Source organism: Kitasatospora sp. NPDC004723, assembly GCF_040609255.1.
Classification (GTDB): domain Bacteria; phylum Actinomycetota; class Actinomycetes; order Streptomycetales; family Streptomycetaceae; genus Kitasatospora.
In genome coordinates, this window is record NZ_JBEXJT010000022.1 from 1 (window position 1) to 57,671 (window position 57,671).

The following is a 57,671-nucleotide window of genomic DNA, read 5'->3' on the forward strand; positions in this document are numbered from 1 at the left end:
GTGAGGTAGTCGGGGTGGATGTCCCAGGTGCGGATGAGGGTGTGGAGGGCGGTTTCGAGGGCGAAGAGGGCGGGTTGGGTGTAGGCGGTCTGGTGCAGGAGGTCGCCGAGTTCGGTGCCGGCGGGGGCGAACATGACGTCGCGCAGGGGGTGTTGGAGGTGGGGCGTGAAGTGGTCGCAGACGTTGTCGAGGGCGGCGGCGAACGTGGGGAAGGTGTCGTGGAGTTCGCGGCCCATGCCGTTGCGCTGGGAGCCCTGTCCGGTGAACAGGAACGCGATTTTGCCAGTGCCACCGCTGGTGGTGCTGACGGTCGTGGTGCCGTCGGCGATGGCGTGTAGCCCGGTGAGGAGTTCGCTCTGGGTGGTGCCGGTGGTGGCGGCGCGGTGGTCGAAGTGGGTGCGGGTGGTGGCCAGGGCGTGGGCGATACGGGTGATGTCCTGGTCGGGGTGGCTGGTGACGTGTGCGGCCAGGCGGGCGGCCTGGTCACGGACGGCCTGCTCGGTCTTGCCCGACAGCACCCAGGGGACCACCGGCGGAGCTGGGGGTGCTTCAACCGATGCGGGCTCGGGTGCTTGTTCGAGGATGATGTGGGCGTTGGTGCCGCTGATGCCGAAGGAGGAGACGCCGGCCCGGCGGGGGCGGTCGCTCTGGGGCCACGGGGTGGCCTCGGTGAGCAGGGAGACGGCCCCGGCCTCCCAGTCGACGTGCGGGGAGGGCGCGTCGACGTGCAGGGTCTTGGGGAGCAGGCCGTGCTGCATCGCCTGGACCATCTTGATGACACCACCGACACCGGCCGCGGCCTGGGCGTGTCCGATGTTCGACTTCAGCGAGCCGAGCCACAGCGGCTGGTCGGCGGGGCGGTCCTTGCCGTAGGTGGCGAGCAGGGCCTGGGCCTCGATCGGGTCGCCGAGTTTGGTGCCCGTGCCGTGGGCCTCGACGGCGTCCACCTCGCCCGGCTTGAGGCCGGCACCGGCCAGCGCCTGGCGGATGACCCGTTCCTGAGAGGGGCCGTTCGGTGCGGTGAGGCCGTTGCTGGCGCCGTCCTGGTTGACGGCCGAGCCGCGGACCAGGGCGAGCACGCGGTGGCCGTTGGCCTGGGCGTCGGACAGGCGCTCCAGGAGGAGCATGCCGGCGCCTTCGGCCCAGGCGGTGCCGTCCGCCGAGTCGGCGAAGGACTTGCAGCGGCCGTCGGGCGCAAGACCGCGCTGGCGGCTGAACTCCAGGAACATGCCCGGGGTCGCCATCACGGTCACGCCACCCGCGAGCGCCATCGTGCACTCGCCGTTGCGCAGGGCCTGGGCGGCCAGGTGCAGGGCGACCAGCGAGGACGAGCACGCGGTGTCGACCGTGACCGCCGGACCCTCGAACCCGAAGCTGTAGGCGATGCGCCCGGAGGAGATGCTGGGGTTGATACCGGTGAGGAGGTAGCCGCCGTAGCCCTCGGGGGCGTCCTGGAGACGCGGGCCGTAGTCCGGGGCCATGGAACCGACGAACACGCCGGTGCGGCTGCCGTGCAGTCGGGCCGGGTCGATGCCGACGCGTTCGATCGCTTCCCACGCCGTTTCGAGCAGCAGACGCTGCTGCGGGTCCATGGCGACGGCTTCGCGCGGGCTGATGCCGAAGAAGTCGGCGTCGAACAGGTCGGCGTCGTGCAGGAAGCCGCCCTCGCGGGCGTACGTCTTGCCGGAGACGTCCGGATCCGGGTCGTACAGGCTGCCGAGGTTCCAGCCGCGGTTGGCCGGGAAGGGACCGATGGCGTCGACGCCGTCGGCGACCAGCTGCCACAGCTCCTCGGGCGAGCTGACACCGCCCGGGAACCGGCAGCCGATGCCGACGATCGCGATGGGTTCGTCGCCGGCCTCGACCGCGGTGTCCGCCGCGACGGGGCCCTCGCCGAGGAGTCGGCTCCGCAGGAAGCGGACGAGGCCGAGCGGAGTCGGGTAGTTGTAGAGGAGCGCGGCGGGCAGTTGGAGGCCGGTCGCGGTGTTGAGGCGGTTGCGCAGTTCGACGGCGGCCGTGGAGTCGAGGCCGAGGTCCTTGAAGGTGCGGTCGACGTCCACGGTGCCGGGCGAGTCGTGGCCGAGGACGATGGCGGCGTTGCCGCGGACGAGTTCGAGCAGGGCCTGCTGCTGGTCCGCTTCGCCGAGGACGGCGAGCCGCTGTGCCCACGGGGAGTCCGAGCCGGCCGCGGCGGGTGCCGCGTGCTCGGCCGCGCGGCGCAGATCGAGGATCGCGCGTACGTCCGGCACGTCTTCGAGTAGGGGGACGGGGCGCACGGCGGACGCGTCGATGTCGGCGATGGCGAGAGCCGCCTCGTCGTCGGCGAGGGCCTGCTCGACGGCGGCGGTGATCAGTTCGGGCGCGAGGGGCCGGGACCCGCCCCAGGCGATGGCGGTGGCGGCGCGGCCCTGCGCGCGGCGGCGCTGGACGAGTGCGTCCAGGACGGTGGCGTGCGCGGCCCCGTTCCGGTGGGTGGTGTCGCCGAGGGCGTCGCCGACGATTCCCGCGAGCGGGGGCAGGACGACGAAGGCATCGAGGTCCAGGTCGTGGGTGAGCTCGTCGAGGGACAGAGCCGTCGCCGCGTCCGTCGGGCCGTCGGCGTGGACGACCGCCGTGAGCGGGTGTTCGGCGGGGATGCCGGAGAGCAGTGCGCGGACCTGGTCGTGGTCCGCCAGGTCGGCGGTCGAGACGGTCACCGCGGTGCCGTCGGCGGTGAGCTCGTCGGCCAGGCCGTGCAGGACGTCGATGCCGTCGGGGCTGCCGGTGAGCAGCAGGTGCGGTGTCCCGGTGCGGGCCAGCCGGCGGGCGAGATGGGGGCCGAAGGCGTCGGCGGCGCCTGCCACCAGGACGGTGCCGCGCGGTCGCCACGGCGTGCCGCCGGGGTGCGCGGGGCGAGGGGCGGGGACGAGCCGGCGGGCGAAGATGCCGGTGTCGCGGATCGCGACCCGGTCCTCGCCGTCGATGCCGGCCAGGACCGCGCACAGCCGGGCGGCGGTGCGGCTGTCGAGCGGGCCGGGCTCCGTGGCGGACACCGGCAGGTCGACCAGCCCCGACCGCAGTGCGGGGCGAGCGTGTTCGGCCGCGAGGCAGAGGCCCCAGGTGCGGGAGCGCACGTGGCTGGGGGCCGCGTCGGTGTGGGCGGCGGTGACGGCGCCGTACGTGGCGGTCCACAGCGGGACGGTCGCACCGGCGGTGTCCATGGCGTCCAGGACGGAGTCCAGGGCCTTGCCCGGGTCGAGGTCCTCGTCGAGGGCCAGCAGCGACAGCACTCCGGTGGCGCCGGTGGCGGGGTCGCCCAGGTGCCGGGCCAGCGCCTGCCCGGCGTCGGCGGCGTCCGTGACCGGCACGGCGGTGACGCCGGCCCCGTGGGCGGCGAGGGCGGCGGCGAGCGAGGTCACGGCATCGGTGTCCGCGCGTGCGGCGGGGACGAGCAGCAGCCAGGTGCCGTTGAGCTCCGTTTCCGCGTCGGCGCTGACGGGCCGCCAGGTCAGGCGGTAGCGGAAGCCGTCGAGTGCGGTGTCCCCGCTCCGGTCGCGCCGCCACGAGCCGAGTACGGGCAGCAGCGAGTCGAGCGACTGCCGCTGCTCCTCGGGCAGTTCGAGTTCGGCCGCCAGGGCGTCGAGGTCGCCGCTCTCGACCGCGGTCCAGAACGCGGCATCGGCGGGGGCGGCCGACCGTGCGGGTCCGGCTGCCGGCGCGGTGGGCGGCGGCTCGGGCCAGTAGCGCCGGCGCTGGAACGCGTACGTGGGCAGCAGGGTGCGGCGGGGGCTGCGTCCCGCGAAGAGGGCGGGCCACGACACGGCGACGCCGCGGGTGTGCACCTGGGCGAGGGAGGTGAGCAGCGACTGCGGGCCGTCCTCGTCGCGGCGCAGCGTGCCCACGACGACCGGGGCGGTGGCCGCGTTTCCGTCGAGGGCGCTCTCCAGGGTCTCGTGGAGGCCGTTGGCGAGCACCGGGTGGGGGCTGACCTCGATGAAGGTCGTGTGGCCGGCGGCGGCCAGGGCGCGGGTGGCGCGTTCGAACTCGACGGTGTGGCGCAGGTTCCGGTACCAGTAGTCCGCGTCGAGGGCGGCGGCGTCCAGGACGTCGCCGGTGACGGTCGAGTAGAAGGCGATGTCGGAGGAGCGCGGGGCGACGTCGGCGAGCGCCTGCAGCAGTTCGTCGCGGACGGCCTCGACGTGGGGGGAGTGCGAGGCGTAGTCGACCGGGATCCGGCGGGCCCAGACACCGTCGGCCTCGCAGCCGGCGAGCAGCTCGTCGAGGGCCTGGGGGTCGCCGGAGACGATGGTCGAGGCGGGGCCGTTGACGGCGGCGACGGTGAGGCGGCCGTTCCAGCGCTCCAGCCGGTCGGTGACCTGAGCGGCCGGCAGCGAGACGGCGGCCATGCCGCCGCTGCCCGCGAGGTCGGCGATCGCGGCGCTGCGCAGGCTCACGATGCGGGCGGCGTCCTGCAGGGACAGCGCTCCGGCGACGTACGCGGCGGCGATCTCGCCCTGGGAGTGGCCGACGACCGCGTCCGGCTCGACGCCCAGGGAGCGCCACAGCCGGGCCAGCGACACCATGACGGCGAAGAGGGTGGGCTGGACGACGTCGACGCGCTCCAGCGACGGAGAGTCCTCGGCGCCGCGCAGGACATCGAGCAGCGACCAGTCCACGTACGGGGCGAGCGCGTCGGCGCACGCCTGGATCTCGGCCCGGAACACCTCGGAGGTGTCGATCAGGTCGACGGCCATCCCGGCCCACTGGGAGCCCTGGCCGGGGAAGACGAACACGGTGCCGCCGGTGGCGCCGGCCGTGCCGCGGACGAGGGCGGGCGCGTCCTTGTCGCGGGCCAGCGCGGTGAGACCGTCGAGAAGGTCCGCGCGGTCACGGCCGAGGACGACGGCGCGGTGCTCGAAGGCCGTGCGGGTCGTGGCGAGCGACCACGCCAGGTCGCCGTCGTCGGTGTCCGGGTGCGTCTCCAGCCAGGTGTGCAGCCGTCGGGCCTGCGCGCGCAGGGCGGTCCTGGTGCGGCCGGACAGCGTCCACGGCACGGGCGCGCCGCCGCTCTGTGGAGCGGTCGGCGGGGCGGCGGCCGGCGCGGTGTCGGCGGGGGGTTCGGAGACCACGAGGTGGCAGTTGGTGCCGCCCATGCCGAACGAGCTGACGCCCGCGATCAGGGGCGCGTCGTCGCGCGGCCAGGCGCCGAGCCCGGACCGGACGGTCAGCCGCAGTGCGTCGAGGTCGATGTCGGGGTTCGGCGTCTCGAAGTTGAGGCTCGGCGGCAGCTGCCGGTGCTTGATGCTGAGAACGGTCTTGAGCAGGCCGACGATGCCGGCGGCGCCTTCCAGGTGGCCGACGTTGGTCTTCACGGAGCCGACGGCGAGCGGCGCTTCGGGGGCGTGGGCGGCGCCGAGGGACGCGCCGAGGGCGGCCGCCTCGATGGGGTCGCCGACCTTGGTGCCAGTGCCGTGGAGTTCCACGTACTGGACGTCGGCGGCGTCCACGCGGGCCTCGCGGCAGGCCCGGCGGATGACGTCCGCCTGGGTGTCCTTGCCGGGGACGGTCAGGCCGTCGGTCGCGCCGTCGTTGTTGACGGCCGAACCGCGGATGACCGCGTGGACGGTGTCGCCGTCGGCGAGGGCGGCCGCGAGCGGCTTGAGGACGATGACGGCGCCGCCCTCGCCGCGGACGTAGCCGTTGGCGCGGGCGTCGAACGTGAAGCACCGCCCGTCCGGGGACAGCCCGCCGAACTTGGCGCTGGCCAGGGTGCTTTCGGGCGCCAGGATGAGGTTGACGCCGCCGGCGACCGCGACCTCCGACTCGCCCCGCCGCAGGCTCTCGCACGCCATGTGCACGGCCACCAACGAGGACGCCTGGGCCGCGTCGACGGTCAGGCTGGGGCCGTGCAGGCCGAACGTGTAGGACACGCGGTTGGCGATGACGCCGCGGCTGACGCCGGTCAGCGTGTGCTGGGTGACGGTGTCCGCGCCGCGCCGGTGCAGCAGGTTCGCGTAGTCGCTCCAGATGGCGCCGACGAAGACACCGGTGCGGGTGCCGTGCAGGTCCGCCGCCACGACGGCCGCGTCCTCCAGGGCCTCCCAGGTCAGCTCAAGGGCGAGCCGTTGCTGCGGGTCCATGGCGAGGGCCTCGCGGGGCGAGATCCCGAAGAACCCGGGATCGAAGCGGTCGACCTGGTCGAGGAAGCCGCCGTAGCGGGCGCCGCGTTCCGCCGGCGTGCCGGTGCCCCCGAGGCGCGCGTCGTCGTCGAACCGGTCGGCGGGAAGCTCGGAGATGCCGCTGTGCCCCTCGCTCAGCAGCCGCCAGAACGCCTCCGGATCGGGGGCCTGGGGAAGGCGGCAGGAGAGGCCGATGATGGCGATGCCATCGTCGTCGACCCTGGGAACAGCAAGATTCGACTCACCTGTCATCGCGCTGCGCAGCCCTCTCATCCATTGACTTCGAGCGATCGAATGCCCCTGAGCGGTGCTCATGGCGAACTACGAACGCCGCAGTTGGCAAGAGTTGCTGCGGGCCCTAATCGAGGCCTTACACGCCTCTAAATCCTTGGACGGGTGGAAGAAGGGAAGGGGGCGGCCGGCCGGAACGCGGTTCCCACGGTGGCGGGCGAGCGTCCACCGCCCCGGGCCACGCGTCTGCTGTGTGGTGTGCGGATCGCCCGCGCTCGGCGAAAGGGAGATGACCGCAACCCCGACCGCCGGGAACGACCGTCCCGGCCTCCGCAACGCCTTCGTCCCACTCGCCGCGCACTCATCTACTGGCGATGCGTCAACAAGTGGACTCAGTAATCGCGTTAAGAGTTCTTATCGAAGGCTGATGCGTGTGCGTGCTAGGCTCCGGTCCATCGCTTTGGTTGCGGAGGCAAAGCGGCATGCCCGGATACTTCCCTGCGGTCGGGAAGGGGGCTGAGGTGGGCGACGCGCGCCGGCGCCAGGGGCATCCCCGGCCCTGAACTATAGCCCACACCAAGCCCGGTGAGGCTCGCTGGCGTCCGCATCCGTTGGCCATGGCTTTGGGTGTGCCCCGCGCTGCGCAGCGTCGCAGAGCTGTGTGCTCCGTGTGGGTCGTCGGTCAGAAGCGAAGCAGCTAGTTGACGCTCAGCCATGGCGCTGAAGACCCGGGGATTGCGATTGATGCGGTTGATCGAGAGAGAACGCGAGCTTTCCGTCCTGACCCGTCTGGTCCGCGGATGCATCAACGGCGCCGGTGGTGTCGCCGTGGTCACCGGTGCGGTGGCGAGCGGCAAGACGGCACTCCTCCAGCGCCTGGCCAAACACGCGGTCGCCAACGGTGCGGTCTTTCTCAGCGCGACGGGCTGGCGCGCCGAGCGGACCCTGCCCCTGGGACTGGTACGCCAGCTCCTGTACGGCGTCGACGTGCCGGACGGCGGTGTCGAGCTCGTCCAGGCGCTGCTGGACGGCACCCTGGCCGCGACGCTGTACGAGGCCGACAACGGCTTCGAATCCGGCTCCGAGTCCGCCTGGGCGGGCACCGCGCTGCCCGCGTCGGCGCTGCACGGACTGTGCAAGGTCTTCCTCAACCTCACCGAGCGAAGCCCGGTCGTCATCGCCGTCGACGACGCCCACCACGCCGACCTGGCCTCCCTGAGCTTCCTCCGCTACCTGGTGCGACGCCTCACGACGGCCCGCATCCTCGTGGTGTTCACCCAGTCCAGCCGGCTGAAGTTCGGCCGCACGACCCTGCAGACCGAGTTCCTGCGCCAGTTCAGCAGCACGTCCCTGCACCTGGGACCGCTGTCCCCGCGCGGGGTCGCCGACCTTCTCGCCGACTACCTCGACAACCACGTCGCCCAGCGCCTCGCCGCGGACTGCCACCAGGTCAGTGGCGGCAACCCGCTGATCGTACGGGCGCTCGCCGAAGACTACCGGGCCTTCGCCAGGAGGACACCGGACCAGTGCGTCTTCGGGGACGTCTTCAGCCGCGCGGTGACCGCCTGTCTGCTCCGCAGCGAGAGCTCGATGCGGCAGGCCGCCAAGGCACTGGCCATCCTGGGGGAGCACGCCACCCGGCAGGCGCTGGAGGAAATGCTCGAACTGAGCGGTGAGGCCACGGCCGACATCGTCAACGCACTGGGCGATGTCGGCCTGCTGGAGGACGGCTGGTTCCGGCACGAAGGCATACGCGCCGCGATATTGAACGCGATGCCGCACGAGGAGTACGCGGCCCAGCACACCAGGGCCGCCAAGGCCCTGCACAACCTCGGCGCGCCCGCCCGCGACATCGGCCGGCACCTCATCGCGGCCGAGGGTCCCGAGGCCCCCTGGCACCTGCGCACGCTGAGGCAGGCGGCCGACGAGGCCCTGTGCGAGGGCGACGTCAACTTCGCCATCCGCTGCCTGCGGATGGCCTACGGCCTGTGCACCGACCTGCGACAGCGGGCCGGGATCCGCTCCGCGCTGCTGCGCGCCGAATGGCGCGTCAACCCGCTGGCCGTCGCACGGCACCTGCCGGAGCTGACCGAGGCGGGCAGGCAGGGCCTGTTGAACCGGCGGGACACCAACTGCCTGGCCGGCCACTACCTGTGGCACGGTCAGCCCGAGCAGGCGCTGGAGATCCTGGACGCCTCGGCGGCGAACTGCGGCACGCCCTCGCCCCGGAGCGCCAGGCTGCTGGCCTCGCAGGTGTTCCCGGGGCTGGCGTTCGGCTGGTCGGAGGCCCCGGATCCGGCCGCCGATCAGGGCCTGTACTTCCGGGTGGCCTCCGCCCTCGCCACCGTCCTGACCGGTGGTGACGATTCCTGTGTCGCCGCCGCCGTCGACACCGCAGAGGAAGCCCTGCAGAGCTGTCGGCTGGACGACGACACGCTGACCGTCGTCGTCACCGCCCTCACGACGCTCGTCTACGCCAAGGGGATGGACCGCGCGGCCTTCTGGAGCTGCCAGCTGGTCAACGAGGCCGCGAGGCGGCGCGCCCCCATGTGGCAGGCACTGCTGGCCGCGGTGCAGTCCGTCATCCATACCAGGCGCGGGTCGTTCCCCGAGGCGGAGGAGTGCGCGCGGACGGCGCTGACCCTGGTCCCGGCGCCGGCCTGGGGCGTGGTCGTCGGCGTACCGATCGCCGGCGCCCTGCTCGCGACCGTCGCGCAGGGGCGTATCGACGACGCCGCGTGCTACGTCGCCATGACGGTGCCCGAGGCGATGTTCCGTACCGCGTCCGGTCTGCACTACCTGGAGGCCCGGGCGCACTACTACCTGGCCACCAACCGTGTGCACGCCGCGCTCGGCGACTTCCAGAGGTGCGGCGAGCTGATGGAGAGCTGGGGCATCGACGTGCCCACTGTGGTGCCCTGGCGGGTGGGAGCGGCCGCGACGTACCTGCGGCTCGGCCGGACCCGGGAGGCGCGCGAGCTGCTCGACGACCAGCTCACCCGGCTCGGGCCGCGCCACGTCCGGACCCGCGGAATGTCACTGCGGCTGCTGGCCGCCATCCGCTCGGAGCCCGCCGACCGCCTGCCGCTGGTCACCGAAGCCGTCGAGCAACTGCGGAACTGCGACGACAAGTACGAACAGATGCTCGCCGTCGCCGACCTCAGCCGGGTCCACCGCATGCTGGGCGAGAACGGCCTGGCCCGACTCCAGGCCCGGCGGGCCCACCGACTGGCGGAACAGTGCGGGGTGGCCCTGCCCGCGGACAAGCTCTTCGCGGAGTCCGCCGGCCTCCTCGCGCACGGCCTGCTGCCGCAGCGCTACCACGAGGTCGCCCCGGTCAACGAACTGAGCGATGCCGAGCGCAGGGTCGCCGCCCTCGCCGTGCACGGGCACACCAACCGGCAGATCGCCGACAAGCTGTTCATCACCGTCAGCACGGTCGAGCAGCACCTGACCCGTGTCTACCGCAAACTGCGGGTCGCCCGCCGCTCCGACCTGCCACTGGACCTGCAGTCCGACGTGGTGGGCTGAGGTCGCGCGGCGCCGAGAACCGCGGCCGGGCGAAGGAGCGGCCGGTCCTCCGGGGGCAGGCGTGTCCGAGCGGCCAAGGAACGTCCAGCGATCGAGAGTCGATGCTCGTGCCGGCCGCTCGCGGCAGCCTGTTCGCGGTGGGCGACCTGCGCGTCGCCCACTCGTCGACGGCGAGGTCCCACCCGGCGACGTCGGGGTTCCTCCTCGGCTACGCGGCGGTCAGGACGAGCAGCGCTACGGGCGCTCGACGGACCCAATGAACCGTTCGTCGACGCAGCCCACGCCTTCGTCGGCTTCCCGGCCGACTTCGAGCGCCTGATCGGCACCGCGCCGACCATGGGGCGTGGCGGCGAGCGGGTTGCCGTCGCGGTGGTTCTTGACCGATCGGTAGAGCGAGTTGGCGTAGGCGTCCAGCAGGTCGGCGCCGGACCGGAACGCCTCGTCGGCGCCGAGCCGTCCCGTCGCGGCGACGATCCGGCTGACCTCCCCGTCGCGGCGGTCGAGCAGAACCCGGCGCTCGAACTCGCGCAGCGCATGCTGGAGAACCCGGTTGAGCCCTCCGAGCCGGCTCGACATACTCCCCGAATGACCAACACCGAAGCCGCAGAGCAGGGATGGGACGGACCGTGGTACCGCGTCCGAACAGATCGGTTCGAGGCGTCGTTCCTGCCCGGCACGAGCGAGTCTCTGGACACCGTCTGCAATGTCGACGTCGAAGTCCGGCTGACATCGGACGGCTCACGCTGGAGCGCGACCGTGTTCACGCTCGCCGAGGTCGAACGCATCATGGCGAAGCGGTCCCGAACCGGCGAGGCACTGGATGGCCGTTACTTCCGGTGCTCCGATGGCCTCATCGTCCGGGACCCCGGCATCGACAACATCACTCAGGTGTTGGCCGGCCTCCTCGAAGACGGCGACTTCGCTGAGGTCCTCCAGCGGCTCGACGACGAATGGCCGTCCGACGCCTCATTCCGGAACGATCAGTAAGGTCGCCGCCATGAAGAGGACCACGCCCGCGCGCCCCACCGATGTCGAGGCGCTGTTCCCGGAGCTGGCTGCCTATCGGGGTACGACGACGCGCCTCCACCCGCGGCCGGGCAGACCGGAGGTCTCGGAGAGCTCGGTGGGAGGTCCGATGCTGTGGCCGGCGGACGAGCCGTGGCCGCTGTGCGGCGAGGCCCACGGCCGCGGGCGGGGTCGCCGTCCGGCGGACATCCGCCACTACCGGCAGGTGCTGGCCACCGCGTGGGCCCGCAACCCCGCCCTGGGCCCGACAAAGGAGGAACGGGAACTGCTGGAGGAGCTGCGCCGGGAGCACCGGGTCCCCGAGGCATCGGAGACGAGCCCGCTGGCGATGATCGGCCTTGTGCAGCTGTACCGGCGGGATGTTCCCGACCTGCCGATCGGACCGGACGGCTGCGACCTGCTCCAGGTGTTCTGGTGCCCCTTCAACGCTCACGGACCGGGCCGGTACGACCTGGAGCTGCACCTTCGCTGGCGGCGGTCGGCAGAGATCGGCGAGGTGCGGACGGCGCAGCCGCAGCCGCTGGTCGTCGGATCGGACGGGTTTGTTCCCGAGCCCTGTGTCCTGCACCCGGAGCAGGTGGTCACCTACCCGTTCGCCAGCCTGCTGCCCGAGGACCTGTGCGTCCGGCTCGATGCCTGGGACGAAGCGCAGGAGGAGGCCGCTCGGGCGGCGGACGGGCACTCCGCACAGCCGATCGGCTACCAGTACGACCTGTCCATCCCGCCCGGCTGGCGCGTCGGCGGCTTCGCCTCCTGGCACGCGACGGACCCCTACCCCATGGACTGCCAGACCTGCAGGACACCGATGCACCTCCTGCTGACCATCGACAGCTCGGAGTGGGACGGCGGCAGCGGCAGCTGGAGACCACTGGAAGACCGGAACCTGCCCACCCATCGATACGCCACCCCCACCGAGGTCACCGTCGGCCGATCCGGCGAGCTCAACGTCTTCGCCTGCCCCACCGATCCCGCCCACCCCCACCGCTGGAGCATCCAGTAGCCGGCCGGGTGTCGGCCCCGTGGTGACCGACGAGGTGGACGCCGACGACCAGGGTCGGCGGATCCCCCCGGGCGCGGGAGGGGTGGGGGCGGCCGGGCTGGGGGAGTTGGCGGGCGGAGTGGTGCAGTGGTGCATGTAGGGCGGCACGTTCGGAACCTACGTGTGAGTGGTTCCTCGACGGCTTTGAGTATGGCGGGTTCGGGGCCTGAAGCTGGTGGGCTGACGTGACCAACTGTCACCAGTTCCCCGCGGACAGCTCGCGAGTCACTTCCAGTGAGTGATCTTGGCTCGCGGGCACCCGGATGCGGCCAAAGTCAGTCGCCTCCTCGCTGGTGCTCCCGTAGGGTTCGCGGGTTATCGCGATGGAGAGGTGGTTCGGAACGTGGCACCCAGGACAATGACGCGAGAGCAGTTGGCGGGAGCGGCGCGCGCCGCGCTGGGCGGCGGGCGGCGGCTTGAGGGGGTCGAGCGGGTCGCAGGCGGCAGCAAGAAGGGTGTGTACCGCCTGGTCATGGACGACGCGACGACTGCGATTGCCTATTTGTGGGACGACACCGAGAACTACTGGCCGGCGGCCGAAGACGACGACGACCTCACCGACCCGTTCTCGCCCGGCCTCGGGCTCGATCTGTTCCAGGCCGCACACGCGCGGCTGGACGGGCTCGGCGTCCGCGTTCCGGCGATCCGTCTCCTCGACCGTGACAGGGCTTACTGCCATGCGGACCTTGCGATCGTCGAGGACCTTCCGGGGGAGAGCCTTGAGGAGTTGCTCGCGCGCGACCCTGGCGCGGCGGCTGTGGTCATGGCCCGGCTCGCGGATTCGCTGGAGGCCATGCGAGGTCACCGTGCACCGGGCTACGGCAAGGTGGCAGTGGTCGACGGTGGAGGAACGTCGCACGGTACGTCGTGCGAGGGTGTGGTTCTTAGCCGTGCGCTGCGGGACCTTGCCGAGGCGGCCTCCCGCGATCCGAGGATCATGGGTGTCAGCGGACGGCTGGAAGAGCGGCTGCTGGCCTTGGCGGCGGCGGTGCGGCCACGCACGGAGTATGCGGTCGTGCACGGCGAGCTGGGGCCCGACCATGTGCTGGTGGATGCGGACGGGAACCCCGTGGCGATCGACATTGAGGGATTGATGTACTTCGATGTCGAGTGGGAGCACGTCTTTCTGCGAATCCGTCTGCACGACGCCTACCAGCCGCTGGCGGTGGACGGCTTGGACGAGGACCGGCTCGCGCTCTACATGCTCGCGCAGCGGCTCTCGCTGACGGCGGGTCCCTTGCGGCTGCTTGACGGGGACTTCCCTGATCGGGCCTTCATGGCGGGCATCGCCGAGTACAACCTGAAACAGGCACTGAAACTGGCCCACGCCTGAACTTACCCATGCGTCCCAGTTCTCAGCGAGCTCGGTGGGCCTCCAGCCAGCTGAGATGGAGCGACGCGCCGCCTAGCACTCCCGGGGAACCCGCTCGTACCCCAGTCAAGTTCCACACGCTGGGGTTCACGGTGGAACGCAGCCCCAGGTGTAGGTTCCGCGTCTCGATGTCGAAGTCCGCGCTGCGATGTCGAGGGAGAGGCCGAATTCGACGCGACAGGCGGATCGGCAGGTCAGGAGCGTCACCCGTTCGGCCAGACCTCTTCTTCCCGGCCGTCGGGCACGATCTGCCGCAGCTTTGCACCGTGGAACATCCACACACGGAAGTAGACCTGTTCCTGGTCCATCACGAACAGCTGGACGAACTCGGGGTGTTCCCAGGCGATGCGCTCAACATGCGCCACCAGCCCAGCCAGGTCGGCATGGTTGAGCGCTCCGGCATAGACGTCACACTCCGGGTACTTGCCGCCGCCCCATTGCGTGTCGCTACCGGTGGTCTCGTTGAGTGAGCCGACCCATCCGACAGTGCCGGGGCCGAAACCCCGACGCGGGGCAGAGGTCTGCAACCACCGGCTCAGTTCCTCGGCAGCGGGTCGATCGTCCGAATCGACAGAGATCATGACGTTGGCGACGTGGCTCACGCCAGAATTCAACACAAGCGCTGGTCGTCCTGCCACTGAGTTCTCGCACGGCGGACCGCGGGAGGGATTCGACACGCGATCGCGGACGGGTCCGCACGACAGATCACGCGGACTCGCTAGATGCCACAGGTCATGGCACCCCCATGCGAAACCGGATCGCGGATTCGACACCAGGACCCGGCCCCGCAGGTCGGTGACCAGGAAGCCGCCGTAGACGGAGCCCGGGGCGAACAGGGCCGTTTCGCGCTGCCCGATGCGGGCCGCGGCGTCCTCCGGACGGCCGCGAGAAGGGTCGGTGAGGGCCGCGGTGCCCAGTGTTCAGGCGGCGAGAGGCTGTTCGAGGGGCGGTGGTCCGGGCGGGTTCGAGGCGGTCGCGGGAGGCTTCGTGGGGGAGGAGGCCGGCTGCGGGGAGCCGGTGCCGGATTCACTCGTTCAGATGGTCGGCTGCTCGATCAAGTTTCGGAAGGGCCGGTGCCGGGGGCCGGAGGCTCGGCGAGACTGGGGGTATGGCTGAGCGATCGTTGGGTGCGGGTGCGAATGTTCCGGTCGACGTGGGTGTCGTTCGGGTGGAGGTCAGTTGGGTGGGCGGGGCCGAGGTCGATGCGTCGGCGGTGTTGGTGGCGGCGGGTGGGCGGGTGCGGGGGGACGGGGACTTCGTGTTCTACAACCAGCCGCGGCATGCGTCGGGTGCGGTGGTGCATCAGGGGAAGGCGGGCGGGGGTGGGGTGGTGACGGACCGGATCGGGGTGGATCTGGCGCGGGTGGAGCCCGGGGTGGAGCGGATCGTGCTGGCGGCCTCGGTGGACGGGGGTGTGTTCGGGCAGGTGCGCGGGTTGGTGTTGCGGCTGGTCGACGCCGGGACGGAGGGGGAGCTTGCCCGGTTCGAGATGGCGGCCGGGCCGGAGACCGTGCTCATCGGCGGGGAGCTGTACCGGCGCGGCGGGCAGTGGAGGTTCCGGGCGCTGGGGCAGGGGTACGCGTCCGGGCTTGCGGGGCTGGCGGCCGACTTCGGGGTCACCGTGGACCAGGAGGCGCGGCAGGGTGGGGGTGCGGAGGCAGCGGAGGAGGCGCGGCTGCCTGACGGGATGCGGGAGCGGTTGTCGCTGCGCAAGCGGCAGGTGGCCGTGAGTCTGGAGAAGCACGGGGCGACGGGCATGGTGGCCCGGGTCGTGCTGGTGCTGGACGCCTCGGGGTCGATGTCGGCGCTCTACGCCCGGGGCGTGGTGGCCGATGTGGTCGAGCGGATGGTGGCGGTGGCGGCGCAGCTGGACGACGACGGGGCGATGCAGGCGTGGACGTTCGCCTCGAACCCGGCCCGGCTGCCGGATCTGCGGGTGGGGGAGTTGCCGGAGTGGTTGCGGCACGTGCGGGTCGGACAGCTCGGCGGCCTGTTCGGGCGCCGTCTGCGGCGGCGCGCCCCGCTGCCCGACGGCGAGGTCGACATGAGGGAGGTCGGGATCGGCAACGAGGAGCAGAAGGTCATCGCCGAGGTCCGGGAGTACGTGCGCCGCAATCCGGCCGGGGTGCCCACCCTGGTGCTGTTCTTCTCCGACGGCGGTGTCTACCGGAACGCCGAGATCGAGCGGGAGCTGCGGGAGGCCGTGGAGGAGCCGGTGTTCTGGCAGTTCGTGGGCCTGGGCCGCTCCGACTACGGCGTGCTGCAGCGCTTCGACGACCTGCCCGGACGGCGCGTGGACAACGTCGGCTTCTTCTCGGTGGACGACATCAGCACGCTGCCCGACCCGGAGCTGTACGACCGGCTGCTGTCCCAGTTCCCGCGCTGGGTCACGGCCGCCCGGCGGGCCGGCATTCTGCGGTAGCCGCAAGGGCGGGGGCGGGGCATGCGGCGCCACCGCCGAGGGAGCTGGATCGGGTCGGCCGGTGGGATGTGCCGGATGAGAGGTGAACTCGGCACTGTTCAGCGGGAGTTCGACTTTGGCGCTGAAGTGCGGGTACCGCTGGGCCGTTCCGGTGACCGGGGTGCTCTACAGCGGCGGGTGCGGCTCCGGGACGGTGAAGGGAAGGCCGATCGTAGAAGTCGCCCCGGCCGGGTGCCCGCGTGCCCGGCCGAGAACGATTCCCACGCTGCCGAGGAGGCACCATGACCGGGTCCCACCACAGCCGCACCGCCCGCCGTACCGCTCCCACCACCGCCGGGCGGCCCCGTATCCCTCGGCGCACCGTCACGGCCGGCCTCGCCCTGGCGGCCTGCCTGGCCGTCACCGCCACCGTGGCCCTTCCGGCGCAGGCGGCGGACTCCGCTGACGGCGCCCCAGGGCTGGACCGCTACTACCGGCAGCGCCTCGACTGGCACGGCTGCGTCCTCGGCCCGGACGACCAGGACGGTGCCGCGCTCGAACAGGCCGGCGCCCGCTGCGCGGACGTCACCGTGCCGCTCGACTACCGCGACCCCGGCGGACGCACCGTCACGCTGGCGCTCTCCCGGATCAAGGCCACCGACACCCGCCACCGGATCGGTGCCCTGGTGCTCAACGACGGCGGGCCCGGCGGTCCGACGATCGGCGCGCCGCCCCGGGTGCACGCCGCGCTCAAGGAGACAGCGGGGCGCTACGACATCGTCGGGCCGGACCCGCGCTTCGTCGGCCGGAGCGAGCCGGTCGACTGCGGCTGGCCGGTCGGCTTCAGCCTCCGGTCGGCGGGGATCGGCCGTGCGGGTTTCGAGCGCCAGGTCTCCTTCCAACGGGACCTGGCGGCGAGGTGCCGCTCGGCGGCCGGCGACCTGTTGCCGTTCGCGAGCACCCGCGACGCGGCCCGGGACCTGGACGTGGTCCGGGGCGCGCTCGGCGAGCGGCGGATCTCCTACCTCGGCCTGTCCTACGGCACCTACCTCGGCACGGTGTACACCCAGATGTTCCCCGGCCGCTACGACCGGATGGTCCTCGACAGCGCGCTGGACCCGCGCCACGCCGGACCCTCGTTCATTCCGATCGGGGTGGCGGGCAACGACCGGGCCTTCGCCGACTGGGCGGACTGGGTCGCGGCCCGCCACGACACCTACGGCCTCGGCCGCACCCGCGAGGAGGTGACCGCCGGGATCCTGCGGACCGTCGAGGCGGCCGCGGCCCGCCCGCTCGTCGTCGGCACCGGCACCGATGCCGTCGAGATCGACGACTCCCAGGTACCGGCGCTGTTCTTCATGAAACTGTCCAGCGACTCGGACGTGGACCGGGCCTCGCTCGCCGAACTGGCGGTGCTGCTCACCGGGGCTGCGGCGGGCCGACCGGTCACCGCTCCTCCGCAGACCCTCGCGCTGCTGCGCTTCCTGTTCGGCGCGCAGGGGTCCTCGGCCGGAAGTGCCCTCCAGGCCATCCTCTGCGCGGACGGCACCGCGCCCCGCGACCCCGAGCGCTACTGGCACGAGATCGAGCGCAGCCGCGCGGCGAGCCCGCTGTTCGGCCCACTGCTCGACAACATCACCCCCTGCGCCTTCTGGGACCGTCCGCGCGAGGAGCCCACGGAGGTGCGCCGCGACGCCCGGGTGCTGATCCTCGCCGCCACCGGGGACCCGCGCACCCCCTACCGGGACGGCGTCACGCTGCACGGACTGCTGCCGGGCTCACGGCTGCTGACCCTGCAGGGTGCCAACCGGCACGAACTGTACGGGACCTACGGCAACGCGTGCGTGGACGACGCGGTCAACGCCTACCTGGCCGGCGGACGCCTGCCCAAGGCCGACGTGGTCTGCGCCCGGGGGTAGCCGGCCACTCGTAGGGCGAGGACCTGCCCCCATGCCGCAATGGATACCGACTCGCTGCTCACCGCGGTCTCCGAGAACGGGCCGGCTGCGTCGCCCGGTGCTCCGGTGACTACAGTGCCCTCATGGCCAAGAGACCGACCGACGTCTGGCGTGAGTCCATCGCCGAAGAAGCCGCAGCGGTGGCGGCGGGAACGCTCGACCCGGAGTGCGCGTACAGCGCCGGGTTCTTCCCCGAGAGCCTCCTGACCGCCACCGACGACGTCCTCGCCGCCTTCGAGGCCGACGTGGCGGCGCTGGACGGAAGCCCGTCCGACGGTGACGTTCTCGGCGCCGTCGAGCGGGTCGTGCTGGAGCTCAACCGCGTCAACGAGGCTCATGACGAGGCCGCGTACGAGACCGAAGAGCGCGAACTGCTCTGCGCGTACATCGACGCCTCCCTCGTCGCCGCCGGCATCGACGTCGCGGCCCTCGCCGAACGGCAGGGACTCGGCCGTCATGAGATCACCGACCGCTGGCGGGAATGGTGATCGGAGCGCAGGAGCTTCGGGCCGACCGGTAGGCGCACGCCGCCGAGGGCCGCGACCAGCGCCCCGGCGGGCGGCCGGGTGAGCCCCTGGTGGTCGCCGTGGAGGGTGCGGACGTCACCGTCGGTCACGGCTCCGCTTCGCCCCGTCGTCGCCCCTGCGTCGCATGCCGCGGGATTCTCGCGGTGCACCGGGACCGGCGGGGGAGACCCTGGCCCCCAGGTCGGGCCGGTCGGTGGTCGGGTGGGTCGGACGGCCGTGCCGTCGCCCGGCCGGCGGTGGACCATGGAAGCGGAGGCGCACGATGGACGAACGCGATCGCTTTCCCTTCCTGCACCCGACCGGGAGGGCGAAGCCCGGGCTGCCGCCGGACCTTCCGCAGCCCGCCAAACGGGCACCGGCACCGCCGCCGGGTCGGCGGCGGTGGCTGCTGCCGGTCACCATCGCGGTCGTGCTGCTCATCGTCCTGCTGACCCGGGTCCCGTCGGGGTCGGCGAACCGGTACTCCTACACCGACTTCACCGGCAAGGTCGGCGCGGGTCAGGTGAAGACGGTCGAGATCACCGACAAGGGCGCCGTCAGCGGCACGCTGAAGGACGGGACGAAGTTCACCACCCAGCTGCCGACCGCGCTGGACAGCAGCGGGCTCACCCGGCAGCTGGAGTCCCAGCAGGTCGAGATCACGGCGAAGCCGGCCAGTGGCGGGTCGGCGCTGACGACGCTGTTCCTCTTCCTGCCGCTGATCGTCCTGGTAGGGCTGTTCCTCTGGTCGGGCCGGGCGGCGACCAGGGCGATGACCGGGGGCCTGAGCGCGATCGGGCGCTCCCGGGCGAAGATCATCGAGGCGGAACGGCCGGACACCCGGTTCGCCGACGTCGCGGGCTACGAGGGCGTGAAGCAGGAGGTGAGTGAGGTCGTCGAGTACCTCCGGAGCCCCGAGCGGTACGCCGCCGCGGGTGCGAAGGGCCCGCGCGGGGTGATCATGGTCGGTCCGCCGGGTACGGGCAAGACGCTGCTGGCCCGTGCCGTCGCCGGGGAGGCCGAAGTGCCGTTCCTGTCGGTGACCGGGTCCGCGTTCGTGGAGATGTTCGTGGGTGTCGGCGCCTCGCGGGTCCGCGACCTGTTCGAGGAGGCACGCAAGCGGGCGCCGTCGATCATCTTCATCGACGAGATCGACGCCGTCGGTGCCCGGCGCGGCGGGGGAGCGAGGCTCGGCGGGAACGACGAGCGGGAGCAGACCCTCAACCAGCTGCTCGCCGAGATGGACGGCTTCGACCAGAGCGTCGGTATCGTGGTGCTCGCCGCGACCAACCGTCCCGATGCCCTCGACCCGGCGCTGTTGCGGCCGGGCCGCTTCGACCGGCAGGTCACGGTCCCGCTGCCGAACCAGGCGGAGCGGGCGGCGGTCCTCGCCGTCCACGTCCTCGGCAAGACGCTGGCCGACGACGTCGACCTGGACCGCACCGCCCGGGGCACGCCCGGCTTCTCCGGGGCGGACCTGGCGAACCTGGTGAACGAAGCCGCCATCAACGCCGTGCGTTCCGCCCGCACCGTCATCACGGCGCAGGACCTGGACACGGCACGGGACCGGATCCTGCTCGGCCGCCGGGAGTCCTCCAACGCCCTCCTTCCCGAGGAGCGGCGTGCGGTGGCCGTGCACGAGTCCGGCCACGCGCTGATGGCCGCGCTCTGCGAGCACGCCGACCCGGTCGCCAAGGTCACCATCCTGCCGGCCGGCATGGCCCTGGGCGCGACCCAGCAGCTGCCCGAAGCGGAGCGGCATCTCTACAGCCAGGGATACCTGGAGGACCTGCTGACCGTGCAGCTCGGCGGCCGGGCGGCGGAACTGGTCGTCTTCGGCGAGGGTTCCAGCGGGGCCGCCAACGACCTCGCCAACGCGACCGTCGTCGCCACCCGCATGGTCCGGGAGTTCGGCCTCTCCGCGGCCCTGGGGCCCGTCGGCTACACGTCCGGCTCACCCCAGTACCTCGGCGAGAGCCTGGAGGACCGGCTGGGCCGTCCCTACTCCGAACAGACCCAGCGCGCGGTCGACGAGGAAGTGGCCCGGCTGCTGCGGGAGGCGGAGCGGCGGGCGGTGGACCTGCTGCGCGGACACCGCCGGCACCTGGACGAACTCGCCGGGCGGCTGATGTCCGAGGAGACCGTCGACGGGAAGGCCGTGCTCGCCATTCTCGGCACCGGGCAGCCACCGCCCACCTCGCTGCGCAAGCCGCAGAACCCCTCCCCGGTTCCCCCGCGCGACGGGACGGCGGCGTCCGCCGACCGCCCCGGGGACACCGGCCGGGGACCAGGAACCGGGGACTGAGCGGCAGCCCGCGGGCCGGCCGGCGGCGATGCCCGTGCCGCCTCGGAGAGGCCGGCGAGGTCTCGGTGAGGGTCGCGGTCGCTGAGCCGGCGGTCTCGATGAATACGGCGAAGGCGGCGTACAGGTGGTCGCCGGAGCGGCACCGTACGGCTCCGGGAAGCCGTGCGGGCCCCGACTCCGGATGGAGTCGGGGCCGCCGTGGTCGCCCTCGTCGTCGGCGCCTGGACCTTCATCCCCTCCACGCTGCGCCGCCTGGCGAAGGGCCGGCGCACCGCCCGGGTGGTGCGGGGGTGGGAGGAGGAGACCGATGATCCATCCGATCGGCCCTGCCTCTCTCGGCCTGCCGCCGACCGTCCGCGAGGGCGGAGCGGCACGCCGGGTGCGCCGCGCCTGTGAGTGAAACAAAGATTCCGTACCATTTGCTCTTGACCATGAATGAAAGATTTGTAACTCTCACTGGTGTCTGCGGCCCGCCCGCGCATCCGCGCCACGCGGACGCGGCCCGATCGAAGAGGTAGACATGAGTTCTTCATCCACGGTGTTCGTGGCGACCAACGACCTGTCCGGATTCACGCGTGGGCGTGCGGCACCGGGCAACGCCGTCGACGGCGTGCTGCGGCGGGGGGTGGGATGGGTCCCGGCCGATCTCGCGGTGACGGCGTTCGGGGAGATGGCGCCGAACCCGTTCGGGGCGACGGGCGACCTGCGGCTGCTGCCGGCCGAGTCCAGCGGCGTGGACATACCCGCCCGGGGCGACGTGCCGGGGGTGCGTCTGTATCTGGCCGACCAGGTGCTGCCGGACGGCACGCCGTGGGACAACTGCCCGCGCACCTTCGCCCGCAGGGCCCTGGAGGACTTCCGGCGGGCCACCGGGCTGGAGGTGGTGGCCACCTTCGAGCACGAGTTCATGATCCCCGGGCTCGACAGCGGCGCCCCGTTCTCCTTCGCCCGATTCCGCTCCGTCGAGCCGTTCGGCGGCGAACTGGTGGCGCTGCTGGACCGGATGGGCCTCGAACCGGAGACGTGGCTGCCGGAGTTCGGCACCGACCAGTTCGAGATCACCCTGCGCCCGGCCGACGGCATGACCGCCGCGGACCGCGCGGTCGTCCTGCGGGAAGTGGTGCGCGACCTGGCGTCGCAGCACGGATTCCGCGCCACCTTCGCGCCACTGCTGCACCCCGAGGGCAGCGGCAACGGCGTGCACGTCCACCTCTCGCTGCGCGACGCGGCGACCGGGCGCCCGGCCCTGTTCGACGCCTCGCGTCGCGGCGGACTGTCCGAGCTGGGCGGACGGTTCAGCGCCGGCATCCTGCGCCACGCCCGGGCGCTGCTCTCGTTCACGGCGGGTAGCCCCAGTTCGTACCTGCGCCTGGCGCCCGAGCGCTGGAGCTCCGCCGGGGTGTTCCTGGCCGAGCGCAACCGGGAGGCCCTGCTGCGGATCTGCCCGACGAGCAGCCTGGGCGGCGGCGTGGCGGCCGACCAGTTCAACCTGGAGTACCGTGCCGCGGACGCGACCGCCAACCCCTGGCTGACACTCGGCGTGCTGGTACGCGCCGGACTGCAAGGAGTGGAGGCCGGCTACCCGCAACCGAAGGTCTGGCCCGAGGAGGCCGGGGGAGCGGACCTCGCGGAGGTCCCCGCCCTGCCGCGCGGCCTGGAGGAGGCCCTCCTCGAACTCGACAAGGACGACGTGGTGTCCGGCTGGTTCTCCGCGGAACTGCTGGAGACGCACCGCTCGGTGAAGCGCACGGAGATGGCCGCGGTCTCGGGTCTGGACGAGCGGGACGTGTGCGGGCGGGTCGCCGATGTCTACTGAGCTGCGCCACCACATCGCCACGCTGCCGCTGGTCGACCACCACGTCCACGCCTCGCTCGCCTCACCGGTCTCCCGCGCGCAGTTCGAGACGCTGATCACCGAATCCGACCGCCCGCTGCCGACCGGGGTCACCCAGTTCGACTCCCAGATCGGGTTCGCCATCCGCCGTCACTGCGCACCGCTGCTGGGTCTGCGCCCGCACGCGTCCGCGGACGCCTACTGGGCCGCGCGCTGCGAACGGACCCCGGAGCAGTTGTCGGACCTCTTCCTCGCCGCGGCCGGTGTCTGTGACTGGTTGTTGGACACCGGTTTCAAGAGTGAGGAGCTGCTGTCGCCCGGCACGCTCGCCGAGCGCCTGCCCTCCCGGTTCTCCGAGATCGTGCGTCTGGAGACCGTTCTTGAGGACGTCGCCCGGGGGAGCAGCGCGGCGCACCTGGCCGAGGACTTCCGGGCGGCGCTCGGTGCGGCGACCGCGTCGGCGGTCGGCCTGAAGTCGATCATCGCCTACCGTCATGGTTTCGACTTCGCTCCCGAGCGCCCCGGCGTCCGGGAGGTGGAGCGGGCGGCCGGCGCCTGGCTGCGCGAGCTGGCGGCGGGTGCTCCCGCCCGGGTGAGCGACCCGGTGCTGCTGCGCATGGCGCTGTGGACGGGCGTGGACACCGGTCTGCCCCTGCAGTTGCACGCCGGGTACGGTGACCCCGATCTGGATCTGCGGCGGTGCGATCCGCTGCTGCTGATGCCCTGGCTCAAGGAGATCGAGGGCACCGGGACGGACCTCGTGCTGCTGCACTGCTACCCGTTCCACCGCAACGCGGGGTTCCTCGCCCAGGTGTTTCCGCACGTCTACTTCGATGTGGGCCTGGGGGTGAACTACACGGGCGCGGCCTCCACGGCGGTGGTCGCCGAGAGCCTCGAACTGGCCCCCTTCACCAAGGTGTTGTACTCCTCCGACGCCTGGGGGCCGCCCGAGCTCCATCACCTGGGCGCGGTGCTGTGGCGGCGCGGCATGTCCCGGGTGCTCGGCGGCTGGGTGGAGGAGGGCGAGTGGTCCGAGGCGGACGCCGTCCGTGTCGCCACGATGATCGGACGTACCAACGCGCAGCGTCTCTACGGGCTGCCCCATGACTGACCCGGCCGAGCACGCAGCGCTGTGGTCCGCCCTGGAGCGGCACCTGCCCGCGGCGCTCGACCTCAGGCGCCGGCTGCACCGCCGGCCCGACCTCTCCGGTGACGAGGCGGCGACCCGGGACCTGGTGCTGGCCGCGCTGCCCGGCTCCGGTGGGGCGGTGAAGGCGGCCGAGACCGGCGCCGTCCTGCGCATCGGCGGGCCGGGGCCGGCGATCGGTGTGCGCGGGGAGATGGACGCGCTGCCCGTCACCGAGGACACCGGTGTGCCCTGGGCATCGGACCGGCCCGGTGCGATGCACGCGTGCGGTCATGACACCCATCTCGCCGCGCTCGTCGCCGTGGCGGGGGCGCTGGCCGAGACCGGGCCTCCGGTTCCCCTGCTCGCCGTGCTCCAGCCGCGCGAGGAGACCTACCCGTCCGGGGCGCGGGACATCACCGCCGGTGGTGTCCTCGAATCCGAGCGGTGCGCGGCCATGGTGGGCGTCCACGTCCAGCCGCTGCTGGCCCGGGGAGAGGTGGCGTGCACGGCGGGGGGCGTCAACGGCTCGTCCGACGAGTTCGAGATCGTCGTCCGGGGCAGGCCCGGACACGCGGCGTACCCGCATCTGACCAGTGACGCCCTGCTGGCGCTGTCGGAGGTCGTGGTCGCGCTCCAGAGCGTGGTGAGCCGGTCCGTGGATCCGATGGCTCCGGCCGTGGTGGGCGTGTCGTCGTTCACGGCGGGCAGTGCCGCGAACGTGATCGCCGGCACGGCGCGGGCGACCGGGACCGTGCGGGCGCTGGCCTCCTCGACCAGAGAGTTGATGCACCGGCGGATCACGGAGGTCGCCGAGTCCGTCGCGCGGGCGCACGCCTGCACGGCGTCGGTGACCTTCACCCACGGGGAGCCGGTACTCGACAACGACCCGGTCCTGGCCGGGAGCATCGCGCGCGAACTGGACCGCCGGGGGCTGTCGGTCTCGCGGAACCTGCGCTCCCTGGGGTCGGACGACTTCTCGTACTTCTGCGAGCTGGTGCCCTCGATGATGCTGTTCGTCGGCACGGGCACCTCCGAGCCGCTGCACTCCTCGCGCTTCCTGCCCGATGACGCGGACGTACGTGCCCTGGCGGCCGCGTTGATGGCGGCGTACCTGGGAGCGGTGGCCGTCGTGCGGGACCGTGTCGGCGCCTTCGCGCCCGGGTAGCGGACCACCGGTTGCACGGCCCCGGGGCCGGGCCACCACCGCGGCGGCGGTGATGGCCCGGCCCCGGGGCATCGTGGGTTCCGCGCAACAGCGCACACGCGCACACGCGCGCACTCGGGCGGTGGTCGCGGCCGTGCGTTCAGGCGTGCTCGATCGCCGTCTCGAACCGTTCGATGCGCCGCCTGCCGGCCGCGCCCGCGGCATCCGTCACCGCCGCCACCAGGCTCTCGCACAGTGCCGTCGCGGCCACCAGGGAGTCGAAGGGTGAGGCGGACTCCACGCGGGCGGGCAGCACGACCTTGGCGAGCTTGGCGATGGGGGAGAGCCAGTTGTCCGTCATCAGGCACACGGTGGCGCCCCGGGCGGCCATGCCCTCGCTGAAGCGGAGGCTGGACTCGCTGTAGCGGCGGTAGTCGAAGACGAGCAGGACCGTGTTGGCGTCGGCGTCGGCGAGCGCCCTGCGGCGCTGCATCTCCTCCGGGCCGACCACGTCGACGTCCTCGCGCAGCTGCCACAGGTGGATGACCAGGTACTCGGCCAGCAGCCGGCTGAACCGGCCCCCGGTCACCCGCACGCTGCGCGACGGGTCGCCGAGCAGCTTCACGAGGGTGGCGAACTCCGAGGCCGGCAGATCCGTGTAGGTGGCCTCCAGCAGCTGCGCGAAGGCCCGGTGCGTCTGCGGGAGCACTCCCTTGGGGGAGGCTGACGCCTTCTCCGCGTACTGCCGCAAGGGCGAGCCCAGTTCCCCGTTCAGCTCGTGGACCAGGGCGCGCTGGAAAGCGGGGAATCCGGTGAAGCCGAGCCGGGTGACGAAGCGGACCACCGTGGCCGAGCTGACCCCGGCGCCGGCGGCGAGGTCCGCGACGGTGGTGAGGCCGGCCGTGGGGTACTGGGCCAGCACCGCCCGGGCGACCTTGCGTTCACCGTTGCTCAGCTCGTCCATGGCGGAGAGCAGAAGCTTCCTCACCGACGTGTGGCCCCCCGGAATCGTCTCCATTCTTCAAGGTTACCAAGGCGAGGCACATGCTGAAACGTTCGTTACACCAGCGGGCCCCGCGCCCGCGCAGAGAGGAGCCCGCCCCCTTCAAGGGGGGCGGGCCGGCGGGTCGTCAGCCCCGCGCCGTGGCGAGGACATCGCCCAGGGCGTCCGCGAGCAGGTCGATCTCGTCCTCGGTGGCCACCAGCGCGGGGGCGAAGCGCACGGTCGATCCATGGGTGTCCTTGGCCAGGACGCCGCGCCGCAGGAGGCCCTCGCACGCCTCGCGTCCGGTCATCAGCGCGGGGTCGATGTCGACTCCGGCCCACAGCCCCCGGACCCGCACGGCCAGCACGCCGGCGCCGACCAGTTCCCGCAGGCGGGTGTCCAGCCGCTCGCCCAGGACGCGGGCGCGCTCCTGGTACTCGCCCGTCGCCAGCATCGCGACCACTTCGTGGCCGATGGCGGCCGCCAGGGGATTGCCGCCGAAGGTCGAGCCGTGGGTGCCGGGGGTGATGACACCGAGCACGTCGTCGTCGGCGGCGACCGCGGAGACGGGGTGGAGGCCGCCGCCCAGGGCCTTGCCGAGGACGTAGACGTCCGGGACGACCTCCTCGTGGTCACAGGCGAAGGTGCGCCCGGTGCGGGCCAGGCCGGACTGGATCTCGTCGGCCACCATCAGCACGTCGCGGCGGGTGCACAGCTCGCGCAGGTCCCTGAGGAAGCCTGGCGGCGGGAGGACCACGCCGCCCTCGCCCTGCACGGGTTCGAAGAGGACCGCGACCACCGTGTCGTCGATCGCGTCGGCGAGTGCCCGGATGTCGCCGTACGGAACCCGCGTGAAGCCGGGTGTGAACGGCCCGTAGTCGTCGGTGGCGAGGGGGTCGTCGGAGAAGCCGACGATCGTGGTCGTCCGCCCGTGGAAGTTGCCGCTCATCGTGACGACGGTGGCCCGGCCGGCCTCCACGCCCTTGGTGACGTAGCCCCACTTGCGGCTGACCTTGATGGCCGTCTCCACCGCCTCGGCGCCGCTGTTCATCGGCAGCACGCGGTCCTTGCCGGTGAGCCCGGCGAGCGCCTCGGCGAACGGGCCGAGCTGGTCGTTGTAGAAGGCCCGGCTGGTCAGGGTCAGCCGGTCGAGCTGCTCGTGGGCGCGCCGCAGCAGGCGCGGCGGGCAGTGACCGAAGTTCAGGGCGGAGTAGCCCGCCAGGCAGTCGAGATAGCGGCGCCCGTCCACGTCGGTCACCCAGGCGCCGTCGCCGCCGGAGAGGACGACGGGCAGGGGGTGGTAGTTGCGCGCGGCGAAGCGCTCCGTGCGCTCGATGTGTTCCCGCGCCGTCCGTGACGGGGTCGGCGCGCCCGCCGCCGCGTGGCCAAGGCTCGCGCGTCCTTCGCCGTTCCGGTCCATCCCGGCCTCCGCCTTCCCGGCCGCCGGCACAGGGGCGACGACCGAAATTATGGGTTCATGTGGTGACTTTGACACCTAACATGAAATATCCCTTTCATTCAAGGATGTGGGGGCGGGTCGCGGGAGCGGGTCGATGGTGTCGCCTGTCCGGGTGCTCGGGGGCGGCTCCCGGGCCTCGGGCGGCGTCGCGCCCGGGCTTCTCCGGTGCTCCGTGGATGTAACATCCATTACGGAATCGGCTATTGACATGTGAAACCTATCACCTGTTTCATTCTGGCCAAGCGGCGAGGTCCGGCACCGAGACGGTTGCGAGCGCCGCAATTCCCGAGCGCGCCAGTGGAGGCGTCATGAGCTCCCCCGAAGAAACTTCCCAGTTGAACCGCCTGATGTCCGTCATCGACGGGCTGCGTGACGAGATGACGGCGAGCCTGCAGGAACTCGTCCGGATCCCGTCCGTGAGCCCGAAGTATCCCGGCATCGAGTACAAGGACCATGTCGGCCGCGAAGGCGAGGCCACCGCGCTGCTCACCGGCCTCTACCGCCGCGCCGGGGCGTCCGTGGACGTCTTCGCGGTGGAGGAGGGCCGTGACAACGCGGTCGGCCGGATCACCGGCAAGGGTGAGGGAAACTCACTCATCTTCAACGGCCATGTGGACGTCGTCCCCGGTGGGGACCCCGCCGAGTGGACCAAGGCGCACCCGTTCTCCGGCGAGGTGATCGGTTCCCGGATGTACGGCCGCGGGACCACCGACCAGAAGTCCGGGCTCGTCGCCCAGGCCTACGCCGCGATCGCCCTGCGCGAGGCCGGGATCGAACTCGGCGGAGAACTGCAACTGCAGTGCGTGGTCGGCGAGGAGACCGGCGATCACGCCTGCGGAACGGGCGCGGTGGTCGAACGCGGCTACCTGGCGGACGCGGCGGTCGTCTCGGAGCCGAGCGCGCCGCCCACACCGCTGTCGATCGTGGTGGCCAGCCCCGGACTGCTCTGGTTCTCCGTCACGGTCGAGGGAAAGAAGGTGCACGGCTCCATGCGGGGCGCCACCATCCACCCCACCCAGCCCGGCGACGCGATCGGCGTGAACGCGATCGACAAGGTCGTCCTTCTCTACCAGGCGCTGCGCGCACTCGAGGACGAGTGGGCCCGCACCCAGCGGCACGACCTCTGGTACAACGGCCACTTCTCCCTGCTGCCCGGCGCCATGCGCGGCGGCCCCGGCGACCTGACCGTCCCCTTCGCCCTGTCCGACACGGCCACCATCGAGTATGGGGTCATGTACCACCCCGAGCGCTCCGCCGAGGACGTGATGGCCGAGATCGAGCGCGCCATCGACCGCGCGGCGGACGCCGACCCGTGGCTGCGGACCCACCGCCCGCGCTGCGAGTGGAAGCTCAACTGGGACCCCTTCGTCACCTCGCCCGACGACAGCATCAGCCAGGCCGTCGCCGGCGCGTACCGGACCGCGGCCCAGGGCACCGGCTTCAGCGACCAGCCCTCCTACACCGGGCTCTACGGCGTGTGCGACGCGACCGTGTTCACCCGCACCGGCGTGCCGTCGGTCGTCTTCGGCCCCGGCGACCTGCGCGTCGCCCACGGCAACGACGAGTACGTCGATCTCGACGAGGTCTGGCTCGCCGCCCGCACCTACGCCGTCCTGGCCACCCGCTGGTGCGGGACCGCGTCCCCCGTCTCCTGACCCGGACGGACCTCCTGCCCGTCGGCCGCCCCCACCCCCGGCCGCTCCCCGCGCCCCGGACCAGAAGGCTCACTCATGACCACTGACGTCCCCCACAGACAAAGCCCCGACGACAACCCGTCGTCGGCGTACCGCCAGCCGAAGTCGGTGGAGCAGTACGGCCTCGAACCCATACCGGACGACCAGCGGACCGTGCGCTGGTACGACCTGTTCCAGATCATCTTCAACGTGATGCTCAACCCCGGCCTGATCCTCATCGCCGGACTCGCGGTGGTCTCCGGGCTCTCCTTCTGGGCCGCAGTCGTCGCCCAGGTGCTGGGCGTCCTCATCGCCTTCTGCGCCTACACCGTCATGGCCACCGTCGGCGTCGACTACGGACTGCCCGGGATCGTCTCGACCCGGGCGTTCCTCGGCATCGCGGCCTCGCGCTGGCTGATCTCCCTGCTGCGCGCCGTCAGCTCGGCCTTCTGGTTCGCCTTCCAGACCCTGGCCGGAGCCATGGGCATCCTGGCCGTGCTCGACGCCTGGCTCGGGGTGAGGCCCTCGCTCATCGCCGTCAGCATCGCCTTCGCGGTGCTCCAGGCCTCCGTCGCCCTCTTCGGCTACGAATCCCTCAAGTGGCTGTCGAAGGTCGCCTTCCCGGTCAAGCTCGTCATCCTCGGATACCTCCTGTGGCTGCTCGCCAACCACCAGGCGCCGGGCTTCGCACCGAGCGAGGTCTTCGCCTACTCCGGCTCGGCCGGCTGGAAGTGGGCGGTGTTCGCGGTCTGGGTGAACTCCATCGCGGCGGCATGGTTCAGCCAGGTCACGGACGCGGCCGACTGCTGCCGCTACTCCAAGTCCCGCAAGGACATGTGGATCGGCACCATGGCCGCCGCGCTGCTCGGAACCGCCGGATCCGCCTTCTTCGGCGCCTACGCCGCCGCCGCGACCCTCGGGACGACGGCGAACGCCTTCGAGGTGATCCCCGGCCTCGGCGTCGGCCCGGTCACCCTGATCCTCGTCCTGGTCGTACTGATCCTGGACAACTGGACGATCAACGTACTGAACGTCTACACGGGCGGCCTGGCACTGACGAACCTCGCCACCCGACTCGGACGCTTCTGGTCGACCCTGGTGGTGGCCGCCGCGGGATCGACACTGGCCGCCTTCCCCGCGCTCATCGACGGGTTCAGCGACTTCATGTCGGCGATGGGCAACGTCTTCGCCCCCGTCGTCGGCGTCCTCCTCGCCGACTACCTCGTCATCAAGCGCGGCCGCATCGACGTACCGGCCCTCTTCGACCCCCACGGCCCCTACCGCTACACCGCCGGCGTGAACATCCCGGCCCTCGCCTGGTCCGCCCTCGGCGCCCTCGCCTTCCTCGCCCTGCCCGACACGATCCTCCCGATCCCCCTCGTGGCACTCGCCAGCGGAGCCGGCTACGCCCTCACGGCCAAGGTGCTCGCCGCCCGCCGGCACACCACCGCCCCCGGCGAACTCCGGCTTCCCACCCACAGCGCATGACCGGACGTCCCGCGCCGCAGCGGCCCCGCACCCCCTGACCGACCACATCACCGAACCCGCCCGGGGCCCGCCCCTCCCACCCGGAGGGCCGGGCCCCGGGCCGGTCCGCACACCACGACACCTTCCCCCGCCGCTGACGGCTTCAGCCGACGGATGTCCGGGCTGTCGGCGTCGTCGGCGCCCGATTCCGCGGGCAGCCGGTTCACCAGGTCCGGGCCGGCCGGGGCGGTGGCCGTCGCGGAGAGGACGCGGCCCCGTGAAGCCGTGGCACCGGATGCCGGATGCCGGTGGTTCCGGTGGGGGCGGCCGACGGTATGATCGGCGGCTGCGAAGGGGAGTAGCCCCGCGAACCGGTCGTCGACACGCTGGAGCCCGTTGCCGGGTTCCCGGTGGCCGGGCCCGCCGTCGGCGATGGTGGTGGGCGGGCGAGACCTTCGGCCCGTTGTCGACGACTGTGCGCGTCGGCGGGGCCGGAGTCGTGCTGCCCCCGTGCCGCCCGCCCTTCGGGTTCCCGCCGGTGCGGGAAGGCCTGACGAGTTTCGTGATCCATTTCGTTTTGCTCATCGTGTGCGCGGTGGCGATCTACCTCTCGTGCGAGTGGTTCGTCAACGCGGTGGAGTGGCTGGGCGAGCGCCTCAACGTGGGAAAGATGGCGGTCGGCACGATCCTGGCCGCCTTCGGCACCGCTCTGCCCGAATCGGTGGTCACCCTGGTCGCGGTGACCACCGGAGGCACCGAGGAGGCGAAGAACATCGGCGTGGGCGCCGCGATGGGCGGCCCCCTCGCGCTGGCGACCGTCGCCTACGGCGTCACCGGAGCGGCGCTGCTGGTCAAGCGCCGCCGCGACCGCGCCTCGGCCCTGGCCACCGGCGTCACCGTCCCGCCCGCCTCGCAGGCGCTGGGCACGGAGAAGGACATGCGGCGCCTGGCGAAGGACCAGAAGTGGTTCCTGCCGATCTTCTTCGTGAAGGTGTCGCTCGGCCTGGTCGCGTTCGCGTTCAAGCCTGCCCTGGGCGTGCTGTTCTTCGCCGCCTACGCCGTGTACTTCTGGCGCGAGATCCGCGCCAGCCGGGCCGACGAGGCCGCCGACGGCGATGACGGGGACGAGGAGGAGCTGGAGGCGCTGAAGATCCAGCCGAAGAAGGACTCGCCGGACACCTGGGCGGTCGTCGTCCAGACCCTGGCGACCCTCGTGGTGATCTTCATCGCCGCTCACTACTTCGTCGCCCAGCTCGACGTCATCGGCCCGATGCTCGGTCTGTCCGCCACCGTCACCGCCCTGCTGCTCTCCCCGATCGCCACCGAACTGCCCGAGATCATGAACGCGATCATCTGGGTCCGCCAGGGCAAGGTGAGGCTGGCGCTCGCCAACATCTCCGGCGCGATGATGATCCAGGCCACCGTCCCCAGCGGCATCGGCCTGCTGTTCACCAAGTGGCACTTCGACGGCCCGCTGCTGTGGTCCGGCCTCGTGACCATGGCCGCGATCGTCTACCTCCTGCTGACCATGCGCGCCCACCGGCTCACCCCGGCGCGGCTGACCGTCGCCGCCGGCTTCTACGCGGTCTTCGCCATCGGCTTGATCCCCATGCTCACCTGACCCCGCCCGTACGCGCCCGCCCCGTCCGCCGGGGATGGGGGCGGGCCACGGAACCCGCGCCGGACGTCACGGGGTGTGATGCCGGCGGCCCGTTCACCCCCCCGGCGCACTTCGCGGCCGTCGGACGGTCAGCCGTCCCCGAGGGCGGCCGCGGCCCCCGCCGCGAGGCGGACGGCGCGCCGCGCCACCGCCTCGTACGGGTCACCCGACTCGATCAGCTCGGCCGCCGCGTTCACCAGCCCCTGCAGCAGGCGTGCCGTCCGCACCGGATCCGGGTCGCCCAGCGCGGCGAGCGCCTCGGTCAGTGGCCGCAGGATCTCGGCATGCGCCTCGGCCGCGCCGCGCCGCAGGGCCGCCGCGTCCCGGTCGCGGGCCAGGGCCCGGGCGATGCGGTGTTCGCCGTCGCGCACCAGCGCCAGCTGCGCCCGCACGTACGCGGCGACCTGCTCGGCCGGGGCGGGCGGGGCGGCGGCCATCTCGGCGTGGATGCGTTCGGTCCAGCGTGGGGTGACCTCGCGCACCACCGCCTCCAAGAGCTCGCCGCGGTCGGCGAAGTACTTGTAGACGCTGTTGCGGGCCAGCCCCAGGCGCGCGGCCACCGCGCCGAAGGTCACCGCGGCGGCGTCGCCCTCCTCCAGCAGCTCGCGCGCGGCGACCACCAGCGCGGCACGTTGCTGCGCGCGGTGGTCGGCGACGGTGGCGGCACTGATCCTGGGCATGGAGGCCAGTCTAAGGAGCCCGCCCGGGAGGCCGCCGTCGGCCCGGGCCGGGACCCGGCCCGATGGGGAAGCCACCCCCCGCTTGGGGACGCGGTGTCGCCATCTTCTATCTTGGGGACGCCTTGTCCCCAAGATGGAAGAAAGGGCACCTCCGTGCTCCTCGCTCTGCTCGAACTGAAAGCGGCCCGCGGCCGTTTCCTCCTCATGGGCAGCGTCGTCGTCCTCGTCGCCGCCCTGGTCGGCGTGGTCTCCGGCTTCACCACCGGCCTCGGCGACGACACCGTCTCCGCCCTGCGCCGCCTGCCCGCCACCCACCTCGCCTTCGCCCCCGGCACCTCCACCGACCAGTTCGCCCGCAGCCTCGTCGACGACACCGCCCTCGACGGCTGGCGCGCCCGCCCCGGCGTCCGCGCCACCCCCCTCGGCACCACCATCACCCGCGGCACCACCGGGAGCGGCGTCGAGGTCGACTTCGCCGCCTTCGGCGTCGAACCCGGCTCCTTCCTGGACCCCGCCCCCGGCAGCCTGGAGCGGCCCGACACCGTCGTCGTCTCCCGCCGGCTCGCCGACCAGGGCGTGCGCCCCGGCGACACCCTCACCGTCGACCGCCTCGGCATCACCCTCACCGTCACGGGCACGACCGCCCGCTCCTCGTACGGACACGTCGCCGCGGCCTACCTGCCCATCGCCACCTGGCAGCGCATCCGCTTCACCGCCCCCGGCGCACCGGCCTCCGGCGCACCGACCTCCGGCCCTTCCGTCGACCGACTCCCCGGCCAGTACACGGCCGTGGCTCTGCAGGCGGACCCCGGCGTCGACCTCGCGGCCGCCGACCGGGACCTGCGCACCCGCACCCTGACCGTCGAAGCCGCCTACCCCGCCGCCCCCGGCTACACCGGCGAACGCGTCACCATGACCTCCATCCAGGCCTTCCTCTACGTCATCGCCCCGCTCGTCGTCGGCGCCTTCTTCGCCGTGTGGACCGTCCAGCGCCAACCCGAGCTCGCCCTGCTGCGCGCCATGGGCGCCTCCCGGCGCCGCCTGCTCGCCCACACCCTCGGCCAGGCCGCCGTCGTCGTCACGGCCGGCGCCCTCGCCGGAGCGGCCCTCGCCGGCGCCGTCGGCCTGCTCGTCGGCTCCAAGGTCCCCTTCAGCCTCCCCGCCACCGCCCTCGCCGCCACCATGGCCAGTGTCATCCTCACCGCCCTGGCCGGCGCCGCCGTCACCCTGCGCCGTGTCGCCACCGTCGACCCCATGACCATGCTCGGAGCCGGACGATGAGCCTGAACCTCCACGACATCACCGTCACCCTCGGCCGCGGCGACTCCCGTACCACCCCGCTGCGCGCACTGAACGCCGACTTCCCGGCCGGCCGGCTCACCGCGCTCCTCGGCCCCTCCGGCTCCGGCAAGTCGACCCTCCTCGCCGTCGCCGGCGCCCTCCTGCGCCCCGACACCGGCCAGGTCCTCCTCGACGGCGCCGACCTCGCCGCGCTCACCCCCTCCGCCCGCGCCCGGCTCCGCCGTGAACGGATCGGCTATGTCTTCCAGAGCGGCAACCTGCTCACCGGCCTCACCGCTCACGAGCAGCTGCTCGCCGCCGCGTCGATCGCCGGACGACCGGTCCGCACCGTGCGCGAGCGTGCTCGGCAACTCCTCGCGGACGTCGGCCTCGAACACCGCCTGCGGCACCGCGCCGACACCCTCTCCGGCGGCGAACGCCAGCGCATCGCCATCGCCCGCGCGCTGCTGCTGGAGCCCGCCCTGCTCCTCGTCGACGAACCCACGGCCGCCGTCGACCGCCCCCGGGCCGCCGCCCTGGCCGGCCTCCTCGCCGACACCACCCACCGCCACGGCTGCATCACCGTCGTCGCCACCCATGACCCGGCCGTGGAGAAGGCGGCCGACCGGGTCCTGGACCTCGCCTCCCTCTGACGAGGGCACGCCTTCCCGGCCTGCTCCGTGAACGGTCGGCCGGAGGTGTCGTGCGCGTCCGGTCCGCGATCACGGAAGCGACCCGGGGCCGGATGGAGCCGCCGATGGCGGCTGGTCCGGCCCCGGGCCGGCGCTGCGCCCACATGGACCGGACCCCGGAGGCCATCGCGTCCCGGTCCCTCCGTGTCCACCGGCGGCGACCGGGCTCGGGGGTCAGTGGCGGGGGTGGGGCGCGGAGAACAGCGCGTCGAGCTCCGGGAAGGCCATGGCCTGGGTGAGGGAGTCGTAGCCGCCGGTGCCGAGCAGCTCCTGCGCGGCGCGCCGGGCAGCGGCGTAGGCGGCCTGCGCCACGCCCGAGCCGAGACTGACGCGGGCCACGCCGAGGGCGCCGAGTTCGGCAACGGTCGGAGCGCCCGGACCGGCCATGACGTTCAGTGGGACGGGGACGGCCCCGGCCAGTGCCGCGATGGTGGCGGTGTCGGTGACGCCGGGGACGAAGACGCCGTCCGCGCCCGCATCGACGTACATGCGTGCCCGGGTCAGGGTTTCCTCCAGCCGGGTCTCCGGGGCGCCGAGCCCGAACAGGAAGGTGTCGACACGGGCGTTGAGGAACAGGTCCGAACCTGCCCGGTCGGCGCTCCGCCGGGCCGCGGCCAGCCGCCTCGCGAGTTCCGCCGGCGGCCGGGTGCCGTCCTCGATGTTGACGCCGACGGCGCCGGCCGCGAGCACGGCGGCCACTGTTTCGCCCACGCCGGCGGCGTCCGTCCCGTACCCGCCCTCGATGTCCGCGGTCACCGGGACGGCGACGGCGGCGGCGATCCGGCCGATCAGCTCCAGCGCCCGGTCGCGGGCGAGGACATCACCGTCCGGGGAACCCAGCGACCAGGCGACACCGGCGCTGGTCGTGGCGATCGCCGGGGCGCCCGCGGCCTCGATGACGCGGGCGCTCGCGACGTCCCAGGCGTTGGCGAGGGCCAGGGGTGCGCGTGCGGTGTGCAGGGAGCGGAAGAGGCCGGCGCTGTCCAGGTGCGTGGTGGTCATGGGCGCAGTCAAACACCGGTTGCCGCCCGCGTCCCGGCGGGAATCGGACATGGACGTCCCGGTCGGAGCAGGGCGGGGACCTGGCTGTCGTCGAGGCGGAAGGTGTCGGGGGCGGTGCCGATGGTGAGCGGTTCGCGGGCGGAGGCGGCGATGACGCGGTCGATGGTGGCGCGTACCTGCTCGCGGGTGCGGCCGAGGCCGTAGGCGCTGTCGCGTTGGCCACCTGGTCGTGGCGCTCGGGGGTCATGGCGGAGATGCCCCGGCGCCGCAGCAGGTGACAGGCCTTGGCGGTGCAGCCGCGTGGGGTCGATGTCGAGGGGGAACGGGTCGGTGAGCGGGCCTCCGGTAGTGGCTGCTGTGTCCGATCGGGAGAGTGGTCGGTGGATGGCGTGTCATCGGATTCACGGGGTCGGCCGTTCCTCCCGGGTGTGGAGAGGAACGGCCGGTGATGGGCCGGTGTGCGGCCCTGTTGGTGCTGAGGCTGTCAGGCGCAGTTGATGAGAAGCGAGGTGACGGCGGTGCAGGTGCGCGATGCGCTGTCGTTGGCGGGGTTGGGGTCGGCGGGTGTGCTGGTGGTGCGGGTGGCGGTGACGGTGTAGGGAGTGCCGAGGCTGAGGACGGCGACGGGCACGGTGATCTGACGGCTGGTGGTGGCGCCGGGAGCCAGGCTGGTGGTGGTGCAGGTGGCCTTGCCGGTGGTGAGGGTGCAGTCGGGGCTGGTCGCCCCGGTGGGGGTGGGCAGGTCCACGGTGACGGTGGCGGAGGCGAGGGTGCGGGGTCCGTGGTTGGTGAGGGTCACGGTGTAGTCGATCCGGCCGTTGAGCAGGCCGGGGTGGGGGGTGGCGGTCACTTCCACGCCGAGGTCGGCGAGCGGACGTTCGGCGATCGCGATGGCGACGGGGGTCGTGCCCACGGGGATGCCGCTGGTGGTGTTGGTGGTGGTGTCGATCACGGAGACGGTGGCGGAGTTGCCGTTGGCGGTGTAGACGTGGCCGCCGTCCGGGGTGACGGCCACGCCTCGGGGGGTGTTTCCGGAGGCGGTGGTCGCGGTCACGGTGTTCGTCGCGGTGTCGATCGTAGCGATGGTGGCGCCCTGGCCGCGGGAGACGTAGACGCGCGTACCGTCCGGGGACGCGGCGACGTCGTACGGGCCGTCGGTGAGGGGGATGCTGGCGGACACGGTGCTGGTGGCCGTGTTGATCACGGCGACGGAGTTGGAGTAGGGGCGGGTGACGTAGGCGCGGCTGCCGTCGGGGGTGAAGGCGACGCCCTGGGGGAATCCGCTGACGTTGATGGTGGCGGTCACGGTGTTCGTCGCGGTGTCGATCACCGACACCGAGCGGGCGTTGTAGTTGGTGACGTAGGCGCGGCTGCCGTCCGGGGAGACGGCCACCTCCTGCGGGGCACTGCCGACGGTGATGGTGGCGGTGACCGTGTTGGCCGTGGTGTCGATGACGGTCAGCCGCTGGAGGCCGCTGTTGACGACGTAGGCGCGGGTCCCGTCGGGTGAGACGGCGATGCCGTTGGCGCCGCTGCCGACGGGGATGGTCGCGGTGACGGCTCCCGTCGAGGTGTCGGTCACGGTGACGGAGCCGGCGTTCCCGTTGCTCACGTAGAGGCGGGTTCCGTCCGGGGAGGCGGCCACGCCTTTGGGGCCGTCGCCGACCGCGAAGGTGGCCGTGACGGTCTCGGTGGCGGTGTCGATCACGGAGACCGTGTCGTCGCTGTAGTTCGTCACGTAGGCGAGCGGCGCCTCAGCCGCGGTCCGTGCCGCGGGGGCGGAGTACGCGGCGGGGGCCACGGCGGTCAGCGAGGCCACAGCAAGGCCGCAGGAACCGGCGATCGCAAGGAGTCGGCGGCCGGGTCGACTCCAGGAGCGGACCGGTGCGGTGGGCAGGCTCATAAGGGGTTCCTCTCGTCGGGCCCGGCGTGGGAGCACATGGCCCGGTGGCCGGCCGGTGGCCCGGGTGGTGGTGGTGTGGAAGTGGGTCAGACGGTGCGGGTCACGTGCCGTACCGAGCGGGGGCCGGGGTGGCGGCCCGCCCGAGGGGCACCCCGGCCCTGGGGCGCCGGGGCCGTGCCGGGACACGGTGCCGGCGAGAGGCGCTGACCCGTCAGGGCCGATCACGTGCGGCTCGACGGCGTGAGGCTGTCGCGGTCGACGTCGTCCAGGAAGAAGAGCCGCTCGGGCTCGGAGCGGGTCGGCTCATCGGCGAACTTCCCGTACGCCTCGGCCTGTTCATCAGTCAGAAGATCCGCCGGCACGAACGAACCGTAGCCAGCCCTGGCACCCGCCCGGCGAGGTTTCCGCGATCCCCGGCGGAGCCACCCGTCGATGTGCTAAGGCCTGTCCGATATTTGATCCTGTGGCAGGTCGAGGTGAGTTGACGGACGCGGCGTGGGAGCGGATATCGCCGTAGGTGGACGGACGTGGCCGTTCGTGGCGCGGTCTCCCTGGGCGGTACGGGCCGTGGCAGACCGTCTACGAGCGGTTCGCCCGCTGGGAGGCGGACGGCACGTGGGCGAAGCTGCTGGAACATGTCGCGGTCCGCGATGACGCGGTGGGGCGGGTGAGCGCCCGCGACACGGTGATGCTGAACATGGTCGTCGGATCAGCGTCGCCCGGGTGAACCGCCCCGACCGGGTCGGCCGGTTTCGGGGGGTTCGGCGCTCAACCGGCTGCGGGTGCGGACCAGGATCCGCCCGAGCATGTTCCTGCCGTTCCCGGTTCTGCCCCGGCCCCAGTAGTGGTCGGTGGTGGTGTCCTCGACGATGTCCTCGTCACCGGTGGACAGCAGGAGGGCGCGGATGTCGGCGTGCGCGCGGAACTTGGCGTCCACCGCGCGGCGCATCACGTCGTCCTTGACCCGTTCCCAGTCCCTCCGCAGAGGCCTGGACGGGTCGCGGCCGAGCTCCGCCGCCCGCAGCGGCGTGCTTGCGCGCCGGACGAGGTCCGCGTGGCGGGTGCCCTTGAACTTCTGTGCCTGGAAGTAGTGTTCCGAGCTCGGCCACCAGAACCCGTCGAGGTCGAAGCCGTGATCGGAGAAGTTCGAGAAGCATCCGTAGGGGACTTCGTCGGCGCCGTAGAAGTAGATCGTCAAGGGAACCTCGCAGGTGTCACGGACACCCGCACCGTGTCAGAGGGGCTCCGGCCGCCGCAACCGGATTTGGCACACCGTCCGCCGTTGACGGTCAGGAGACCGCGGCCAGGTACGCCAGGGCCGTCGCGGTGTTCCGGGACAGGTCGAGCACGCTGTCCAGCACCAGCCGGTGGCCGGCCCACGGAGCGAACTCCTCCCGCCGCCGCTCCACCGCCTCCCAGGTCGGCTCGGGAAAGCCCTCGATCCCCCGCGACCGGCCCTGGAGCCGCCGGCGGTGCACCGCCGGATCCGAGCACACCACCTCGATGAACCTCACCGGCACGCCGCGGCGGGACGCCAGGGCGCGCCACTGCGCCCGAGCCTCCTCCACCGCGTTGACGGCGTCGACGATCACACTCTGGCCCAGGGCCAGCACGCCGTCGGCCACGGTCTCGGCCACGACGTACGCGGCGAGGCCGGTCGGCTGGCTCCGCGTCACCCCCGCCCGCCACATCGCAGCCTCGATCGGGTCCACCGACACGACCGGAGCGGCCAGCTTCCGCCCCAACTCCTCGGCCACCGAACTCTTTCCCGCACCGGGCAGCCCGGCCATCGCGATCAGCACGGGCCCAGACTCGCACGCCCGGCCGACCGCCGCCGACGGAGGGGCCGGTGTCAGGTGATCGTCCGGGGCGGCCCGGGCGGGACGGTCGGGTGGGCCGGGTCGTGGATGATCGGGGTGTGCTGGTGAAGACCGAGTCGGTGAGTACCGCGTTGCCGCCGCCGGGTCCGTCGGGGTCTCCGAGGGTCCGGGTGCACACGCCTGTCGGCAGCGCCACGGCGGTGTGGCGCGGTGGTGTGGAGGACGCGGTTGGCAGGCACCGCATCGAATGGGCCGTCGACGCGAATCTCCTCTGGGGCCGCAACACGTGGCCGGCCGAGCTCGCCGAACCGGGGGTACGCGAGGAGGCCGGCCGGGTCGTCCTGCGAGGACGGCTCCGGCTGACCGGAGACGGCGCCGCTGTCCTTGAACTGGGCGACTCGCAGGTGCTGTTCGACGTCGGTTCACCGCCGCCGCCGGACAGCGCCTGGGTGGAGATCGGCGTCGAAGTGGACAAGGTGGAGCTGTACCCCTACCTCCTCTGACCGGAGTCGCCGGACGCCGGCCGAGCGGCGTCCGGCGATGTGCGGTGGAGGTGGGCTACCCGGCCGAGCCGGAGCCGGAGCGGGGGCGCAGGGACAGGGGGCGGAGGTCGGCCCAGTGGGTGTCGGTCCACGAGGCGCAGGCGTCCTCGGTGCCGGTGAAGCCGGTGGGGTGCCAGCCGGCGGGGGTGGGGAGGTGGGCGGGGTGGAGGGCGTGCTGGTCCTCGTCGTTGACCAGCACGGTCCAGTGGGCGGCGGGGGAGTGGGACATCGGGGCTCCTGACGGCGGGGGGAGGACGGTCAGCGGAAGCCGCCGTCGATGCGGACGACCTCGCCGGTGAGGTAGCTCGCCCGGTCGGAGAGCAGGAAGGCCACCAGGTCGGCGACCTCCTCGGGGCGGCCGAGGCGGCGCAGGGCGACCTGGTCCAGGGACTGCTCGACGGCCTCCTCCGGCAGGTCGGCGACCAGGTCGGTGTCGATGTAGCCGGGGGCGACCACATTGGCGCGGATGCCGTAGCGGCCGACCTCCTGGGCGAGCGAGCGGGTGAAGCCGATGATGCCGGCCTTGGTCGCCGCGTAGTTGGTCTGGCCGGGGTTGCCGCAGACCCCGGCGACCGAGGAGAGGGTGACGATGGCGCCGTGCCGGCGCAGCGCCATGCCGTCGATCACGGCGCGGCAGGCGTGGTAGACGCCGCTGAGGTTGACCTGCAGGACGTCCTGCCAGTCCTGGTCCTCCATCAGCAGCAGCGGGGTGTCGCGCAGGATCGCCGCCGAGGCGACCAGCGCGGTGACCGGGCCGAGGGCGTCCTCGGCGCCGTCGACCAGCTCGCGGACGGCGGCGGCGTCGGCGACGTCGGTGCGGCGGACGTAGGCGGCGCGGCCGAGGTCCCGCAGCTCCTTCTCCAGGGTGCGGGCGGACTCGGCGTCGCTGCTGTAGCACAGGGCGACGTCGTAGCCGTCCTCGGCCAGCCGCAGGGCGGTGGCGCGGCCGATGCCGCGGGTGCCGCCGGTGATCAGCGCGACGGGGGTGGCCGTGCGGTTCATCGGGTGCCTTCCGGTCGGGGGAGCGGGGAGGTCAGGACGCGGTGGCGCAGCTCGGTGAGCGGCAGGTCGGGGTGGCGGGTCAACAGGTCCAGCACGAGCGGCCACTGGCGCATCATGGCGGCCATCGAACGCGGGTCGACGCGGTCCGGCGCGTACAGCCACAGGCCGCGCAGTCCGGCCTCGGACTCGTGCATCATCAGGTAGAGGTCCGCGTTGTGCGGGCGCATCTCGGTGATCAGCTCCGGGATCACCTCGGCGTCGCCGACGTTGAGGTTCAGCGGCGCCGCGCTCAGACCGTGCAGGTCCAGCGGCTCGCCGGCGACGTTGAGCAGGTTGAACAGCAGCCGCAGCGGGTTGCGGTCCTCCCCGGCGTCCCGGCGCAGCCAGCGCAGCGGGACCTCCTGGTGCAGATGGGCGTCCAGGACGCCCGCGCGCACCGCGGTGACCAGGTCGCGCACGGTGGCGTCGTCGGCCGGGCGGGGGCGGACCACCACCGGGTTGATGAAGAAGCCGATCATCTGCTCGGTCTGCGGGTGCTCCCGGCCGGCCAGCGGGAAGCCCACCGCGAGATCGGCGTCGCTGTCCGCGTAGCTCTGCAGCAGCAGGTGGAAGGCGGACAGCAGCAGCATGAACAGGGTGGTGCCCTCGCGCTGCGCGGCCTCCTTCAGGGCCGCGGTGATCTCCGGCTCCAGTACGAAGCCGCTGGTGTAACCCTCGACGGCGTCGGCCTTCTGGTGCTCGGGCGCCTCGAAGCGCGGCAGCTCCGGCAGGTCGGCGAGCAGCCCCTCCCAGTGGGCGACGTGCTCGTCGAGCTCGCCGTCGGCCAGCCGCCGCCGCTGCCAGGCCGCCCAGTCCGGGTACTGGACGGCCGGCTCGGGCAGCCGGGGCTCGTGGCCCAGCACCCGGGCCGCGTACAGCTCGCGCAGTTCCCGGCCGAGCAGCGCGTACGACCACAGGTCGACCACGATGTGGTGCAGCACCAGCACCAGGACCCAGGTGTCCGGGCCGGTGGTGACCAGGGTGCCCCGCACCAGCGGGCCCTCGGCCAGCCGGAACGGGCGGTCCACCTCGGCCCGGACCAGCCGCCGCAGCGCCTCGGTCCTGGTCGCCGCGGGCTCGTCGCGCAGGTCCGCGGCGGCCAGCGGCCAGCCGCCGGACGGGTCGGTCAGCTGGTGCCAGGAGCCGGCGCCGTCCTCGGTGATCCGGGTGCGCAGTGCCTCGTGGCGGGCCACGATCGCGTCCAGGCTGTCGCGCAGCGCCGCCGGGTCGAGGGTGCCGGTCAGCACCGTCGCGGTGATGACGTTGTGGTGCGAGGCCTCCGGGTCGACCGGCTGGTGCATGATGTCCAGCTGGGCGAAGGAGAGCGGCACACCGCCGGTGCGGTCGGCCCGGGGGACGGCGCCGCCGCGAAGCGCGGGCCGGGCCCGTCGGGCCGGACGCCGTCGGGCCGCCGGGGGGCGGACGGGCGCCGGGCCGCCGGCGCCGGGCAGGGCGGCGCAGCTGCCGACGGCCGCGAGCGCGGCGAACCACAGCTCGGCCAGCTCGCGCACGGCGGGCTCGTCCAGCACCCCCTCCGCCCAGGTCCAGCCGGCCGCCAGGCGCGGGCCGTCGGGGCCGTCGTAGCTGACGGCGTTCAGCTCCACCGGGTGGGTCCGCAGCTCTGCCGGAGCGTCGGCCCCGCCGCCGGTGTCGGTGGCGCCCAGGGCGAGCGCCGCGTCGGCCGTGACCGGCGCCCAGGGGGTGTCCGGGCCGGTGCCGGCGAAGCGCCCGAGGTAGTTGAACGCCACCTGCGGGGCGGGCAGCGCGGCCAGCTCGGGGGCGGTCCGCGGGTTGAGGCGGCGCAGCAGGCCGTGGCCGAGCCCGTCGCCGGGCAGGTCGGCCAGCTGCTCCCTGATCCGGACCACGGCGGCGGCCAGTTCGGGCCCCGCGTTCTCGACCGACGGCCAGCCGAGCGGGCCGGCGGCGAGCCGCACCGGCTGCACGCTGGTGAACCAGCCCACGGTGCGGGACAGGTCGACGCCCTCGGCGAGGTCCTCCTGGCGGCCGTGGTTCTCCACGGCGACCAGGACCCCGCTGTCGGGCGCGCCGTGCGGGGCGCGGCGGCGGCGCCACTCCTCCAGGGCGATGCCGAACGCCGCCAGCAGCACCTCCTGCACACCGGTGCGGAAGGCACCGGGGGCGGCGGCGAGCAGCGGGGCGGTGGACTCGGGCGGCAGCGTGAGGACCAGCCGGCCGGTGCCCCCGGACGGCCCGGCGGCATCCGGGATCAGCGCCGGGGTGTCAGCCAACAGACTTTGCCAGTCGGGGAGTTCAGCCAGACGGTGCGGATCTGCGGCCTCCTCGGCCAGCAGCTCGGCCCAGCGGCGCACCGAGGTGCCCACCGGGGCCAGCACCACCGGCCGGTCCGCCAGCACCGCCTCGCCCGCGGCCCGCAGGTCCGGCAGCAGGATCCGCCAGGAGACCCCGTCCACCACCAGGTGGTGCAGCACCAGCAGCAGCCGCCCGGGCCCGTGCGGCCCGGCGTCCAGCCAGACCGCCTGGAGCATCACCCCGGCCCGCGGGTCCAGCCGGCGCCGGGCGGCGGCGGCCTGGCGGGCGGTCAGCGCCCGCAGCCCGGCCGCGTCCAGGCCCTCGGCGTCCACCCGCAGCAGGTGGTCGGCGACCCGCACCGAGCCGGCCGGTCCGGCGTGCAGCACCCAGCGGCCGTCCGCCCGGGCGGCCAGCCGGGAGCGCAGCACGTCGTGGTGGTCGACCAGCGCCTGCAGCACGGCGGCCAGCCGCGGCAGGTCCAGCTCCCCGCCCGGTGGTACGGCGAGCACCGCCTGCTGGCTGAACTCGTCGATGGGAACGTCCAGTTCGCGCAGCCACTCGGTGATCGGGGTGGGGCCGATCTCGCCCGTCCCGAGGTCCTCGACGCCCGCCGCGTCCTGCGCGGGCACGGCCACCGACGCGAGCGCGGCCACCGACGGGTGGGCGAACACGTCGCGCGCGCCGATCACCAGCCCGGCCGTCCGCGCCTGCGAGACCACCTGGATCGCCTGGATGCTGTCGCCGCCCAGGTCGAAGAAGCTGTCCCCGGTCCCGACCTCCGGCAGGCCCAGCACCTCGGCGTAGATCGCGCACAGCGCCTCCTCGGCGGGGGTGCGCGGAGTGTCGGAGCCGGTGGCCGCGGTGAACTCGGGCGCCGGCAGCCGGTCCCGGTCCACCTTGCCGTTGGCGGTGAGCGGCAGCTCCGCCAGCACCACCACCGCGGCCGGGACCAGGTACGGCGGCAGCTGCGCGGCCAGCGCGGCCCGTACCGCCGCCGGGTCCGGCGCCGCTCCCGGACGGGGGACGACGTAGCCGACCAGGGCGCGCCGGCCCGGCTGGTCCTCCCGGACCGCCGCCACCGCCTGGGCCGCCTCCGGCAGCGCGGACAGCGCCGACTCGATCTCGCCCAGCTCGATCCGGAAGCCGCGGACCTTCACCTGGTGGTCGGTGCGGCCGAGGAAGTCCAGCTGCCCGTCCGCCCGCCACCGCACCAGGTCCCCGGTGCGGTACATCCGCTCCCCGGGCGGCCCGTACGGGTCCGGCAGGAAGCGGCGGGCCGTCAGGCCGGGCCGGCCCAGATAGCCGCGGGCCAGCCCGGCGCCCGCCACGAACAGCTCGCCGGGCACCCCGGGCGGCACCGGGCGCAGCTCGTCGTCCAGCACGTACACCCGGGCGCCCGGGATCGGCCGGCCCACCGGCGGGGCGCCGTCGCCGGGCACCAGCGGCCCGGTCAGGGTGGCGCACACCGTGGTCTCGGTCGGCCCGTAGGCGTTGACCATCCGCCGGTCGGCCGACCAGCGGTCGGCCAGCGCGGCCGGGCAGGACTCTCCCGCCACCACCAGCGACAGCCCGGCCGGCAGCCCGCCCTCCGGCACGGCGGCCAGCACGCTCGGCGGCAGCGTCGCATTGGTGACGCCGTACCGCTCGCAGGTGCGGGTCAGCGGCTCGCCCGGGAGCAGCTCCTCCTTCGGGACGACGACCAGCGCGGCGCCGGTCAGCAGCGCGTCGCAGCGCTCGGCCACCGAGGCGTCGAAGCTCGGCGAGGCGAACTGCAGCACCCGGGCGTCCTCGTCCAGGCCGAAGCCCTCGGCCTGCGCCGCGACCAGGCCCGGGATGCCGGTGTGGGTGACCACCACGCCCTTGGGGGTGCCGGTGGAACCCGAGGTGTAGATGACGTACGCCGCGTTCGCCGGGCTCAGCGGCCCGCTGCGGTCGGCGTCCGTCGGCGCGGTCGCGGGGTGCCCGGCGAGCTCGGCCGCCACCTCCGGCCCGTCCAGCACCAGCACCGGGACTTCGCCCGGCGCCAGCGCGCCGGCCGACCGCCCGTCCGTCAGCAGCAGCACCGGGCGGGCGTCCTCCAGCAGGAAGGCGATCCGCTGCGCCGGGTAGTCCGGGTCCACCGGCAGGTAGGCGGAGCCCGCCTTGACCACGGCCAGCATCGCCACCACCGAGGCGGCCGAGCGCGCCAGCGCCACCGCCACCGGCCGCTCCGGGCCCGCGCCGCGGGCGATCAGCAGCCGGGCCAGCCGGTTGGCCTCCGCGTCCAGCCGCGCGTACGTCAGCTCCCGCTCGGCGTCCAGCACCGCGAGCCGCTCCGGGGTGCGGGCCACCTGCGCCTCGAACAGCTCCGGCAGGGTGGCGGAGGGCAGCGCGCGCGAAGCCCCGTTCCAGCCGGTCAGCAGCCGCTGCCGCTCCTCGGGGTCGAGCAGCTCGACCTCGCCGATCGGCAGCCCGGGCGCCGCGCAGACCGCCAGCAGCATCCGGCGCAGCCGCTCGGCCAGCAGTTCCACGGTGGCCGGGTCGAAGACGTCGGCGTTGTACTCGATCACCCCGTCGATCCCGGCCGGCGCGCCGTCGCCCGGGGTGCGGCGGCCGGTCAGCGAGAACACCAGGTCCATCCGGGCGCCGCCGGTGTCCACCGGCAGGACCTCCTCACGCAGGCCCGGCAGGCCGAGCACCGCGTCGGGGACGTTCTGCCAGGCCAGCATCACCTGGAACAGCGGGTGGTGGGCGGTGGAGCGGGCCGGCCGCAGGGCGTCCACCAGGAACTCGAACGGCACCTCCTGGTGGGCGTAGGCGTCCAGGCCGCGCTCGCGGACCTGTGCCAGCAGCTCCCGGAAGGTCGGGCGCCCGGCGGCGGAGACGCGCAGCACCAGGGTGTTGACGAAGAAGCCGATCAGTTCCTCGGTGGCGGCGTCGGTGCGTCCGGCGACGGTCGCCCCGACCGGGACGTCCTCCCCGGCGCCCAGCCGGTGCAGCAGTGCGGCCAGCGCGGCGTGCACGACCATGAACTCGCTGGCGTCGTGCGCCCGGGCGAGCCCGGCGACGGCGGCGTGCAGCCCGGCGTCCCAGCGCAGCGCCACGGTGCCGCCGCGCCGGCTCGGCCCGGCCGGGTGCGGCCGGTCGACCGGCAGCGCGATCCGCTCCGGCAGGCCGTCCAGTGCCTGCCGCCAGTAGGCGAGTTGACGGTTCCAGGTGCTGTCCGGGTCGTCCTGGTCGCCGAGCAGCCGGCGCTGCCACAGCGTGTAGTCGGCGTACTGCACCGGCAGCGGCGCCCAGCGCGGCCGGCGGCCGTCGCGGCGGGCGGCGTAGGCGACGGCCAGGTCGCGCCCGAGCAGGGCGACGGACCAGCCGTCGGCGGCGATGTGGTGCACCACCAGGACCAGGGTGTGCCGCTCCGGGCCGTGCACCAGCAGCTCGGCGTGCACCGGGAGTTCCCGGACCAGGTCGAAGCGGTGGCGGGCGGCGGCCAGCACGGCCGGCGCCGCGTCCGCCTCGGGCACCTCGGTGACGGCCGGCGCGGCCTGCCCGGCGGCGGGGCCGAGCACGTGCTGGCGCGGGACGCCGGCGGTGTCGGGGAAGACGGTGCGCAGCGCCTCGTGCCGCTCGACCACGTCGGCGAGCGCGGAACGCAGCGCGGCGGTGTCCAGCGGGCCGCTCAGGCGGACCGCCATCGGGATGTTGTAGGTGGCGGACGGGCCCTCCAGCCGGTCCAGGAACCAGAGCCGGCGCTGGGCGAAGGAGAGCGGCAGCTCGTCGGGCCGGGCCTCGGGCGCCAGTTCGGGGCGCGGCGGCGCGGCACCGTCACCCCCGGGGCCGCCGCCGGCCAGGTGGCGGGCCAGCCCGGCCACCGTCGGGGTCTCGAACAGCGCCCGGACCTGCACCTCGGCGCCCAGCGCGGAGCGGATCTGGGAGACCAGCCGGGTGGCGAGCAGCGAGTGGCCGCCCAGGTCGAAGAAACTGTCGTGGACGCCGACCGCGGGCACCCCGAGCACCTTGGCGAACAGCGCGCACAGCGCCTCCTCGCGCTCGTCGCGCGGGGCGACGTACGCGGCGGCGAGGTCGCGGCGCTCGCCGTCGGGGGCGGGCAGCGCCTTGCGGTCGGTCTTGCCGTTGGGGGTCAGCGGCAGGGCGTCGAGCAGGACGTAGGCGGAGGGGACCATGTAGCCGGGCAGCCGTTCGGCCAGGGCGGCGCGCAGCACCGGGACGAGCCGGCGGGTCAGCCGACGGCGGGTGCCGCTGACGTGGCGGCCCCAGTCGGGCTCCTGCGGCGGGACCTCGGCGAGGCGCGGCAGGGCGTGGACGGGCGTGCCGTCGGCGCCGGTGCGGCGGGCGACGAGGGTGAGCGCGCCGTCGGGGCCGTGGCCGGACCAGTCGAGGTCGATCCGGTAGCCGGTGGCCTCGCCGAGCGCCCACAGCTGCTCGGGGTCCACGGCGTCCGGGCGCTCGGCGGGCACGTGCTCGGCGTCGGGGCGCTCGGTGGGCGGGGTGCCGGCCGCCGCCGGCTGCCCGAGGGTGTCGGCGAGGTCGCGCAGCCGGGCGTTGGGCACCGCGCGGACGGCCAGCAGCGCGGGCCGTTCGGTGGCCAGCCGCTCGCGCAGCGCCTCCACGGTCAGGCCCTCGGCCGTCCAGTCCAGCCAGGCGGGGGCGGGCTCGGGGGCGGGCCGGCCGGTGGTGAGCACGACGTCGTAGCGGAAGCGGGTCAGCTCGTTGGCGGTGGCGGCCCGCTTGGGCAGCACCCGGACCTCGGTGATCGCCGGGAAGCGCCGGGGCAGGGCGGTGAACAGCTCCGGGTCGAAGACGAGTTCCTCGTCCTCCTCCGTCCGGCGGCGCACCCGGGCGAGCAACTCGGCGGCGGGCAGGCCCGGTTCGGCGTGCGCCTCCTGCACCGAGAGGTGGAACGCCGACAGCAGCGGCAGGCTGCGGATGTCACCGAGGAACAGCGAGCCGCCCGGGGCGAGGCGGGCCAGCGCGCCCTCGACGACCCGCAGCAGGTAGCGCTCGTCCGGGAAGTACTGGACCACCGAGTTGAGCACGATGACATCGAAGAGCCGCTCGGGCAGCCGGTCGAGCCGGTCGGCCGGGCAGGCGTGCAGGGCGACCTCGCCGAAGGCGCCGGCGGCGGCGTCGACCACCGTGCGCAGGCCGTCCAGGGCGACCTCGGAGATGTCGGTGCCCCAGTACCGCTCGGTGTGCGGGGCGACCCGCTGGAGGATCAGGCCGGTGCCGCAGCCGATCTCCAGCACCGCGCGCGGGCGCAGGTCCAGCACCCGTTCGGCGGTGCGGTCGGCCCACTCGCGCATCTCCCCGGCCGGGATCGGCTCGCCGGTGTAGCTGCTGTTCCAGCCGCGCAGGTCCTCGCCGGGGATCCCGGCAGCGGTGGCGGAAACGGCAGCGGTGGCGGTGGCGGTGGCTGCGGCGGGGGCCTCCGGGGCGTCCTCCGGCTCGTCGTAGGCGGTGTCCCAGATCCGGCGCCACTCGTCGACCTGGTCGGTCCACTCCTCGGCCGGGCCGCCGCCGTCGCCGTCGACGCCGTCGGCGGCCGGCACCACGTACGCCACCAGCCGCTGGTCCCCGGGAACGTCCTCGCGCACCGTCACCACCGCGTGGCCGACCTCCGGGCGGGCGGCCAGCTCGCTCTCGATCTCGCCCAGCTCGATCCGGAAGCCGCGCAGCTTCACCTGGTGGTCCAGCCGCCCCAGGAACTCGATGCCCCCGCCGCGGCGTCGGCGCACCAGGTCCCCGGTGCGGTAGAGGCGCGCCGCCGGGTCCGGGTCGAACGGGTGCCGCACGAACCGGTCCGCCGTCAGCTCCGGCCGGCCCAGGTAGCCCCGGGCCAGGCCGGCGCCGCCGATGCACAGCTCCCCGGGCACCCCGGGCGGCACCAGCCGGCCCCGCTCGTCCAGCACGTGCAGCTCGGTGTTGGCGATCGGCGCGCCGATCGAGACCGGGCCCTCGCCGACCTCGGCCACCGCCGACCAGATGGTGGTCTCGGTCGGCCCGTACATGTTCCACAGCTCCATGCCGCCGGCCAGCAGCCGCCGTGCCAGTCCGTCCGGCAGCGCCTCGCCGCCGGCCAGTACCTTCAGGCCCGGCGCGCCCCGCCAGCCCGCGTCCAGCAGCATCCGCCAGGTGGACGGGGTGGCCTGCATCACGCTCGCCCCGGAGGAGGCCAGCAGCCGCGCCAGCCGCTCGCCGTCGGCGGCCGCGGCGCGCTCGGCGACCACCACCCGGGCGCCCTCCACCAGCGGCAGCAGCAGCTCCAGCAGCGAGATGTCGAAGGAGTGGGTGGTGACGGCGAGCAGGGTGTCCTCGGCCGTGAGGCCCGGCCGCTCGCCCATCGAGCGCAGGAAGTTGGCCAGCGCCCGGTGCGGGACCTGCACGCCCTTCGGCCGCCCGGTCGAGCCCGAGGTGTAGATGACGTAGGCGAGGTCCGCCGGGTCCACCGGCGCGCCCGGGTCGCCGGCCGGCTCGGCGGCGAGCTCCGCGCTCAGCTCGTCCAGGCAGAGCACCTCGGCGCCGGACGCGGGCAGCCGCTCGGCCACCGGCCGCTGGGTGAGCAGCACCGGCAGCCCGGAGTCGGCCAGCATGAAGGCGATCCGCTCCGGCGGGAACTCCGGGTCCAGCGGGACGAACGCGCCGCCCGCCCTGAGCACCGCCAGCAGTGCCACCACCAGGTCCACCGAGCGCTCGGTGCAGACGCCCACCAGCACGTCCCGGCCGACGCCGTGCCGCCGCAGCCGGTGCGCCAGCCGGGCGGAGCGGTCGTCCAGCTCGGCGTAGCTCAGGGCCTCGGCGCCGCAGCGCACCGCCTCGGCCTGCGGGGTGCGGGCGGCCTGCTCGGCGAAGCGGTGGTGCACCGGGCCCGGCCCGGGCCACTCCCGGCGGGTGTCGTTCCCGCGCTCGCGTTGCTCCCGCTCCTCGTCGGCCGAGAGCAGCGGCAGCTCGCCGACCGGGCGGTCCGGGTCGGCGAGCAGCCGCTCCACCAGCAGCCGCAGATGGCCGGCGAGCTGGTCGACGGTGGCCGCCTCGAACAGGTCGCTGTTGTACTCGAAGCGGCCGTTCAGGCCCTCCGGGCGGTCGAAGACCTGCAGCTCCAGGTCGAAGCGGGCGGTGCTGCTCGCCACCTCCATCGGCTCCAGGTGCAGTCCCGCCACCTCGAAGGAGGGCATCGCGATGTTCTGGTAGACGAAGGAGACCTGGAACACCGGGGTGCGGGAGAGGTCGCGCTGCGGGTGCAGCTCCTCCACCAGCCGCTCGAACGGCAGCTCCTGGTGGGCGAAGGCACCCAGGCAGACCGGCCGCACCCGGGCCAGCAGCTCCCGGAAGGACGGCGCTCCCGACAGGTCGGTGCGCAGCGCCAGCATGTTGGCGAAGTAGCCGATCAGCCGCTCGACCTCGGGGCGGCCCCGGTTGGCGACCGGCACCCCGACAACGACGTCCTCCTCCCGGCTGTAGCGGTGCAGCAGCACCTGGAAGGCCGCGAGCATCGTCATGAACGGGGTGACGCCCTCGGCCCGGCTGAACTCCCGCACCCGGTCCATCAGTTCGGCGGAGAGCGCGAACGGACGGGAGCCGCCGCGGGTGGTCCGCACAGCCGGCCGGGGCCGGTCGGCGGGCAGCTCCAGGGCGACCGGGGCCCCGGCGAGCGCCTCGGTCCAGTACGCGAGGTCGCCCGCCGCCCCGTCGCCCTCCAGTCGCTTGCGCTGCCAGACCGCGTAGTCGGCGTACTGCACCGGCAGCTCGGGCAGCGCGGCCTCGGTGCCGCCGGCGTAGCCGCCGTAGAGCGCGACGAGTTCGTCCAGGAACACCGAGGTGGACCAGAGGTCGCCGGCGATGTGGTGGATGGTCAGCAGCAGGACGTGCTCGTCGGCGGCGAGGCGCAGGAAGCGCATCCGCACCAGCGGGCCGGTGGCCAGGTCGAACGGGCGGGCGAACTCCTCCCGGGCCAGGGCCTGCACGCCCTCCTCGCCGTCCGGCCCGGCCAGGTGCTCGCAGCGGACGACGGCGAACTCCGGCTCGGCGCCCTCGGTGACCACCTGCACCGGCTCGCCGTCCACCTCGCGGAAGGTGGTGCGCAGCGCCTCGTGGCGGCGGGCGATGGCGGAGACGGCGCGCCGCCACAGCTCCAGGTCGAGCGGGCCGCGGATCCGGGTGGCGCCGCAGACGTTGTAGGCGGTGTCGCCGGGCGTCAGCTGGTCCAGGAACCACATCCGCTGCTGCGGGAAGGAGGCGGGGAAGCGGTGCCGGCGCGGGCGGGCGGCGGCCTGCTTGCGGCGCAGGCGCTCGGCGAGCAGGGCCCGCTTCTCGGCGGCGGACAGGGCCGACGGGTCGGGGGTGGTCATCGCGGGTCCGTCCTCGTGAGTGTCGCGGGTGCTCATTCCTGGTCCCCCAGGTCGGTGGACTCCTCGGCGAGCAGGGCCTGGAGCCGGGCCTCCACCTCGTCGTCGGACAGGCCGTCCAGGTCGTCCAGGTCGTCGAGCCCGTCCAGGGCGGCCGGCCCGGCCAGGTCAGCCGCGGCGTCCGGGCCGTCCGGGTCGTCCGGCGCTTCGAGGCCGTGGAGCTCGACGGAATCGTCCCGGCTCAGGGCCTCGATGGCCTCCCCGCGGTCGCCGCCGCCGGCTCCGGCCAGCAGCCGGACGGTGTGCGCGACGGTGGGGGAGTGGAAGAAGTCCCGCAGGTCGAGTTCGGTCCCGAAGCGGCTCTGGATCCGGGTGTTGATCTGCACGGCCGCCAGCGAGTGGCCGCCCAGGGCGAAGAAGTCGTCGTCCACGCCGACCTCCTCGACGCCCAGCACCTCCCGCCAGAGCGCGGCGACGGCCTCCTCCTGCTCGGTGGCCGGCGCCACGAACGGGGTCGCCAGGTCCGGGCGCGGGTGGCTGCCGCCCAGCGGCGCCAGCTGCTCCAGCTCCCGGGCCAGCAGCTCCGGGGTGATCGAGCGGGCCAGCCGGCGCAGCGCGTCGAAGTCCTGCGGGGTGACGACCAGGTGGGCCGGCAGCTCGGCCTGCGCCAGCACCCGGGCGAAGGCCGCCCGGCCGTCCGGCTCGCCGAAGCCCTCGCCGAGCGCCGCGAGCACCCCGGTGGCCTCCGGCCGCGGGGCGTCGCCGGCGGTGTCGCCGCCCGCGGACTCGGCCTCCGCGACGGTCTGCGCGATCTGCTCCAGCAGCGCGTCCACGTCGTTGATCCGCTTGACCGTGAAGTCGGTCACCCGCACCAGCAACCGGCCGTCCGGGTCCAGGAGTTCGAGATCGCAGCTGAGGGTCTCGCCGGTCGACCCGGCCGGGTGCCGGATCTCCACCGCGACGTGCACGGTGCCGGTCAGCGGGTGCAGGATCCGCAGGGAGCGGTAGGTCAGCGGCAGGTAGTACGGGTCCTCGGCGTGCAGCCGGAAGACGCCGCCGGCCATGTCGAGCAGTGCCGGGTGCAGCGGGTAGGCCTCCAGGTCGGCGAGGAAGGCGTCGTCCAGCCGCAGGGTGGCGAGCATCCGCCGCCCGCCGGTGCGGATCGTCTCCAGCACCTGCCAGCGCGGCCCGAACCAGAACTGCAGCGGTCCGCCGCCCTCCTCGAAGCGCTCCACGCCGAGCCGGCTGCGGATCTCCGCCTCGGTCGACAGCACCTCGGTCACCTCGCAGCGGGCCTCCACCTCGGCCAGGTCGCGCACCGTGTCCGGGCCGCGCTCGTGGAACGACGCCGAGCCGGTGGCGTGCTCGCGCCAGGGCGCGCCCTCGGCGGGGCGGCTGCGGACGGTGAACCGGGTGCGGCCCTCGTGCTCCTCGACCGTGGTGTACACCGTCCGGTGCTGCCCGTCGGGGACGATCACCGGCGTCATGAACAGCACGTCGTGCAGCTCCGTCTCGCGCCCGCCGGCCTGCCCGGCCAGCGCGGCGCGGACCAGTTCCAGGTAGGCGGTGCCCGGCACCAGGCCGTGGCCCATCAGCCGGTGGTCGTCGACGATCCAGCTGTCCGCGGTGGACAACACCGTCTCGTAGACCCGGGTGGTGCCCTCGGAGCGGACCAGCCGCAGCAGCGGGTGCCCGGTCTCCGCCCCGGTGGCGCCCGGCCGGGCGGTGAGTCCGGCGGCCATGCCGACGCCCTCCCAGGTGCCCCAGCCGAGCGAGGTCACCGGGCGGCCCTGCGCGCGCCGCCACTGGGCGAAGGCGTCCAGGAAGGCGTTGGCCGCGCCGTAGTCGCTCTGGCCGGGCCCGCCCAGGACGGCGCTGACCGAGGAGCAGAGCAGCAGGAAGTCCAGCGGGTCGTCCGCGCAGAGCCGGTCCAGCAGCAGGGTGCCGACGGTCTTCGCCGCCAGCACGCCGTCCGCCTCGGCCGGCGTGCGGCGGGCCAGCATTCCGGCCGACGGAGCCCCGGCGGCGTGCACGACGCCGTTCAACGGGCCGAACCGCTCGCGCAGCTCGGCCAGCCGGGCGGCCAGCCCCGACTCGTCGGTGACGTCGGCGCGCAGCACCGCGATCCGGGCGCCGCGCTCGCGCAGCCCGGCGAGCCGGCGGATCCGGACGCTGGTCGGGTCCTGCTCGCCGTGCGTCTCCAGCCAGTCCGGCCAGGCGTCCTCGGCGGGGAAGTCGGAGCGGCCGAGCAGACCGAGGACGGGCGCCTCGCAGCCCTGGGCCAGCTGTTCGGCGAGGGCCAGGCCGACGCCGCCGAGCCCGCCGGTGACCAGGTAGACGCCGCCGTCGCGCAGCTGCGCCGGGCCGTCGGCCGCCGGGCCGGCGTCGGCCAGCGGCAGGGCGTCGAAGTCGCGGACCCACCAGTGCCGTCCGCGCAGGGCGAGTTCGCGCTCGTCCGGGTCGCGCAGCAGCAGCGCGTGCAGGGCGCGCACCGCCTCCTCGGCCGGGGCGGCGGGGTCGGTGCCGGTGAGGTCCAGCAGCCGGCAGTCGACGTCCGGCAGCTCCTGCGGGACGACCGTGCAGGGGCCGGTCAGCAGCGCCTGCTCGGGGCGCAGCGGCTCCTCGCCGGTGACGGCGTGCACGCCCCGGCAGAGCACGTCGACGGTGACCGGCAGGCCGGGGCGGGCGTCCTCGACGGCCTGGGCGAGGGCGCTCAGGCTGTCCAGGCCGAGCCGGCGGGCCGCCGCCAGCCGCGCCTCGTTCAGGACGTGGCCGGCCGACGGGCCGTCGGTCGTGCCGCCGGTCGGGCCGTCGGGCGCGTCGTCGGCGAGGCTGAAGGCGTGCACCAGCCGAAGCGAGCCGGCGCTCCGGAGGTCGAGCGCGCCGAGCAGTTCGGCGAGCTGCGCGCGATCGGCCGGGTCCAGCGTCCAGGAGTGCTCGCCGCGGGCGAGCAGCGCGGGGACGCGCAGCCCGTCGCTGCGCGCGGAGCCGTCGTCGGCGCCGACCCGGACCACGGCGGCGCCCTGCCCGGCGAGGCGGTCGGCCAGGGCGGCACCGAGGCCGGTGCCGTCGCCGAGCACCACCCAGAGCGGCTCGCCCTCACGCACCGGACGCCCGGCGGCCGGGGCGAGGCGCTTCCAGCCCGGTGTGCGGAACCAGTCCTCGACCGGCACCGGTCCGGCCGGCCGCTGCGCCACGGCGGCGGTGCCCCGGTCCGGCTCGACCCAGTAGCGCTCGCGCTGGAAGGCGTAGCCGGGCAGCCGCAGCACCCGGCCGGTGGCGGGCCCGAGCACGGCGGGGTCGACGGTCACCCCGGCGCTCCACAGCGCGCCCAGCGCCCGGGCGAGCCGCACCCGGTCGTCCTCGCGCTCGTGCGGGTGCCGCAGCGAGGTGACCACCGTGCGGCCCTCCTGCCAGGCGTGGTGGCGGCGGACGAAGTCGCCGAGGGTGTGCCCGGGGCCGACCTCCAGCAGGACCCGGGACGGGTCGGCCAGCAGCAGCGCGGCGGCGTCGGCGAACCGGACGGGCGCGCGCAGGTGGCGGCCCCAGTACTCGGGGCTGGTCGCCTCCTCGTCGGTGATCCAGGTGCCGGTGACGTTGGAGCAGAACGGGATCCGCGGCGGGTGCAGCCGCACCGCGCGGACCGCCTCGACCAGCGGGCCGACCGCGCCGTCCATGGCGGCGGAGTGGAAGGCGTGCGAGGTGTGCAGCCGGCGGCAGGGGACGCCGGCGGCCTTGAGCCGCAGCTCCAGGCCGTCCACCGCCCCGGCCGGGCCGGAGACCACGCTCAGCTCGCTGGAGTTGACGGCCGCCACCGCGAGGTCCGGGTCCTCGCCGAGCCAGCGCGCGAGGTCCCGCTCGGCCAGGAACACGGTGAGCATCGACCCGGTGGGCATCGCCTGGACCAGCCGGCCCCGGGCGGCCACCAGCCGCACCGCGTCCTCCAGCGAGAACACGCCCGCCAGGCAGGCCGCGACGTACTCGCCGACGCTGTGGCCGGCCATGGCGTCCGGCCGCACGCCCCGGGCCTCCCACTGCCGGGCCAGCGCGTACTCGACCAGGAACAGTGCCGGCTGGGCGAACTCGGTGCGGGTCAGCCGCTCCTCGGCGGCCTCGGCCGCGCCGGGGGCGGGGAACAGCAGCGCGCGCGGGTCCTCGCCGAGCTCGGCGGCGAACAGTTCGGCGGCGCGGTCGAGTTCGGCGGTGAACACCGGCTCGCGGCGGTACAGGCCGCGGGCCATGTCGACGTACTGGGTGCCCTGACCGGGGAAGAGGAAGGCGACCGGGGCCCGGTCGGCGGCCTCGGCCGTACCGGCGGCGGTGACGGCGCGCAGCGCGGCCACGGTCCGCGCCCGGTCGAGGCCGACCACCGCGTGGCGCCGGTCGAAGGCGCGCCGGTGGTGGGCCAGGGTGTGGGCGAGGTCGGCCAGGGGCGTGGCGGGGTGCGCCTCCAGGTGGTCGGCGAGCCGCCGGGCGCCCTCGGCGAGGGCCTGCGCGCTCCGCGCGGACAGCGGCAGCAGGACGGGGGCGCCGTCCTCCTCGGACACCGGCGGCGCGGACGGCGCGGGATCGGGGTCCGGGCCCTCCTCCAGGACGAGGTGCACATTGGTGCCGCCGATGCCGAAGGAGCTGACCCCCGCCCGGCGCGGACCGCCGCCGCGCGGCCACGGCCGCAGCCGGTCGTTGACGAAGAACGGGCCGGACTCCAGGTCGAGTTCGGGGTTGGGCTTGGTGAAGTGCAGCGACGGCGGGATCGCCTCCTGCCGCAGCGCCAGCACCGCCTTGATCAGCGCGGCGACCCCGGCGGCGGCGTCCAGGTGGCCGATGTTGCTCTTCACCGAGCCGATCGCGCAGTAGCCGGTGGCGTCGGTGGACTCCCGGAACGCCCGGGTGAGCGCGGCGAGTTCGATCGGGTCGCCGAGCGCGGTGCCGGTGCCGTGCGCCTCCACGTAGCCGACCGAGTCGGCCGTCACGCCGGCCATCGCCAGCGCCTCGGCGATCACCGCGGCCTGGCCGTCGACGCTCGGCGCGGTGTACCCGGCCTTCAGCGAGCCGTCGTTGTTGACCGCCGAGCCGAGCACCACCGCGTCCACGGTGTCGCCGTCACGGCGGGCGTCGGCCAGCCGGCGCAGCACCACCACGCCGGCGCCGTTGCCCGGCACCGTCCCGCCCGCCGCCGCGTCGAACGGCCGGCAGTGGCCGTCGGGGGAGAGGATGCCGCCGGGCTCGTACGCGTAGCCCTGCTCCAGCGGCGAGCCGATCGACACGCCGCCCGCCAGCGCGACGTCGCACTCGCCGTTGAGCAGGCTCTGGCAGGCCAGGTGGACGGCGGTCAGCGAGGTGGAGCAGGCGGTCTGCACGCTGAGCGCCGGGCCGGTCAGGCCGAGCTTGTAGGCGACCCGGGTGGCCAGGAAGTCCTTGTCGGAGGCGAGCAGCGTCTGGTACGGGCCCGCCGAGTCGAAGACCCGCCGGTTGGCCGTCACATTGTGCAGCAGATAGGTGTTCATGCCGGATCCGGCGAACACCCCGATCCGCCCCTCGAAGGCCTCCGGCACGCAGCCGGCGGACTCCAGCGCCTCCCAGGCGCACTCCAGGAAGACCCGGTGCTGCGGGTCCATGATCTCGGCCTCGCGCGGGTTGTAGCCGAAGAACGCCGCGTCGAAGCGGTCGGCGCCCTCCAGCACCCCCTTGGCCCGTACGTAGCCGTCCCGGCCGGACACCTCGGGGTCCACCCCGGACGCCCGGAGCCCCTCCTCGGAGAGCGCGGCGATCGACTCCCGGCCCTCCTCCAGGTTCCTCCAGAAGGTGTCGACGTCGGGGGCGCCGGGGAAGCGGCCGGCCATCCCGACGATGGCGATCTGGTCGAGTTCTTCGGACATCTCCGGCATCGGGGTCTCCTGTCGCCCTCTCACATCGGTGCCTCAGGAACGGGCGCGGCGTGCGGCCGCCTGTTGCCGCCGGGCTCCTGCCCGGCGTCGGTGTTCCGCGCGTTCACGCGCGTCCGGTCCGGGGGCCGCGGACGGCTCCCCCTCGGACCGGCTCAGATGGGCGGCCAGCGAGGCCACCGTCGGGTGCTGGAACAGTTCGACCATCGACACCCGGTGTCCGGTGTCCGCGGCGAGCAGCGAGCGCAGCTCGGCCATCAGCAGCGAGTGCCCGCCGAGGTCGAAGAAGTTGTCGTGGGCGCCGACCCGCTCGATCCCCAGCACCTTGCGCCAG

General features: G+C 73.8%; 33 protein-coding genes and 1 pseudogene (1 of these 34 running past the window's edge). 18 read left to right on the forward strand and 16 right to left on the reverse strand.

What is annotated here, in order from left to right; all coding sequences use genetic code 11:
• Nucleotides 1–6,410 (reverse strand): beta-ketoacyl synthase N-terminal-like domain-containing protein (locus ABZW10_RS21410; protein WP_355368137.1); only part of this gene is annotated, 6,410 nt, incomplete at its 3' end.
• A 723-nt stretch (nt 6,411–7,133) separates the two neighbouring features.
• Between ABZW10_RS21410 and ABZW10_RS21415 the strand changes: the two genes are divergently transcribed.
• Nucleotides 7,134–9,920 carry an AAA family ATPase gene (locus ABZW10_RS21415; protein ID WP_355368140.1) on the forward strand — a complete coding sequence of 929 codons (2,787 nt, stop codon included), beginning with the start codon at nt 7,134–7,136 and terminating at the stop codon, nt 9,918–9,920.
• A 234-nt stretch (nt 9,921–10,154) separates the two neighbouring features.
• On the opposite strand, the gene ABZW10_RS21420 is transcribed toward ABZW10_RS21415, so the two are convergent.
• On the reverse strand, nt 10,155–10,496 hold the full coding sequence (locus ABZW10_RS21420; protein WP_355368352.1) for a hypothetical protein: 342 nt from the start codon (nt 10,494–10,496) through the stop codon (nt 10,155–10,157).
• Between the two features lie 9 nt (nt 10,497–10,505).
• On the opposite strand from ABZW10_RS21420, the gene ABZW10_RS21425 reads away from it, so the two are divergent.
• From ABZW10_RS21425 to ABZW10_RS21435, 3 genes are all read left to right on the forward strand, one after another.
• A complete protein-coding gene (locus ABZW10_RS21425) occupies nt 10,506–10,907 on the forward strand; it encodes a hypothetical protein (protein WP_355368143.1) in 402 nt (133 codons plus the stop codon).
• Nucleotides 10,908–10,917: 10 nt separating this feature from the next.
• On the forward strand, nt 10,918–11,946 hold the full coding sequence (locus tag ABZW10_RS21430) for a hypothetical protein (RefSeq protein WP_355368145.1): 1,029 nt from the start codon (nt 10,918–10,920) through the stop codon (nt 11,944–11,946).
• 397 nt (nt 11,947–12,343) lie between these two features.
• Nucleotides 12,344–13,318 carry a phosphotransferase gene (locus ABZW10_RS21435; protein ID WP_355368343.1) on the forward strand — a complete coding sequence of 325 codons (975 nt, stop codon included), beginning with the start codon at nt 12,344–12,346 and terminating at the stop codon, nt 13,316–13,318.
• Between the two features lie 242 nt (nt 13,319–13,560).
• Here the strand turns inward: ABZW10_RS21435 and ABZW10_RS21440 are convergent, their stop codons facing one another.
• The gene (locus ABZW10_RS21440; protein ID WP_355368148.1) at nt 13,561–13,959 is read right to left on the reverse strand and encodes a squamosa promoter-binding protein 15; all 399 of its coding nucleotides are present in this window, start codon (nt 13,957–13,959) and stop codon (nt 13,561–13,563) included.
• Nucleotides 13,960–14,465: 506 nt separating this feature from the next.
• On the opposite strand from ABZW10_RS21440, the gene ABZW10_RS21445 reads away from it, so the two are divergent.
• The 7 genes from ABZW10_RS21445 to ABZW10_RS21475 all read left to right on the forward strand — a co-directional run bounded on the left by ABZW10_RS21445 (nt 14,466) and on the right by ABZW10_RS21475 (nt 24,655).
• Nucleotides 14,466–15,779: a VWA domain-containing protein gene (locus tag ABZW10_RS21445; protein WP_355368151.1), complete on the forward strand. Its 1,314-nt coding sequence runs from the start codon at nt 14,466–14,468 to the stop codon at nt 15,777–15,779.
• Between the two features lie 281 nt (nt 15,780–16,060).
• Nucleotides 16,061–17,677: an alpha/beta hydrolase gene (locus tag ABZW10_RS21450; protein WP_355368154.1), complete on the forward strand. Its 1,617-nt coding sequence runs from the start codon at nt 16,061–16,063 to the stop codon at nt 17,675–17,677.
• Between the two features lie 122 nt (nt 17,678–17,799).
• Nucleotides 17,800–18,204: a hypothetical protein gene (locus tag ABZW10_RS21455; protein ID WP_355368157.1), complete on the forward strand. Its 405-nt coding sequence runs from the start codon at nt 17,800–17,802 to the stop codon at nt 18,202–18,204.
• Between the two features lie 301 nt (nt 18,205–18,505).
• Complete coding sequence (gene ftsH / locus ABZW10_RS21460; protein WP_355368160.1) at nt 18,506–20,527, forward strand: ATP-dependent zinc metalloprotease FtsH; 2,022 nt, start codon at nt 18,506–18,508, stop codon at nt 20,525–20,527.
• Nucleotides 20,528–21,047: 520 nt separating this feature from the next.
• Complete coding sequence (locus ABZW10_RS21465; RefSeq protein WP_355368162.1) at nt 21,048–22,343, forward strand: glutamine synthetase family protein; 1,296 nt, start codon at nt 21,048–21,050, stop codon at nt 22,341–22,343.
• Nucleotides 22,333–23,472 (forward strand): amidohydrolase family protein, encoded by a 1,140-nt coding sequence (locus tag ABZW10_RS21470; protein ID WP_355368165.1) that lies wholly within the window; start codon nt 22,333–22,335, stop codon nt 23,470–23,472. Before ABZW10_RS21465 ends, ABZW10_RS21470 begins: the two co-directional genes overlap by 11 nt.
• A complete protein-coding gene (locus ABZW10_RS21475) occupies nt 23,465–24,655 on the forward strand; it encodes a M20 family metallopeptidase (protein WP_355368168.1) in 1,191 nt (396 codons plus the stop codon). Before ABZW10_RS21470 ends, ABZW10_RS21475 begins: the two co-directional genes overlap by 8 nt.
• A 139-nt stretch (nt 24,656–24,794) precedes the next feature.
• Here the strand turns inward: ABZW10_RS21475 and ABZW10_RS21480 are convergent, their stop codons facing one another.
• Together ABZW10_RS21480 and rocD are read right to left on the reverse strand one after the other, a co-directional pair.
• A complete protein-coding gene (locus ABZW10_RS21480; RefSeq protein ID WP_355368171.1) occupies nt 24,795–25,622 on the reverse strand; it encodes a MurR/RpiR family transcriptional regulator in 828 nt (275 codons plus the stop codon).
• Between the two features lie 142 nt (nt 25,623–25,764).
• Complete coding sequence (gene rocD / locus ABZW10_RS21485; RefSeq protein ID WP_355368174.1) at nt 25,765–27,039, reverse strand: ornithine--oxo-acid transaminase; 1,275 nt, start codon at nt 27,037–27,039, stop codon at nt 25,765–25,767.
• Between the two features lie 347 nt (nt 27,040–27,386).
• On the opposite strand from rocD, the gene ABZW10_RS21490 reads away from it, so the two are divergent.
• From ABZW10_RS21490 to ABZW10_RS21500, 3 genes are all read left to right on the forward strand, one after another.
• Entirely contained in the window at nt 27,387–28,733 is a 1,347-nt protein-coding gene (locus ABZW10_RS21490; RefSeq protein ID WP_355368177.1) for an ArgE/DapE family deacylase, read from the forward strand.
• Between the two features lie 75 nt (nt 28,734–28,808).
• Complete coding sequence (locus tag ABZW10_RS21495) at nt 28,809–30,239, forward strand: cytosine permease (RefSeq protein ID WP_355368180.1); 1,431 nt, start codon at nt 28,809–28,811, stop codon at nt 30,237–30,239.
• 541 nt (nt 30,240–30,780) lie between these two features.
• A complete protein-coding gene (locus tag ABZW10_RS21500; protein WP_355368183.1) occupies nt 30,781–31,839 on the forward strand; it encodes a sodium:calcium antiporter in 1,059 nt (352 codons plus the stop codon).
• 128 nt (nt 31,840–31,967) lie between these two features.
• Here ABZW10_RS21500 and ABZW10_RS21505 read toward each other — a convergent pair whose 3' ends face one another.
• Nucleotides 31,968–32,558, reverse strand: a complete 591-nt coding sequence (locus tag ABZW10_RS21505; protein ID WP_355368186.1) for a helix-turn-helix domain-containing protein — start codon at nt 32,556–32,558, stop codon at nt 31,968–31,970.
• Nucleotides 32,559–32,711: 153 nt separating this feature from the next.
• Between ABZW10_RS21505 and ABZW10_RS21510 the strand changes: the two genes are divergently transcribed.
• Both ABZW10_RS21510 and ABZW10_RS21515 read left to right on the forward strand, forming a co-directional pair.
• Nucleotides 32,712–33,839, forward strand: coding sequence for an ABC transporter permease (locus ABZW10_RS21510; RefSeq protein WP_355368189.1), 1,128 nt, complete (start codon nt 32,712–32,714; stop codon nt 33,837–33,839).
• The gene (locus ABZW10_RS21515; protein ID WP_355368192.1) at nt 33,836–34,492 is read left to right on the forward strand and encodes an ATP-binding cassette domain-containing protein; all 657 of its coding nucleotides are present in this window, start codon (nt 33,836–33,838) and stop codon (nt 34,490–34,492) included. The genes ABZW10_RS21510 and ABZW10_RS21515 overlap by 4 nt, the downstream gene beginning before the upstream one ends.
• A 213-nt stretch (nt 34,493–34,705) precedes the next feature.
• On the opposite strand, the gene ABZW10_RS21520 is transcribed toward ABZW10_RS21515, so the two are convergent.
• The 3 genes from ABZW10_RS21520 to ABZW10_RS21530 all read right to left on the reverse strand — a co-directional run bounded on the left by ABZW10_RS21520 (nt 34,706) and on the right by ABZW10_RS21530 (nt 37,798).
• On the reverse strand, nt 34,706–35,533 hold the full coding sequence (locus tag ABZW10_RS21520) for an isocitrate lyase/phosphoenolpyruvate mutase family protein (protein WP_355368195.1): 828 nt from the start codon (nt 35,531–35,533) through the stop codon (nt 34,706–34,708).
• Nucleotides 35,534–36,017: 484 nt separating this feature from the next.
• Nucleotides 36,018–37,436, reverse strand: coding sequence for a beta-propeller fold lactonase family protein (locus ABZW10_RS21525; RefSeq protein ID WP_355368198.1), 1,419 nt, complete (start codon nt 37,434–37,436; stop codon nt 36,018–36,020).
• 221 nt (nt 37,437–37,657) lie between these two features.
• Nucleotides 37,658–37,798: a hypothetical protein gene (locus ABZW10_RS21530; RefSeq protein ID WP_355368201.1), complete on the reverse strand. Its 141-nt coding sequence runs from the start codon at nt 37,796–37,798 to the stop codon at nt 37,658–37,660.
• 155 nt (nt 37,799–37,953) lie between these two features.
• Here ABZW10_RS21530 and ABZW10_RS21535 point away from each other — a divergent pair.
• Nucleotides 37,954–38,106: pseudogene (locus ABZW10_RS21535) on the forward strand (transposase); the annotation flags it as partial.
• A 39-nt stretch (nt 38,107–38,145) separates the two neighbouring features.
• On the opposite strand, the gene ABZW10_RS21540 reads toward ABZW10_RS21535, so the two are convergent.
• Both ABZW10_RS21540 and ABZW10_RS21545 read right to left on the reverse strand, forming a co-directional pair.
• Complete coding sequence (locus ABZW10_RS21540; protein WP_355368204.1) at nt 38,146–38,634, reverse strand: NADAR family protein; 489 nt, start codon at nt 38,632–38,634, stop codon at nt 38,146–38,148.
• Nucleotides 38,635–38,725: 91 nt separating this feature from the next.
• Nucleotides 38,726–39,238 (reverse strand): ATP-binding protein, encoded by a 513-nt coding sequence (locus ABZW10_RS21545; RefSeq protein WP_355368207.1) that lies wholly within the window; start codon nt 39,236–39,238, stop codon nt 38,726–38,728.
• 116 nt (nt 39,239–39,354) lie between these two features.
• On the opposite strand from ABZW10_RS21545, the gene ABZW10_RS21550 reads away from it, so the two are divergent.
• Nucleotides 39,355–39,759, forward strand: a complete 405-nt coding sequence (locus ABZW10_RS21550; protein ID WP_355368210.1) for a hypothetical protein — start codon at nt 39,355–39,357, stop codon at nt 39,757–39,759.
• A 55-nt stretch (nt 39,760–39,814) separates the two neighbouring features.
• Here the strand turns inward: ABZW10_RS21550 and ABZW10_RS21555 are convergent, their stop codons facing one another.
• The 5 genes in view from ABZW10_RS21555 to ABZW10_RS21575 are tightly spaced (at most 33 nt apart) and all read right to left on the reverse strand, a layout consistent with a single transcriptional unit that may run on beyond the window.
• A complete protein-coding gene (locus ABZW10_RS21555) occupies nt 39,815–40,027 on the reverse strand; it encodes an MbtH family NRPS accessory protein (RefSeq protein ID WP_355368213.1) in 213 nt (70 codons plus the stop codon).
• A 29-nt stretch (nt 40,028–40,056) separates the two neighbouring features.
• Nucleotides 40,057–40,800 carry a 3-oxoacyl-ACP reductase FabG gene (fabG, locus tag ABZW10_RS21560; protein ID WP_355368216.1) on the reverse strand — a complete coding sequence of 248 codons (744 nt, stop codon included), beginning with the start codon at nt 40,798–40,800 and terminating at the stop codon, nt 40,057–40,059.
• Nucleotides 40,797–51,491, reverse strand: coding sequence for an amino acid adenylation domain-containing protein (locus tag ABZW10_RS21565; RefSeq protein WP_355368219.1), 10,695 nt, complete (start codon nt 51,489–51,491; stop codon nt 40,797–40,799). The genes fabG and ABZW10_RS21565 overlap by 4 nt, the downstream gene beginning before the upstream one ends.
• A complete protein-coding gene (locus ABZW10_RS21570; protein WP_355368222.1) occupies nt 51,488–57,340 on the reverse strand; it encodes an SDR family NAD(P)-dependent oxidoreductase in 5,853 nt (1,950 codons plus the stop codon). Before ABZW10_RS21570 ends, ABZW10_RS21565 begins: the two co-directional genes overlap by 4 nt.
• 33 nt (nt 57,341–57,373) lie before the next feature.
• On the reverse strand, nt 57,374–57,671 hold the end of the coding sequence (locus tag ABZW10_RS21575; protein WP_355368225.1) for an amino acid adenylation domain-containing protein. 3,053 nt of this gene lie beyond the right edge of the window; the window shows 298 of its 3,351 coding nt (coding positions 3,054–3,351); the start codon falls outside the window, past its right edge; it ends in the stop codon at nt 57,374–57,376.

Bases quoted from the DNA above. Each gene is read 5' to 3' on its own strand.
- ABZW10_RS21490 (WP_355368177.1), top strand. From the start codon at position 27,387: ATGAGCTCCCCCGAAGAAACTTCCCAGTTGAACCGCCTGATGTCCGTC.
- ABZW10_RS21555 (WP_355368213.1), bottom strand. From the start codon at position 40,027: ATGTCCCACTCCCCCGCCGCCCACTGGACCGTGCTGGTCAACGACGAG.
- rocD (WP_355368174.1), bottom strand. From the start codon at position 27,039: ATGGACCGGAACGGCGAAGGACGCGCGAGCCTTGGCCACGCGGCGGCG.
- ABZW10_RS21450 (WP_355368154.1), top strand. From the start codon at position 16,061: ATGACCGGGTCCCACCACAGCCGCACCGCCCGCCGTACCGCTCCCACC.
- ABZW10_RS21455 (WP_355368157.1), top strand. From the start codon at position 17,800: ATGGCCAAGAGACCGACCGACGTCTGGCGTGAGTCCATCGCCGAAGAA.
- ABZW10_RS21445 (WP_355368151.1), top strand. From the start codon at position 14,466: ATGGCTGAGCGATCGTTGGGTGCGGGTGCGAATGTTCCGGTCGACGTG.
- ABZW10_RS21475 (WP_355368168.1), top strand. From the start codon at position 23,465: ATGACTGACCCGGCCGAGCACGCAGCGCTGTGGTCCGCCCTGGAGCGG.
- ABZW10_RS21435 (WP_355368343.1), top strand. From the start codon at position 12,344: ATGACGCGAGAGCAGTTGGCGGGAGCGGCGCGCGCCGCGCTGGGCGGC.
- ABZW10_RS21570 (WP_355368222.1), bottom strand. From the start codon at position 57,340: ATGCCGGAGATGTCCGAAGAACTCGACCAGATCGCCATCGTCGGGATG.
- ABZW10_RS21470 (WP_355368165.1), top strand. From the start codon at position 22,333: ATGTCTACTGAGCTGCGCCACCACATCGCCACGCTGCCGCTGGTCGAC.
- ABZW10_RS21425 (WP_355368143.1), top strand. From the start codon at position 10,506: ATGACCAACACCGAAGCCGCAGAGCAGGGATGGGACGGACCGTGGTAC.
- ABZW10_RS21420 (WP_355368352.1), bottom strand. From the start codon at position 10,496: ATGTCGAGCCGGCTCGGAGGGCTCAACCGGGTTCTCCAGCATGCGCTG.
- ABZW10_RS21495 (WP_355368180.1), top strand. From the start codon at position 28,809: ATGACCACTGACGTCCCCCACAGACAAAGCCCCGACGACAACCCGTCG.
- ABZW10_RS21415 (WP_355368140.1), top strand. From the start codon at position 7,134: ATGCGGTTGATCGAGAGAGAACGCGAGCTTTCCGTCCTGACCCGTCTG.
- ABZW10_RS21430 (WP_355368145.1), top strand. From the start codon at position 10,918: ATGAAGAGGACCACGCCCGCGCGCCCCACCGATGTCGAGGCGCTGTTC.
- ftsH (WP_355368160.1), top strand. From the start codon at position 18,506: ATGGACGAACGCGATCGCTTTCCCTTCCTGCACCCGACCGGGAGGGCG.
- ABZW10_RS21565 (WP_355368219.1), bottom strand. From the start codon at position 51,491: ATGAGCACCCGCGACACTCACGAGGACGGACCCGCGATGACCACCCCC.
- fabG (WP_355368216.1), bottom strand. From the start codon at position 40,800: ATGAACCGCACGGCCACCCCCGTCGCGCTGATCACCGGCGGCACCCGC.
- ABZW10_RS21505 (WP_355368186.1), bottom strand. From the start codon at position 32,558: ATGCCCAGGATCAGTGCCGCCACCGTCGCCGACCACCGCGCGCAGCAA.
- ABZW10_RS21520 (WP_355368195.1), bottom strand. From the start codon at position 35,533: ATGACCACCACGCACCTGGACAGCGCCGGCCTCTTCCGCTCCCTGCAC.
- ABZW10_RS21515 (WP_355368192.1), top strand. From the start codon at position 33,836: ATGAGCCTGAACCTCCACGACATCACCGTCACCCTCGGCCGCGGCGAC.
- ABZW10_RS21465 (WP_355368162.1), top strand. From the start codon at position 21,048: ATGAGTTCTTCATCCACGGTGTTCGTGGCGACCAACGACCTGTCCGGA.
- ABZW10_RS21525 (WP_355368198.1), bottom strand. From the start codon at position 37,436: ATGAGCCTGCCCACCGCACCGGTCCGCTCCTGGAGTCGACCCGGCCGC.